The organism is Chryseobacterium sp. CS3K3.1, from assembly GCF_059515165.1.
Genome location: NZ_JCAKRV010000007.1, coordinates 57,672 through 114,947, shown reverse-complemented (window position 1 = coordinate 114,947; position 57,276 = coordinate 57,672). Strand labels below are relative to the sequence as shown.

Annotated in this window: 58 protein-coding genes and 1 tRNA gene (2 of these 59 running past the window's edge); 30 read left to right on the top strand and 29 right to left on the bottom strand. The window is 36.3% G+C overall.

The annotated features are described in order from the left end of the window. The 9 genes from AC5YGI_RS08840 to pdxA form a co-directional block, all read right to left on the bottom strand. On the bottom strand, nucleotides 1-827 hold the 5' portion of the coding sequence (locus AC5YGI_RS08840; RefSeq protein WP_496168018.1) for a glycosyltransferase. Its footprint begins 361 nt before the window's first position; 827 of the gene's 1,188 nt are visible here — the first part of the coding sequence; its start codon is at nucleotides 825-827; its stop codon lies beyond the left edge, outside the window. 3 nt (nucleotides 828-830) lie between these two features. Further along, entirely contained in the window at nucleotides 831-1,817 is a 987-nt protein-coding gene (locus AC5YGI_RS08835; RefSeq protein ID WP_496168017.1) for a WaaS/CpsH family glycosyltransferase, read from the bottom strand. A 4-nt stretch (nucleotides 1,818-1,821) separates the two neighbouring features. After that, nucleotides 1,822-2,568 (bottom strand): glycosyltransferase family 2 protein, encoded by a 747-nt coding sequence (locus AC5YGI_RS08830; RefSeq protein WP_330747692.1) that lies wholly within the window; start codon nucleotides 2,566-2,568, stop codon nucleotides 1,822-1,824. A 397-nt stretch (nucleotides 2,569-2,965) separates the two neighbouring features. Further along, a complete protein-coding gene (rocD, locus tag AC5YGI_RS08825) occupies nucleotides 2,966-4,213 on the bottom strand; it encodes an ornithine--oxo-acid transaminase (protein ID WP_496168016.1) in 1,248 nt (415 codons plus the stop codon). 322 nt (nucleotides 4,214-4,535) lie between these two features. Further along, the gene (gene accC / locus AC5YGI_RS08820; RefSeq protein ID WP_110011462.1) at nucleotides 4,536-5,891 is read right to left on the bottom strand and encodes an acetyl-CoA carboxylase biotin carboxylase subunit; all 1,356 of its coding nucleotides are present in this window, start codon (nucleotides 5,889-5,891) and stop codon (nucleotides 4,536-4,538) included. 84 nt (nucleotides 5,892-5,975) lie between these two features. Continuing rightward, complete coding sequence (gene accB / locus AC5YGI_RS08815; RefSeq protein WP_047385964.1) at nucleotides 5,976-6,458, bottom strand: acetyl-CoA carboxylase biotin carboxyl carrier protein; 483 nt, start codon at nucleotides 6,456-6,458, stop codon at nucleotides 5,976-5,978. Nucleotides 6,459-6,585: 127 nt separating this feature from the next. Next, entirely contained in the window at nucleotides 6,586-6,789 is a 204-nt protein-coding gene (gene rpmF / locus AC5YGI_RS08810) for a 50S ribosomal protein L32 (protein WP_002976251.1), read from the bottom strand. A gap of 67 nt (nucleotides 6,790-6,856) precedes the next feature. After that, on the bottom strand, nucleotides 6,857-7,387 hold the full coding sequence (locus tag AC5YGI_RS08805) for a YceD family protein (RefSeq protein WP_110011461.1): 531 nt from the start codon (nucleotides 7,385-7,387) through the stop codon (nucleotides 6,857-6,859). Between the two features lie 84 nt (nucleotides 7,388-7,471). Continuing rightward, nucleotides 7,472-8,563, bottom strand: coding sequence for a 4-hydroxythreonine-4-phosphate dehydrogenase PdxA (pdxA, locus tag AC5YGI_RS08800; RefSeq protein WP_496168015.1), 1,092 nt, complete (start codon nucleotides 8,561-8,563; stop codon nucleotides 7,472-7,474). A 48-nt stretch (nucleotides 8,564-8,611) separates the two neighbouring features. On the opposite strand from pdxA, the gene AC5YGI_RS08795 reads away from it, so the two are divergent. From AC5YGI_RS08795 to AC5YGI_RS08785, 3 genes are read left to right on the top strand one after another with little or no spacing between them, the layout of a single operon-like run. Further along, nucleotides 8,612-9,196, top strand: coding sequence for a riboflavin synthase (locus AC5YGI_RS08795; protein WP_110011459.1), 585 nt, complete (start codon nucleotides 8,612-8,614; stop codon nucleotides 9,194-9,196). Nucleotide 9,197: 1 nt separating this feature from the next. Next, a complete protein-coding gene (locus tag AC5YGI_RS08790; RefSeq protein ID WP_227943343.1) occupies nucleotides 9,198-10,652 on the top strand; it encodes a sensor histidine kinase in 1,455 nt (484 codons plus the stop codon). Then, the gene (locus tag AC5YGI_RS08785) at nucleotides 10,652-11,344 is read left to right on the top strand and encodes a tRNA1(Val) (adenine(37)-N6)-methyltransferase (RefSeq protein ID WP_496168013.1); all 693 of its coding nucleotides are present in this window, start codon (nucleotides 10,652-10,654) and stop codon (nucleotides 11,342-11,344) included. The genes AC5YGI_RS08790 and AC5YGI_RS08785 overlap by 1 nt, the downstream gene beginning before the upstream one ends. 58 nt (nucleotides 11,345-11,402) lie before the next feature. On the opposite strand, the gene AC5YGI_RS08780 is transcribed toward AC5YGI_RS08785, so the two are convergent. Next, nucleotides 11,403-12,113, bottom strand: coding sequence for a cell division ATP-binding protein FtsE (locus AC5YGI_RS08780; RefSeq protein WP_330743912.1), 711 nt, complete (start codon nucleotides 12,111-12,113; stop codon nucleotides 11,403-11,405). A gap of 153 nt (nucleotides 12,114-12,266) precedes the next feature. Then, entirely contained in the window at nucleotides 12,267-12,425 is a 159-nt protein-coding gene (gene rpmH, locus AC5YGI_RS08775) for a 50S ribosomal protein L34 (RefSeq protein WP_002976260.1), read from the bottom strand. A 236-nt stretch (nucleotides 12,426-12,661) separates the two neighbouring features. Here rpmH and AC5YGI_RS08770 point away from each other — a divergent pair, with 236 nt between their 5' ends. Continuing rightward, nucleotides 12,662-13,666: a DHH family phosphoesterase gene (locus AC5YGI_RS08770; RefSeq protein ID WP_496168012.1), complete on the top strand. Its 1,005-nt coding sequence runs from the start codon at nucleotides 12,662-12,664 to the stop codon at nucleotides 13,664-13,666. Nucleotides 13,667-13,700: 34 nt separating this feature from the next. On the opposite strand, the gene AC5YGI_RS08765 is transcribed toward AC5YGI_RS08770, so the two are convergent. The 8 genes from AC5YGI_RS08765 to tilS all read right to left on the bottom strand — a co-directional run bounded on the left by AC5YGI_RS08765 (nucleotide 13,701) and on the right by tilS (nucleotide 23,180). After that, entirely contained in the window at nucleotides 13,701-14,507 is an 807-nt protein-coding gene (locus tag AC5YGI_RS08765) for a patatin-like phospholipase family protein (protein WP_496168011.1), read from the bottom strand. Nucleotides 14,508-14,577: 70 nt separating this feature from the next. Next, nucleotides 14,578-15,360, bottom strand: a complete 783-nt coding sequence (locus AC5YGI_RS08760; RefSeq protein WP_496168010.1) for an alpha/beta fold hydrolase — start codon at nucleotides 15,358-15,360, stop codon at nucleotides 14,578-14,580. 108 nt (nucleotides 15,361-15,468) lie between these two features. After that, complete coding sequence (locus AC5YGI_RS08755) at nucleotides 15,469-15,996, bottom strand: biopolymer transporter ExbD (protein ID WP_454511211.1); 528 nt, start codon at nucleotides 15,994-15,996, stop codon at nucleotides 15,469-15,471. A gap of 183 nt (nucleotides 15,997-16,179) precedes the next feature. Continuing rightward, entirely contained in the window at nucleotides 16,180-17,715 is a 1,536-nt protein-coding gene (locus tag AC5YGI_RS08750; RefSeq protein WP_496168009.1) for a T9SS type A sorting domain-containing protein, read from the bottom strand. Nucleotides 17,716-17,850: 135 nt separating this feature from the next. After that, entirely contained in the window at nucleotides 17,851-19,920 is a 2,070-nt protein-coding gene (locus AC5YGI_RS08745) for a protein-disulfide reductase DsbD family protein (RefSeq protein ID WP_496168007.1), read from the bottom strand. A 334-nt stretch (nucleotides 19,921-20,254) separates the two neighbouring features. Next, nucleotides 20,255-21,196: a redoxin domain-containing protein gene (locus AC5YGI_RS08740; protein ID WP_496168005.1), complete on the bottom strand. Its 942-nt coding sequence runs from the start codon at nucleotides 21,194-21,196 to the stop codon at nucleotides 20,255-20,257. 98 nt (nucleotides 21,197-21,294) lie between these two features. After that, nucleotides 21,295-21,855: an RNA polymerase sigma factor gene (locus AC5YGI_RS08735; RefSeq protein ID WP_496168003.1), complete on the bottom strand. Its 561-nt coding sequence runs from the start codon at nucleotides 21,853-21,855 to the stop codon at nucleotides 21,295-21,297. Further along, a complete protein-coding gene (gene tilS / locus AC5YGI_RS08730; protein ID WP_496168001.1) occupies nucleotides 21,828-23,180 on the bottom strand; it encodes a tRNA lysidine(34) synthetase TilS in 1,353 nt (450 codons plus the stop codon). The genes AC5YGI_RS08735 and tilS overlap by 28 nt, the downstream gene beginning before the upstream one ends. An 87-nt stretch (nucleotides 23,181-23,267) precedes the next feature. Here tilS and AC5YGI_RS08725 point away from each other — a divergent pair, with 87 nt between their 5' ends. From AC5YGI_RS08725 to AC5YGI_RS08695, 7 genes are all read left to right on the top strand, one after another. Then, nucleotides 23,268-24,101, top strand: coding sequence for an OmpA family protein (locus tag AC5YGI_RS08725; protein WP_202841555.1), 834 nt, complete (start codon nucleotides 23,268-23,270; stop codon nucleotides 24,099-24,101). Between the two features lie 590 nt (nucleotides 24,102-24,691). Then, nucleotides 24,692-24,847 (top strand): CCPGW family putative bacteriocin, encoded by a 156-nt coding sequence (locus tag AC5YGI_RS08720; protein WP_407936191.1) that lies wholly within the window; start codon nucleotides 24,692-24,694, stop codon nucleotides 24,845-24,847. 119 nt (nucleotides 24,848-24,966) lie between these two features. Further along, on the top strand, nucleotides 24,967-25,614 hold the full coding sequence (locus AC5YGI_RS08715; protein ID WP_202841554.1) for an O-methyltransferase: 648 nt from the start codon (nucleotides 24,967-24,969) through the stop codon (nucleotides 25,612-25,614). Nucleotides 25,615-25,700: 86 nt separating this feature from the next. Further along, nucleotides 25,701-26,417, top strand: a complete 717-nt coding sequence (locus AC5YGI_RS08710) for a C40 family peptidase (RefSeq protein WP_496167999.1) — start codon at nucleotides 25,701-25,703, stop codon at nucleotides 26,415-26,417. A 22-nt stretch (nucleotides 26,418-26,439) separates the two neighbouring features. Continuing rightward, nucleotides 26,440-26,907: a DUF1648 domain-containing protein gene (locus AC5YGI_RS08705; protein WP_330743884.1), complete on the top strand. Its 468-nt coding sequence runs from the start codon at nucleotides 26,440-26,442 to the stop codon at nucleotides 26,905-26,907. Further along, complete coding sequence (locus AC5YGI_RS08700; protein WP_496167998.1) at nucleotides 26,904-27,248, top strand: cupin domain-containing protein; 345 nt, start codon at nucleotides 26,904-26,906, stop codon at nucleotides 27,246-27,248. The genes AC5YGI_RS08705 and AC5YGI_RS08700 overlap by 4 nt, the downstream gene beginning before the upstream one ends. A 5-nt stretch (nucleotides 27,249-27,253) precedes the next feature. Then, entirely contained in the window at nucleotides 27,254-28,492 is a 1,239-nt protein-coding gene (locus AC5YGI_RS08695) for a 3-deoxy-D-manno-octulosonic acid transferase (protein WP_496167997.1), read from the top strand. Here AC5YGI_RS08695 and AC5YGI_RS08690 read toward each other — a convergent pair. From AC5YGI_RS08690 to AC5YGI_RS08680, 3 genes are read right to left on the bottom strand one after another with little or no spacing between them, the layout of a single operon-like run. Then, nucleotides 28,484-29,110 (bottom strand): calponin homology domain-containing protein, encoded by a 627-nt coding sequence (locus AC5YGI_RS08690; RefSeq protein ID WP_454511220.1) that lies wholly within the window; start codon nucleotides 29,108-29,110, stop codon nucleotides 28,484-28,486. The genes AC5YGI_RS08695 and AC5YGI_RS08690 overlap by 9 nt on opposite strands. Beyond that, nucleotides 29,110-29,865, bottom strand: coding sequence for a glycosyltransferase family 2 protein (locus AC5YGI_RS08685; protein ID WP_110008291.1), 756 nt, complete (start codon nucleotides 29,863-29,865; stop codon nucleotides 29,110-29,112). The genes AC5YGI_RS08690 and AC5YGI_RS08685 overlap by 1 nt, the downstream gene beginning before the upstream one ends. A gap of 22 nt (nucleotides 29,866-29,887) precedes the next feature. Beyond that, complete coding sequence (locus tag AC5YGI_RS08680) at nucleotides 29,888-30,919, bottom strand: acyltransferase family protein (RefSeq protein WP_454511221.1); 1,032 nt, start codon at nucleotides 30,917-30,919, stop codon at nucleotides 29,888-29,890. Nucleotides 30,920-31,064: 145 nt separating this feature from the next. Here AC5YGI_RS08680 and AC5YGI_RS08675 point away from each other — a divergent pair, with 145 nt between their 5' ends. The 12 genes from AC5YGI_RS08675 to AC5YGI_RS08620 all read left to right on the top strand — a co-directional run bounded on the left by AC5YGI_RS08675 (nucleotide 31,065) and on the right by AC5YGI_RS08620 (nucleotide 44,166). Further along, entirely contained in the window at nucleotides 31,065-31,541 is a 477-nt protein-coding gene (locus AC5YGI_RS08675) for a lipocalin-like domain-containing protein (RefSeq protein ID WP_330743872.1), read from the top strand. A 173-nt stretch (nucleotides 31,542-31,714) separates the two neighbouring features. Continuing rightward, entirely contained in the window at nucleotides 31,715-34,528 is a 2,814-nt protein-coding gene (gene leuS, locus AC5YGI_RS08670; protein ID WP_330743870.1) for a leucine--tRNA ligase, read from the top strand. A 240-nt stretch (nucleotides 34,529-34,768) separates the two neighbouring features. Then, nucleotides 34,769-35,632 (top strand): MotA/TolQ/ExbB proton channel family protein, encoded by an 864-nt coding sequence (locus tag AC5YGI_RS08665; RefSeq protein WP_076594929.1) that lies wholly within the window; start codon nucleotides 34,769-34,771, stop codon nucleotides 35,630-35,632. A 61-nt stretch (nucleotides 35,633-35,693) separates the two neighbouring features. Beyond that, a complete protein-coding gene (locus tag AC5YGI_RS08660) occupies nucleotides 35,694-36,302 on the top strand; it encodes an ExbD/TolR family protein (RefSeq protein WP_047435560.1) in 609 nt (202 codons plus the stop codon). 11 nt (nucleotides 36,303-36,313) lie between these two features. Continuing rightward, a complete protein-coding gene (locus AC5YGI_RS08655; RefSeq protein ID WP_110008287.1) occupies nucleotides 36,314-36,883 on the top strand; it encodes an ExbD/TolR family protein in 570 nt (189 codons plus the stop codon). A gap of 29 nt (nucleotides 36,884-36,912) precedes the next feature. Then, a complete protein-coding gene (locus AC5YGI_RS08650; RefSeq protein ID WP_062675757.1) occupies nucleotides 36,913-37,755 on the top strand; it encodes an energy transducer TonB in 843 nt (280 codons plus the stop codon). 75 nt (nucleotides 37,756-37,830) lie between these two features. Next, on the top strand, nucleotides 37,831-38,028 hold the full coding sequence (locus AC5YGI_RS08645) for a DUF308 domain-containing protein (RefSeq protein WP_171006307.1): 198 nt from the start codon (nucleotides 37,831-37,833) through the stop codon (nucleotides 38,026-38,028). Beyond that, nucleotides 38,018-38,890, top strand: a complete 873-nt coding sequence (locus tag AC5YGI_RS08640) for a PstS family phosphate ABC transporter substrate-binding protein (RefSeq protein ID WP_330743862.1) — start codon at nucleotides 38,018-38,020, stop codon at nucleotides 38,888-38,890. The genes AC5YGI_RS08645 and AC5YGI_RS08640 overlap by 11 nt, the downstream gene beginning before the upstream one ends. Nucleotides 38,891-38,981: 91 nt before the next feature. Next, entirely contained in the window at nucleotides 38,982-40,634 is a 1,653-nt protein-coding gene (locus AC5YGI_RS08635; RefSeq protein WP_330743860.1) for a tetratricopeptide repeat protein, read from the top strand. Between the two features lie 82 nt (nucleotides 40,635-40,716). Then, entirely contained in the window at nucleotides 40,717-41,436 is a 720-nt protein-coding gene (bshB1, locus tag AC5YGI_RS08630; RefSeq protein ID WP_496167996.1) for a bacillithiol biosynthesis deacetylase BshB1, read from the top strand. Between the two features lie 35 nt (nucleotides 41,437-41,471). Beyond that, a tRNA-His gene (locus tag AC5YGI_RS08625) sits at nucleotides 41,472-41,547 on the top strand. A gap of 258 nt (nucleotides 41,548-41,805) precedes the next feature. Beyond that, nucleotides 41,806-44,166, top strand: a complete 2,361-nt coding sequence (locus tag AC5YGI_RS08620) for a hypothetical protein (protein WP_330743857.1) — start codon at nucleotides 41,806-41,808, stop codon at nucleotides 44,164-44,166. 110 nt (nucleotides 44,167-44,276) lie between these two features. Here the strand turns inward: AC5YGI_RS08620 and AC5YGI_RS08615 are convergent, their stop codons facing one another. Together AC5YGI_RS08615 and AC5YGI_RS08610 are read right to left on the bottom strand one after the other, a co-directional pair. Continuing rightward, the gene (locus tag AC5YGI_RS08615; protein ID WP_027375472.1) at nucleotides 44,277-44,612 is read right to left on the bottom strand and encodes a DUF3276 family protein; all 336 of its coding nucleotides are present in this window, start codon (nucleotides 44,610-44,612) and stop codon (nucleotides 44,277-44,279) included. A gap of 99 nt (nucleotides 44,613-44,711) precedes the next feature. After that, nucleotides 44,712-46,373, bottom strand: coding sequence for an ABC transporter ATP-binding protein (locus tag AC5YGI_RS08610; protein WP_330743849.1), 1,662 nt, complete (start codon nucleotides 46,371-46,373; stop codon nucleotides 44,712-44,714). A gap of 91 nt (nucleotides 46,374-46,464) precedes the next feature. Here AC5YGI_RS08610 and AC5YGI_RS08605 point away from each other — a divergent pair, with 91 nt between their 5' ends. From AC5YGI_RS08605 to AC5YGI_RS08585, 5 genes are all read left to right on the top strand, one after another. Then, entirely contained in the window at nucleotides 46,465-47,370 is a 906-nt protein-coding gene (locus tag AC5YGI_RS08605) for a transcription antitermination protein NusB (protein WP_110008282.1), read from the top strand. Nucleotide 47,371: 1 nt separating this feature from the next. Further along, a complete protein-coding gene (locus AC5YGI_RS08600) occupies nucleotides 47,372-47,878 on the top strand; it encodes a DUF1573 domain-containing protein (RefSeq protein ID WP_330743847.1) in 507 nt (168 codons plus the stop codon). A 10-nt stretch (nucleotides 47,879-47,888) separates the two neighbouring features. After that, nucleotides 47,889-48,248, top strand: a complete 360-nt coding sequence (yajC, locus tag AC5YGI_RS08595) for a preprotein translocase subunit YajC (protein WP_002976292.1) — start codon at nucleotides 47,889-47,891, stop codon at nucleotides 48,246-48,248. Between the two features lie 184 nt (nucleotides 48,249-48,432). Beyond that, complete coding sequence (locus AC5YGI_RS08590) at nucleotides 48,433-49,167, top strand: SDR family NAD(P)-dependent oxidoreductase (protein ID WP_330743843.1); 735 nt, start codon at nucleotides 48,433-48,435, stop codon at nucleotides 49,165-49,167. Between the two features lie 269 nt (nucleotides 49,168-49,436). Further along, nucleotides 49,437-50,282, top strand: a complete 846-nt coding sequence (locus AC5YGI_RS08585) for a mechanosensitive ion channel family protein (protein WP_202841532.1) — start codon at nucleotides 49,437-49,439, stop codon at nucleotides 50,280-50,282. A 52-nt stretch (nucleotides 50,283-50,334) separates the two neighbouring features. Here AC5YGI_RS08585 and AC5YGI_RS08580 read toward each other — a convergent pair whose 3' ends face one another. The 4 genes from AC5YGI_RS08580 to ku all read right to left on the bottom strand — a co-directional run bounded on the left by AC5YGI_RS08580 (nucleotide 50,335) and on the right by ku (nucleotide 54,245). Then, nucleotides 50,335-50,880, bottom strand: a complete 546-nt coding sequence (locus AC5YGI_RS08580; RefSeq protein WP_330743840.1) for a hypothetical protein — start codon at nucleotides 50,878-50,880, stop codon at nucleotides 50,335-50,337. 31 nt (nucleotides 50,881-50,911) lie between these two features. Further along, the gene (gene ligD / locus AC5YGI_RS08575; RefSeq protein WP_496167994.1) at nucleotides 50,912-52,783 is read right to left on the bottom strand and encodes a DNA ligase D; all 1,872 of its coding nucleotides are present in this window, start codon (nucleotides 52,781-52,783) and stop codon (nucleotides 50,912-50,914) included. Nucleotides 52,784-52,854: 71 nt separating this feature from the next. Next, a complete protein-coding gene (locus tag AC5YGI_RS08570) occupies nucleotides 52,855-53,460 on the bottom strand; it encodes a DNA polymerase ligase N-terminal domain-containing protein (protein ID WP_330743838.1) in 606 nt (201 codons plus the stop codon). Next, nucleotides 53,460-54,245, bottom strand: coding sequence for a non-homologous end joining protein Ku (ku, locus tag AC5YGI_RS08565; protein WP_120232730.1), 786 nt, complete (start codon nucleotides 54,243-54,245; stop codon nucleotides 53,460-53,462). The genes AC5YGI_RS08570 and ku overlap by 1 nt, the downstream gene beginning before the upstream one ends. Nucleotides 54,246-54,391: 146 nt before the next feature. Between ku and AC5YGI_RS08560 the strand changes: the two genes are divergently transcribed. Both AC5YGI_RS08560 and AC5YGI_RS08555 read left to right on the top strand, forming a co-directional pair. Next, on the top strand, nucleotides 54,392-54,961 hold the full coding sequence (locus AC5YGI_RS08560) for a Crp/Fnr family transcriptional regulator (protein WP_227944166.1): 570 nt from the start codon (nucleotides 54,392-54,394) through the stop codon (nucleotides 54,959-54,961). 185 nt (nucleotides 54,962-55,146) lie between these two features. After that, complete coding sequence (locus tag AC5YGI_RS08555) at nucleotides 55,147-56,424, top strand: adenylosuccinate synthase (protein WP_496167993.1); 1,278 nt, start codon at nucleotides 55,147-55,149, stop codon at nucleotides 56,422-56,424. A gap of 82 nt (nucleotides 56,425-56,506) precedes the next feature. On the opposite strand, the gene AC5YGI_RS08550 is transcribed toward AC5YGI_RS08555, so the two are convergent. Continuing rightward, nucleotides 56,507-57,276, bottom strand: partial view of a M12 family metallopeptidase gene (locus AC5YGI_RS08550; RefSeq protein ID WP_496167992.1) — the 3' portion only. Its footprint extends 562 nt past the window's final position; 770 of the gene's 1,332 nt are visible here — the last part of the coding sequence; its start codon lies off the right edge, out of view; its stop codon occupies nucleotides 56,507-56,509.

The window sequence follows — 57,276 nt, the reverse complement described above, 5'->3', positions numbered from 1 at the left end:
TTTTCAGCAACATTCCCGATGATGCTTACTTCCAGCTCAGGATTGGTTTTCCAGACGATAGGCATTATTTTTTCATAGAGAAACTTTACCGCATCAATATTTGGCTCGTGGATAGATCCGATGAAGGTAATTCCTTTGCTTTCACTGAAACGTTTTCTTTCAGAAATATCAATTTTGGGATAATGAATATTAGATACTGTAATGATCTTATTTTTATCTGCATACTGGCTCATAATTGCTTTCTCCTTATCAGATATGGCAATGATATAATCCAGTTGTGGTGCAACAACTGTTTCCAGACGGAAAAAATGTTTATAATTTTTCTTTAAAGAAATACGGGTCGGTTCCAGTTCTATCGCTCTTTTAAACCTTAAAAAATGAATATCCACCATATCATAAATAAATTTGGCAGAAGGTAAAACAGCCTTCATTTTTTTATAAAAAAGGTTCAGAGCCAGAGGCCCGTTGAACCAAACGTAATCTATCTTTTTAAAAGAAAGCAGGAAATCATAGATATTCCTGTACTTAGTGTTCTCTATGTAAACGATAACATTGTGCTGCTGATAAAACTTCACATAAGAATCGTCTTCAAACATATGGGGAGCAAATATAATGCAGTTGTATCCTAATTCTTTGTAAATAAATATAAGTTCTTTCAGTCTGTTAGCCCCGGATTCTTTATCATGGGCAGGGAAATCTCTTGATGCAAACAAAATCGTTTTTTGGGAATCGTTATACAGATTAATGTTGACGATATCCTTAGACTGAAGATATTTAAGTTTTTCTTTTCTTTCGAAGTGTTTTTTTATTTTTTTTAAGATTCCCATTTGTCAGTTTTTAGTATCAAGTTCAAAAACTTTATTCACCCAACTATCCAAAGTGTATCTGTAATAGATTTCTTCTGGGATTTTCTCGTAGGGTGTTTTAAAAAAAGATTTGTTAAGATTACTAATATTTTTGTTTAAAATCAAAATATTATTGGGATTGTAAAAATCATACGTTTTAATGGCTTCATTATCAGTAATGATTTTCTTTTCCAGAGACATGGCTTCAAAAACTCTAAAGCTGAGGCCATATTGCCCTTCGCGCATCAGATCCAGTAGAACTTTTGAGTTCTTATAATATTTTGGAAGATCGTTGTGCGGAATCTTTTTGATGCTGAAAATCAGAAAAAGATTTTTGGGAACCGTCATGAAAATATTCGTGAGCTGATGTTTCCATGATTTTTTTCCGATGATCATGATCTGGAATTTTAATCCCTGTTCAATCAGTTTTTTGGCCAGTAACTTTATCAGGGAAACCCTTCTGTTATCATACGATGTGATATAGAAAAGATCCATTTCAGGCTGTTGGATTTCCTGTGAACAATGGGGAAGATAAATATAGTTTGTTAACTTTTCGAACCCGTGCTTTTTGACGTCAATATAGTCGAATGAGAATACTTTGTCAAAAAGATATAGCTTATCTTCTACAGGAACTCTTTCAAGATTATCATAAAGATAAGTCACCAGACGATCTGTATATTTTCTAATTTTTTTGAGAGTAGAAAGATCAAATGTATCCGGATTCATCACCAGAATCTGATCCTGATGGCCTAATTGTTCCAGAGAATCCAGAACGTATTTCTGTCTTTTTTCAGTCTTGAGATTTTTATTTAAAAAAGTTTTGCTTAAAGCATTTACAGCTCTTTCATTGAAGTTGGAATGAGTAACGCTACTGATCTTTATATGATGAGCATCAATACCTCTTTTGCATAATGTCTCAACAATATACTTATCATAATCCCAAAAATCATAACTAATGATACAAATCTTCATTTAACTAATTTTGCTCTTTTTTTAATGATTCATAGGTTTCATAAACGCTTAAAGATTGAAGGTAAGATAACTGATACCCTTCTTTTCCGTCCAAAATACCCAGTCTCATTATATAGGCCTTAAAGAATTTAAAAGCTGTTTTAAGATATTGAACCAAAACACTGTACTTTTTCCCTTTTGCAGCCAGTTCTTTACCCTTTAAAACTCCGTAATGAATCATTTTTTTTCTGTAAGATTCATAATCTGAAACGGAGTAATGGAGTAATTTATTTTTTAAAATTCCGATGGTTCCGTTAACCTCCAGAGTTTCATGTACCTTTTTTCCCGCCATATATCTGGCCTTCGATTTTCTGAATAGCCTGAAGTTTTTATCAGACTGTGTTCCTGAAAAGTGAATCGGTTTCTGGGCAAAAAAGAATTTCCTGTAAAAATAATAGGCATCCTTTTGCCCGGGTTTGTTCAGCTCAACGATAATTTCCTGCTTCAGGGCCGGAGTAATTCTTTCATCACCATCCAAAAATAATACCCAGTCGTTGGTTGCATGATCAAGAGCTAAATTTCTCTGCTTTGTAAAGTCCTCAAATTTATTCTGAATCACTTTTACATGGGGGAATTTCTTTGCAATTTCTACAGTTTTATCCGTACTAAAAGAGTCTACCACAATTATTTCATCACAAAAATCAAAAGACTCAAGGACATCCTGTATATTTTTTTCTTCATTATATGTTATGATTAAACCACTTATATTCATCACAACGTTTTGTTTAATAAGGAAATAGGCGCTATCTCTCTTAAGGTCATTCTAAATAGTTTTAATCTTTCAAAGATAAGTTTAAATTTGAATTTTATAGACCAATCTTTGTCATTTATCTCTATTATGCAGAATTCAAAAAAATGCCACCTTTGAAGATTGCACATTATAGTATTCGGATGTATATAGCAAATACAATTCCTAAATTTTTAAAAAGTTAAAAAATATGATTTTTTTATGCTTTTTTGAAGTAATTGCTGAGGGTAGATCCGGGAAACACATGTATTGATGAGATACATTAAGGGTATGGTTTTTAACTACCATACCCATTAATCTTTTCCGGAAATCAACAGTTCAAATAGTGTTGATCATATTAAAATACCCGATGAATATCGGTTTATTTATACTCAAGAATAGTTTTTTCAATAATCTTCACGCAATCCAGCAATTGTTCTTCTGTAATGACCAATGGCGGTGCAAGTCTGATGATGTTTCCATGGGTAGGCTTTGCCAGCAATCCGTTTTCTTTTAATTGTAAGCAAAGATTCCATGCCGTAGAACTTTCAGGAGTATCATTGATCAGGATAGCATTTAAAAGGCCTTTTCCTCTTACTTTGGTAATAAGGTCTGTTTTTTCGATCAGCTTTTCAATTTCAGCTCTGAAAAGCTTTCCTAATTCTTGTGCTCTTTCAGACAGTTTTTCGTCAGCTACTACGTCCAATGCTGCTACTGCTACGGCACATGCAATAGGATTTCCTCCAAACGTGGAACCGTGCTGTCCCGGTTTGATAACATTCATAATGTTGTCATTCGCTAAAACAGCGGATACCGGATACATACCTCCTGAAAGTGCTTTTCCTAAGATCAGGATATCCGGTTGTACCTCTTCATGGTGGCAGGCAATCAGTCTTCCTGTTCTTGCAATACCTGTCTGAACTTCATCAGCAATGAAAAGAACATTGTGTTTTTTACATAGTTCAAAAGCATTTTTAAGGAAGTTTTCATCCGGAACATACACTCCGGCCTCTCCCTGAATTGGTTCTACTAAGAATGCTGCAATATTTCCTGCTTCTCTGCTTAATACTTCTTCCAATGCAGCGATATCGTTATAAGGAATTTTGATAAATCCTGGTGTAAAAGGTCCGTAGTTTTGGTTAGCATCCGGATCATTGGAGAAAGAAACAATAGTGGTTGTTCTTCCGTGGAAATTGTTTTCGCAAACGATAATTTTCGCTGCATTTTCTGCAATTCCTTTTACTTCATAACTCCATTTTCTGGCTAATTTTACCGCTGTTTCCACAGCTTCAGCTCCGGAATTCATTGGTAAAACTTTATCAAACCCGAAAAGCGTGGTTATTTTCTGCTCATACTCTCCTAATTTAGAGTTGTAGAAAGCTCTTGAAGTTAACGCCAGTTTTTGAGCCTGTTCTACCAGGGCTCCTACGATTTTTGGATGAGAGTGTCCCTGGTTCACAGCAGAATATGCTGAAAGAAAATCATAGTACCTTTTGCCCTCCACATCCCAAACGAAAACACCTTCTCCACGGTCCAGAACTACTGGAAGGGGGTGATAGTTGTGCGCTCCATGTTTGTCTTCAAGGTCAATAAAATACTGTGAGTTTTTTGTTTGTTCTGCTGTTGACATATTGTTGTTTTTTACAAATTTACACAATATTAATGATATGCATAAACAAATACCCAGTATCGTTCCGGGGGAAAATTGAAGTAGATTTTAGGGTGGAATAATATCGTATCAGAAAATATTTTCTTTGTTGATTGCTTGTTTTAGGTATTATATCTTTAAGCCGGCAGAATTTTATTTTCTGATTGTTTATTAATTTTTATTAACGATTAGTAAGGGATTGATTTATTGGTTTTTATGGCATGTCGACTGGCAGAATCATTGATGGATTTAAATAAAAAAACTGCCCCTTTTGAGGCAGTTTTAATTTGTATATAAAATAATCTTAGTGATTATCGTATTTTCTATCCATTACAAAATCCTCCATGAATTTTGTAGTATAGTTTCCTGAAAGATAATCTTCATTATCCATCAGCTGTCTGTGGAAAGGAATAGTTGTTTTTACTCCTTCAATATAGAATTCTTCAAGAGCACGTCTCATTTTTGCAATAGCTTCCTCACGGGTCTGAGCCGTAGTGATAAGCTTAGCAATCATAGAGTCGTAGTTAGAAGGGATTGTATATCCGGAATACACGTGAGTGTCTACTCTGATTCCGTGTCCGCCAGGAATATTTAATCCAGTGATTTTCCCCGGAGACGGTCTGAAATCTGCATATGGGTCTTCTGCGTTGATTCTGCACTCGATGGAGTGTAACTTAGGATAATAGTTGATTCCTGAAATAGGAGTTCCTGCAGCAAGAAGAATTTGTTCTCTGATCAGGTCATAGTCAATTACCTGTTCAGTAATAGGGTGTTCTACCTGGATTCTTGTATTCATTTCCATGAAATAGAAATTTCTGTGCTTGTCTACAAGGAATTCGATTGTTCCTACCCCTTCATATCCAATGAATTCCGCAGCTTTTACAGCAGCTTCCCCCATTTTCTCACGAAGTTCGTCTGTCATGAAAGGAGAAGGTGTTTCTTCAGTTAATTTCTGATTTCTTCTCTGTACAGAACAGTCTCTTTCAGAAAGGTGGCACGCTTTTCCGAATTGGTCACCAGCAACCTGAATTTCGATGTGTCTTGGCTCTTCAATCAGTTTTTCCATATACATACCTCCGTTTCCAAAGGCAGCTACAGCTTCCTGAATAGCAGATTCCCAGTGATCTTTAAGGTCTTCAGCTTTCCAGACAGCTCTCATTCCTTTTCCACCACCACCTGCGGTAGCTTTGATCATTACCGGATATCCTGTTTCTTCAGCTATCTTTACAGCGTGTTCATAAGATTCGATCAATCCGTCAGAACCTGGTACACAAGGTACACCTGCTGCTTTCATAGTAGCCTTAGCGTTTGCTTTATCTCCCATTTTTTCAATCTGTTCAGGAGAAGCACCAATAAATTTGATACCGTTCTTCTGGCAGATTCTTGAGAAGTTAGCATTTTCAGATAAAAATCCGTAACCTGGGTGAATAGCGTCAGCATTGGTAATTTCCGCTGCCGCAATAATGTTAGGGATTTTAAGATACGAGTCTTTACTCATTGCAGGACCAATACATACTGCTTCATCAGCAAATCTTACGTGAAGACTGTCTTTGTCAGCAGTAGAGTATACTGCAACGGTTTTGATCCCCATTTCTTTACAAGTACGTAAAATACGCATTGCAATTTCGCCACGATTGGCTATTAATATTTTTTTGAACATCTTAATACGATTTGAAATTTGAAAATTTGAAATTTGAAATTGACTTTATCATCAATTATCAATCATCATTAATCAATATTTTAATTAAGATGGATCTACTAAGAATAAAGGTTGGTCATACTCTACAGGCGTAGCGTCGTCAACTAAAATTTTAACAATTTTTCCGCTGATTTCAGATTCAATCTGGTTGAATAGCTTCATTGCTTCAATAACGCAAACTACTTTACCAACAGAAACTTCGTCACCTACATTTACAAATACATCTTTATCAGGAGATGGTTTTCTATAGAAAGTACCAATCATTGGAGATTTGATTGTTACATATTTGCTGTCATCAGATGCAGCTTCAGCTTTTTCAGCAGCAGGAGCAGCCGGAGTTGCAACAGGTGCCGGAGCAGCTACCGCTTGCGGTGCAGTGTGGTATACTGCAGGCTGTGCATAAACAGCATCGCTTCCAGCTAATGGAGTTTTAATAGTGATTTCGAAATCTTTAGTTTTGTACTTCACTTCTGAAACTTCAGCCTTAGATACAAACTTGATAAGATTTTGTATGTCTTTAATGTCCATAAATTTGATATTTGATTTGATGCCAAAGATACCAAAAAAACGTAAAAAACAACAAAAAACCGCCAAATTTTATCAAAATTGGGCGGTTTTTGTATTAAAATGAGGCTTTTTCAGCGAAAAGCGACTCTTAGTTTTCTTCAGTAGCAGCTACTTCTTTTTCCAATACTACTTTACCTCTGTAGTATAATTTTCCTTCATGCCAGTGAGCTCTGTGGTATAGGTGAAGCTCTCCTGTTGTTGCATCTTTAGCTAATTGAGGAACTACAGCTTTGTAGTGAGTTCTTCTCTTATCTCTTCTTGTAGACGACTGTCTTCTCTTTGGATGTGCCATTTTCTAATAACTTTTTTAATTGATGAGCGATGAGATTCATCATCTCATCATATTTAAATTATTCTATTTAATTATTGTCTTTTAATTTTCTTAAAGCATCCCATCTCGGGTCACTTTCATGTTCTTCTTCTTCAGTTACCTCAATATCTTTAGGACTGAACTGGTCAAGAATTTTAAGATCTTCATCACTTACATTCGGTGAAATCTTTTTCATAGGGATAGAAAGCATTACATTTTCATAAATCAAATGTGCTACATTGAAAGCATGCTCTCCGGTAGGAATCGTAATCACATCTTCATTGCTGTCATCATATTCTTCCCCGAAATTCACCAAAATCTTGATTTCATTCTCAATAGGATAGTCGAAATTTTCATTGGTGATATCACAAACCAATTCAACTAATCCATTAATTTTAATCTCAAATTCTAGAAAAGTAGTGTGTTTATCAAGCGATACATTCACTTCTATTCTAGGATTTGTAAATTCCTGCTCAGTGTCAAATAATTGAAAGAACGTTTTATCTATCTCAAACTTGAACTCGTGTCTTCCGTTTTTAAGTCCGGAAAAGCTTACGTCATAGTTTCTTAACTTGTCCATAAAATGAGTGTGCAAAAATATGCATTTTTTTTATAATAACAAATAAAATCTGAAACAAATTAATTTAAAATTTGTTTTAAAGATTTATGCTTCAGTTTCCTCCGGTAGATCTTCATCTATTCCGTTGTCTACAGCCATTTTTCTAGGCTGCAGGCGGTCGCTCATCAGTTCGCTGTATTCACTTCTGTTTTTGAAAACCTTAATAGCAGTAAAGATTGCTTCTGTAAAACTTTGCTCATCAGCCATATTTTTTCCTGCAATGTCATAAGCAACTCCATGATCCGGAGATGTTCTGATGAAAGGAAGTCCCGCCGTATAATTTACTCCTTCTTCATACGCTAATGTTTTGAAGGGAGCCAGTCCCTGGTCATGATACATCGCTAAAACAGCATCGAAATTTTTGTATTTGCCCGGCTGGAAGAAACTGTCTGCAGGAAAAGGCCCGAATGCCAGTATTCCGTTGTCAGAAAGTTCTTTAATAGCTGGGCTGATGATCTCGATTTCTTCATTTCCGATAACCCCGCCATCTCCTGCGTGAGGATTTAATCCCAGCACCGCAATTTTAGGCTTTTGGATGCAGAAATCTTCTATCAGCGTCTGGTTTAAAACTCGGATCTGTTTCTTTATTTTTTCCTTGGAAATATTTTCAGCCACCTTTGCAATTGGGATATGATGTGTGGAAACAGCCACTTTAAGATCTTCGGTAACAAGGAACATTAATCCTTTTTTATTGAATTTCTCTTCAAAATATCCTGTGTGTCCTGCATGTTTGAAACCCATCTTTACCATTTCATCCTTGTTGATCGGAGCGGTTACCAGAACGTCAATATCTCCTTTCATCAAAGCTTCAGTAGCTGCTTCCAGAGAATCAATGGCCATCTTTGTAGATTCTTCAGTAGGAACTCCCAGTTCTACATTCACGTTTTCTTTGGTAAGGTTCACCATATTGAGTTTCCCTGCCTGTCCCTGCGAAGGTTCATTCACATAGTTGAAATTAAGATTCAGCTTGAAAATATTTTTCTGATAAGTGAATAATTTTCCCGAACCAAAAATTACAGGTGTGAAAAAATCTGTAATGGTTTTGTCTTTCAGAGACTTCATAATGATCTCCGGACCGATGCCGTTGAAATCACCGATTGAAATTCCTACTCGTACTTTATGGTTTTTTGGGCTCATTTTGATTATCTTTGAAGATTATAATTTACAAATTTAGCAAAAAATAATATGTTCACAGGAATTATTGAAGCAGTTGGTGTTATTGAGAAGATTGAAGAAAAAGGAAGCAATATAGATTTTACCCTGACCTGCCCTTTTACAAATGAACTGAAAATTGATCAAAGCCTTGCGCACAACGGCTGTTGTCTTACAGTTGTTGAAATAAAAGACAATCATTATGTGGTGACGGCAATCAATGAAACATTGGAAAAAACCAACCTTGGAAAATGGGAATTGGGAACCGTTGTCAACCTTGAACGCTGTATGAAAATGGATGGAAGACTCGATGGTCATATTGTTCAGGGACATGTTGATAAAACCGGTGAAGTGGTGAGTATTGAAAATAAAGACGGAAGCTATTTTATTACCATGAAGTATGATAATGACGGAAGCTTTGTAACGGTACCTCAGGGATCCATTACTGTAAACGGAATCAGTCTTACTGTTGCTAAAAGTGAAGATAATCAGTTTTCCGTAGCTATTATTCCTTATACCTGGGAATTTACGAATATGAAACATTTGAAAATTGGTGACAAAGTAAACCTGGAATTTGATATCATTGGTAAGTATATTGCTAGGTTAATTAAAAAGTAGAATGTCAATAAATAAGTATAAAGGATATAGCTTAAGGAATCGTGTGTTTTTCGGTTTCCTGCTGGTATGTTTTTTAAGTGTGGTTGCTACATCACTTGTTCCTTACTTTGTATTGAGAAATCATTCTTTACAGCAGAGTAATATCGATATGCAGGATAAAACCAATGCTGTAATGCGATATCTGGACTATGCGGTAAGCCAGAAACTTATTGAGACAAAAGATCTTCCGGAGGTTTTGGGGAATAAAATCTTTGAAATAGCGGATATCAACCAGCACGACATTTTTATTTATGATCTGAAAGGAAACTATTTGCTTTCCAACAAAGACGAAGGATTAATTGAGCAGAAAACAATTCCTATAGAAATCATCAACAAGATTCTGTCTACTGACGCAAGAGTAGACATGGTGAATTATGATGCAGCTAAGGATGCAAAGCTTACCTCTTCCTATCTTTTGCTGAAAAACAATGAGCTTGAGCCTATCGGAATTGTTTATATTCCTTTATACCATAATGAATCTGCTTACCTTGAAGTTCTTCATCAGTATGTAAAATATATTCTTTTAGTAGATATCTTCCTTATTCTTTTCAGTATATGGATCAGTTGGGTGACTTCTAATAGCCTGGCGAAAACCATTACGAAATTCTCTGATATGATTACCCGTATTACCTTGTTTGAAAACGAAATGCGTCCTATCAGATATTATAAGAATGATGAGCTTAATGCTTTGGCAAGGGCTTATAACAGGATGATTTTACAGATTCAGGATCAGAAAGAAAGACTTAGATTCAAAGCATCTGAAGAAGCATGGAGAGAAATGGCCAAGCAGGTGGCTCATGAGGTGAAAAATCCATTGACGCCAATGAAGCTGACGATTCAGAATTTTGAAAGAAAATTTGATCCCGAAGATCCGAATATCAGAGAAAGGGTAAAGCAGATGAGTAAGACTATTGTGGATCAGATTGATCTGATTGCTACCGTAGCTTCGGCATTCTCGGAATTTGCAAAGCTTCCTGAAAAAAATAATGAAGTGATCAATCTGAATACGGAAGTTGAAGATATTCTCCGTGTATTCAATGATGACAGTATTTTCATGCATGCCAACAAGACGAATATTATGATCAATATGGACAGAATTTATCTTTCCAGAATTATCACAAACCTTGTTACAAATGCAAAGCAGGCGGAAAGCGATAAGAGAAAACTGATCATCAATGTAGATGTCGAACAGCACCAGAGAAGAGTCATTATCTCTGTTCAGGATAACGGAGTCGGGATTCCTGAAAATATGTACGAAAGAATCTTTGAACCGAATTTTACTTCTAAAAGCAGTGGAATGGGGCTTGGTCTGTCTATGGTGAGAAAAATGATTGAGGATTATAAAGGTGAGATCTCTGTGAAATCAGAAGTAGGAAAGGGGTCTACATTCATTATTACACTGCCTACTAATTTATAGTGAAGCCTTTTACATTTAAACAATTTCAAATTCAGCAGTCTAAAGACGTCTTTCGGGTAGGAACAGACGGAGTTCTTCTTGGAGCTTTGGCTTACGTTGAACATGCTTCCCATGTTTTGGAAGTCGGAACCGGAACCGGATTGATTTCTCTTATGCTGGCGCAAAGAAATCTTCAGGCCGGCTTTTTGGGATTGGATATTAATGAGGATGCTACAAAACTTACCCGGCTCAATTTTGAAAATTCTCCTTTTCGTGCCAGGTTGAAAAACAGTCATCAGGACTTTAAAACTTTTGAAACGGTAGATCGTTTTGATCTTATTGTGTCCAATCCTCCGTATTTTGAAGAATCAGGATCTGAAAAAGATAAGATTGCGCGCCAGACTGTGGAATTGAACTTCAGACAATTAATCAGCAGGGTAGCAGAATTGCTTACAGGCAACGGGATCTTTTCCGTAATCATACCTGTAGAAGCAGGAGGAACTTTTGTTTCAATAGGTAAAGAAAATAACCTGCATCTGAACAGGAAAATTAATATCAGAGGAATTGAAAATGCAAAGGCAAAAAGATTGATTCTTGAGTTTTCCTCACAAGAAAAAGAAACCAGCGAATCTGATTTTGTGATAGAAAAAAGTCCGAGACAATACTCGGACCAATATCTTGAACTCACCAAAGAGTTTCATGTTTTTAAATAAAGAGTTTAGAAATTAGATTAGAAGTTAGTTATTTCTGACCTTCTTGTTTTTTTTATTCTTATTCGAATAATTCTGAAGTATCCAATACAGAAACTTTTCCGTCTTCACATCTGATGGCTTCACCAGGGAAGTTCTGAATCATATGATAATCGTGTGTTGCCATTACTACTGCAGCGCCATTTTCAAGGGCAACCTGCTTTAATAATGTCATAATTTCATTGGAAGTCTCAGGGTCAAGGTTTCCGGTCGGCTCATCCGCTAAGATAAGATCCGGGTGGTTCAGAAGGGCTCTTGCGATGGCAATACGCTGCTGTTCTCCTCCGGAAAGTTCGTGAGGCATTTTGTGCTTTTTGCTTTTCATGTTCACGCTTCCCAACACCTCGTTGATACGGTCTTCCATTTTTACTTTATCACTCCATCCTGTTGCTTCAAGAACAAACTTCAGGTTTTTTTCAACCGTTCTGTCTGAAAGCAACTGGAAATCCTGGAATACAATTCCTAATTTTCTTCTTAAGTTAGGGATATCAGACGGCTTTAGTTTTGCCAGATCAAATCCTACAACAGCTCCGTGTCCTGATGCCAATGGAATGTGTCCGTAAAGCGTTTTCAGAAGGGAACTTTTTCCGGAACCTGTTTTTCCGATAAGGTAGCAGAATCTACCTTTTTTAATGTTAAGATTTACATCAGAAAGAACAGTGAAGTTTTTTTGCGCAATCTTTGCGTGTTGCAAACTTATAATATTGTCTCCGGCGATATTGGTATGTGGCATAATTTAATTTTAAAGGCTGTTTCTTATAAAAATATTTCAACTTCTAAAAATAGAAAAAAGATGTTGATGTGGCCTAAATTTTAGTAAATTTTAACAACAAAAAATGCCTGAAAAGGATCTTCTCAAGCATGTTTTGTATATGATAATTAGAAATTATCTCTTAGCGCGTGCAGCACTTACAGTTAATCTCTTTCTGCCTTTAGCTCTTCTCGCAGCCAAAACTCTTCTTCCATTTGGCGTAGACATTCTTTCTCTGAAACCGTGTTTGTTTCTTCTCTTTCTTTCTGATGGCTGGAATGTTCTTTTACTCATTACTATATGTTTAAATCGTAATTAATCTATTAATTTTCAGGTTGCAAAGATATATAAATTTTTATAAGTTACAAACTTTAATTATCTTTTTTTAAAATTAAATGTAATGTTTTTTGGTCGGGTATTAACAAACCCTCATCACAAAACCATTTTTCCGGTACAAAAATAATATTTAAATGATTTATATAAAAGCTCTATCTTTGAAAACTTTAATTTTAACGAAAAATAAACACCGGATGTTTACACCAGCAGAACTTTTAGATATCAATACATTACTTACCCAGGATAGCAGAATAGTGATCCTTACCCATTATAACCCGGATGGAGATGCTATTGGTTCAAGCCTTGGATTAAAACATTATCTGAAAGCAAAAGGAATTCATGCGGAGGTTATCGTACCCAATGATTTTCCGAAATTTCTGAAATGGATGCCGGAATCTAAAAAAGTTATTATTGCAGAATATAAAAGAAAGCTTGCAGCGGATATGATTGCGGGAGCAGATGTTATTTTCTGCCTGGATTTTAATTCCCCGTCAAGAATCGGATTATTGGGTGACTGGCTGGTAAAGGCTCCGGGAAAGAAAATTCTTATTGATCATCACCAGCAGCCGGAAAAATTTGATTTTGTTTATTCTGATACAGTCATTCCTGCCACTTCACAGATGATTTATCATTTCATTGAAGCAATGGAGGATGAAAAGCTGGTGAACCAGGATATGGCAGAATGTCTTTATACCGGAATTATGACGGATACAGGAGGTTTCCGTTTTCGTTCTACCAGTGCTACTACCCACCGTATTATTGCTAATCTTATCGAACACGGTGCAGATCCTGCCATGATTACTTCCAATACGTGGGATACCAATACGGTTTCCCGTCTGCATTTGCTTGCTTTGGTCCTTGGAAGAATAGAAGTAGTGAATGACGGAACCGTAGCGGTTTTAAGCCTGACAAGAAACGAACTGAAAGAATTTGGTTTCCAGAAAGGAGATACAGAAGGTTTTGTGAATTACGGTTTAAGTATTGCCGGCGTAAAAATGTCCGCATTCTTTATGGAAGATTTATATGAAGACTTCGTTAAAATTTCTTTCAGAAGCAAAGATGATGTGGATGTGAATCAATTCTCAAGAAAATATTTCAATGGTGGAGGTCACATTAATGCAGCCGGAGGAAAGTCTTTAGATTCTTTAGCAGGAACGATAGCCAATTTTAAAGAGAAAGTAAAAGAAGAAGGTTTGTAGGAATGTGAAAGGGCTGTAAATTCTTCCGGAATAATCAGACATTTTTACGATATCCTTTTTCTTCCAGTTCCTGACAGGTGTAATCGTATACCTGCTGAAACATTTCATCCATATATCTTTTGTTGAAGAGACTGTATTTGGTCATTTTGGGCGGATCTAAAAATATATTACAGTATTTTGCCTTAGAATACACCGACTTGGCAATGGCTAAGTGAAGGATTCTGTCAAATTCCTTCATCAGACTCATTTTGCTTAATTCATCATAGCTGATGGAATTGACATGTGAAGCAATCAGAAAATTACATTTATCCATAATAGGCTCAATGGGAAGATTATCCAGAACGCCGCCATCCACATAAATTTTCTCACTGATCCTTACCGGAGGAAGAATAAAAGGAACACTGGAAGAGGCAAGCAATGGCCCAAAAAGCTCTCCTTCAGAAAAGAAATCTACAATGCCATGAGTCATTTCCGTTGCGGCTACATACATCGGAATTTTTAAAATACTGAAATTGTCTTCCGGGAAATAATCTTTGAACAGTTTCAAAATAAAATTGGAGCTGAAGATTCCGTTTTTGGATAATTTTAAAGATGACCTGGAGAAAAAAGAAGTTTGCTTTACAATTTCCATCATCTCGTCCGGCGTTTTTCCAAAAGAATAAAAAGCACCAATTATGGAACCTGCACTGGTTCCTGAAATAATGTTTGGTTTCAGATTGTATTCTTCCAAAGCTTTCAGTACGGCGATATGGGCAATCCCACGCATTCCTCCGCCTGAAAGTGTAAGTCCGATAACCGGTGGTGCCGGTGGTTTCTTTTTTTTGAATGAAAATAAAGCCATTACCCAAATTATCCTCTACTAATATACAGGATTTTTTCTTATGCACAGCTTAATTGTCAGTTAACCTGTTTTATAAAACCAGTTTTTTAGGAAGATTGTGAAGAAGTTCTGTATTGATAATTTCTGCACAGATGCCAGGTTTTTCCCAATGCCCGTTGTGTCCGCAGTCAAGAATATAAGATTTGATATTGGTCCTGTCCGGAAGATGTTTGATCATCATATCTGTTTTTACAGCATTGTCATGTTTACCCGCCAGTACTAAGATTTTAGCTTCCAGGTTTTCAAGGACATGTTTTTTGTCGGTTCTTTCCACCATACCTTTTACACAGGCAAGTGCTCCCAGATTGTTGGTGGAAAGGGCTGTTTCAAGAGCTATTTCAATTTTACCTTCCAGGATATCCCTTTCATTTGGATTGAATAAATTGGGAACTCCGGCTCTTGCATAGTGTGCGAAAGCATCCCTGATGATTCTGTAGCTTTTGATTCGCTGTTGTTTTTTCTCTTCATCATCCGGAAAATACGTAGAGAAAAATAAAGTAAGGCTTTTTAAAGAATTAGGATATTTCTCTGCAAAAGCAAGTGAAGTATATCCTCCCATGGAATGTCCCAGAAGATGTATTTTTTCTAAATGCTGATCATCCAATACTTTTTTTACTTCTTCAGCCATCAGTTCCATGGTGTGAACTTCAGCCAGAATTTCAGACTGTCCATGGCCGGGAAGGTCAATTCTGAGCAGTGAAAAATCTTTGGAAAGGTGATGTTCCATATCACTCCAGATGGATATGTTTTCCATAAATCCGTGAAGAAGTACCAACGTTTCTTTTCCGTTTCCTTTTCTTTCAAAGTTCAGCATGATTCCAAAATTTAGAAGGTTAAAAATAATACAGCAGGTTATCTGCAGATCCGTTTCTCCTTTCAAATTTAGTCAAAAAAAAGAGCATTTAAAAAATGCCCTTGTCTTTTATTGAGTTAATTCCTTGTAAACCTTTGTTTCCCAGGGCTTGATATCTGTAACCCCATATCTTTCCTTTTTGGAAATAGCAAGATTGTCCAGCATATCTACAAAATTCTTGTAATTGGCTTCATCCGTTGGCTTTACAATAACAGTGAATATATCGGGTGCCGGAGCTTTCTTATAGGCTTCAGCAATGATCTTTGAAATTTTTATTCCACTGAAATCTGTTTCTTTCAGGTTTCCTGTATTCAGATCTTTCTGATTGCTCTGATGATAAAATACGCGGTTGTCTTTTCCAAGAATAAAGGTAATCTGGTTTTGATCTCCGATTACAGGATCAGTTGGGATTGGATTAGGATTATGGTCTTTTGCGGGTAGTCCCAGGTCCATCACATTCGGTTTTGTAAAATTGGTGGTGAACATGAAGAAAGTGATGAGTAGGAATCCCAGATCTACCATAGGAGTCATGTCCACGCGGATCATTTTTTTCTTTTGCTTTCCGCCTTGTTTTTCTTGTGCAATTACTTCTGCCATGATTAAAGTTTTTAAATGTTAGACTATATTTTTTTTGAAGAATTCCTACAAAACATATGCCTTGATTATTAAAAACTTTATAGATTCATGAATCTATTGATTATTATCGTATGAATTTTACATATTTCTGTTTTTTAATACTTTTCCTGAAGGGAAAGGGTAATTATGATATTTTCAAGGGGGTTACCGGGTGATTGTTATTTTCTTTGTAAGAATAATTTCTTCTCTGTTTTTTACCTGTACCATATAAACTCCTTCCGTGAATGCAGATGTGCTGATTTTAATTTTTTCTTCGTTATATTTTTGAGAGAAAAGTTTTCTTCCGGACATATCAGTAATGCTAATAGTACTTTCCCGGGGCAGATGATCTAAATAGAAAAAGTCTTTTGCAGGGTTAGGGTAGAGGTTGGGTTTATGCCTCTGTAGATTTTCCGGAATGCCAAGTTGTTCCGGACTTAATTTAACTACCCAGGCATCGATCATACCATGATGTCCGGTAACGTCTCCACTTGTAGATCCTGTACTTCCTGAAACAATATACCCGTTATCAGCGGTCAGTTCAAGAGCAGTTAAGTAATCGAAATTGGGGCCTCCCAGGGTTTTCTCCCACTTCAGATTTCCGCTGCTGTCCAGTTTTATGATCCAGTAATCCAGATCACCGTGGTGATTGGTTACCTGTCCGTTGTTGGAAGCTGTCCAGCCTGCAACAATATAATCCCATTCGGGAGTCTGACGAATAGTTATGGCGTTGTCATGAAAACTTCCTCCAAAATATTTATCCCACTCGATGGTTCCGTTATTGCTTAGTTTGATAACCCAATAATCCGGAAGTCCGCTTTCAAGATTTGAAGGATTAAAAGAAGTGCCCACGGCAATATAGCCGCCATCAAAAGTCTGTTGCGCATAATATCCTATGTTATCACCAATATTGCCCAACGTTTTTTGCCATTGCATATTTCCGCCGGAATCGAGTTTTACTACCCAAAAGTCATTGTTCCCGTAGCTTACAGTAATATCGCCATCTGTAGACACGGTGGTTCCTGCAATAATATAGCCGCCATCAAAAGTTTGCTGCACAGAATTGACCTGTTCACTGCTGCTTCCACCCAGCGATTTTTGCCATTGTATATTTCCGTTAATATCTAATTTTACGATCCAATAGTCTCCTCCTCCATGATTTCCGCTCACATCTCCGTCATTGGAACTTGAAGATCCGGCTACAATATATCCTCCTTCAGAAGTCTGCTGAATAGATTGTGCCATATCCACACTGCTTCCACCCAGCGATTTCTGCCATTGCATATTCCCGTTGGAATCAAGTTTTACAATCCAGTAATCATAATTTCCATGATTTCCGCTGATATCTCCGTCACCGGAATTGGATGATCCGGCAATAATATATCCTCCATCGGTAGTTTGACGGATGGATTGTGCATCATCAACATTACTTCCTCCTAACGTTTTTTGCCATTGTATGCCTCCCGCAGGGTTTAATTTTACGATCCAGTAATCTCCTCCTCCGTGATTCCCGGTGACATCTCCATCATTGGACATAGAATGTCCGGCTACAATGTATCCTCCGTCTGAGGTTTGCTGAACGGCATTGGCAGATTCACCATGGGTGCCTCCCAATGCTTTTTGCCATTCTATGGAAGGGGCAGACTGGGCTGCTAATATGGAATAGATAAGAAATAAAAAAGTAGATGTTAAATATCTCATATGTATTTGAATTGGTGATAGTTATTCAAATATAATTAATTTTAGCCTACATTTGGTGTTTTATTGTTTATTTAATTCTTTAAAACAAAAAACTCACACGATAAAGTGTGAGTTTTTAAATGATATGTAAATAATTTATTTATTCTTTTTATAGAAATTTACTCCGCATTCAAGGAATTTTTTGAAATCCTCTTTAGGCATATATCCTGAAACAGGCGTGTTGATTACTTTACCGTCCGGAGTAATTAAAACATAGTGAGGCTGAGAGTTATTATTGAAGTTCACCTGTTGGAATAAACTCCATCTGTCCCCGATTGTTTTTACCTTTTTGATCTGTCCGTCTCCCAGGTCAATTTTGGTTTTCTGATCCTCAGGAAGTTCTTCTTTGTCGTCTACATAGAGAGAAGCCAGTACTACATCGTTCTGAAGAATTGGTAAGATATCCGGTTCGCTCCATACAAATTCCTCCATTTTTCTACAGTTTTCACAACCGTATCCTGTAAAGTCGATCAGGATGGGTTTATCCTCTTTTTTGGCCAGTTCCACAGCTTTGAAGAAGTCGTGCTCCGGATGCATTCCTAAAATGCCGTCTTTTTCATCATGGAAATAGCTCACATTCAGCGGAGGTAAGATTCCGCTTAATAACTGAAGTTTAGGACGGTCAGACGGGATTAACCCCTGAACCAGGTAAATCACAAACCCAATTCCCAATACCCCCAATATCTTCCTTGTTATGGAGATTTTAGGCTTTTTATCATCATGCGGGAATCTGATGAATCCTAATAAGTATAAAGCCAATCCTAAGGCGATAATAATCCAGATGGCAATGAATAGCTCTCTTTTTAAGAAGAATGTTTTGGAAACAAGATCTGCTTTAGATAAGAATTTCAATGCCAATGCCAGCTCTACGAATCCTAAAACTACTTTTACCGTATTCATCCATCCTCCGGATTTCGGAAGGCGCTGTAATGCCTGCGGGAATAATGCCAGCAGTCCAAAAATAATTGCCCATGCCAGCCCGAATCCTGCCAACGCAAATGTCAGCAGCATAGGAACATTGGATGAACCTGTTACCGCACTTCCCAGTAAACTTCCTAAAATAGGTCCTGTACAGGAGAAAGAAACGATCACCAACGTTAATGCCATGAAGAAAATACCGATAATTCCTCCTGCTTCTTCCGCTTTGGAAGATTTGTTGGCAATAGAACTTGGCAGTGTAATATCATAATACCCGAAGAAACTTCCGGCAAAGAAGATGAATATGATGAAAAATGCAATATTCAGCCATACACTTGTGGAAATTTCATTGAAGATATTTCCGGCAATTCCGTCAATAATGTGGAAAGGAATACTTAGTAAAACAAAGATCAGAAGAATGAAAAACCCATAAATAAGAGCGTCTCTTTTTCCTTTGGCTTTGTTTTTACTTCCTTTGGTAAAGAAAGAAACCGTCAGTGGAATCATCGGGAACACGCATGGCGTAAGCAAAGCGATTAATCCTCCGATAAATCCAAGGAATAGATACGTCCAGTAATTTTCATCCACTTTGGTAGACGCTGTACCACAATCTGTCAATGGTTTTTTGAAATCAATGCTTTCAATTTTCAGCTGCTTTGGATCCAGTTTTGACGCTTCTGTGATCGTAGCTTCAGTTTTTGCAGGATTTTCAGTAACCGTCTCAGTTATTTTTACAGAGTCTTTTGCAGGGCCTGCGGTTTCCTCGGCTGCAGTCTCTTCCGCTGCCCCTTTTGGAGTAACTTTTTGATTGAATTCTAATGTATTGGGAGCCAGACAAACTCTGTCATCACAGGTCTGATACGTAATCTCAGAAGTGACATCTGCAGGTTTTGCCGGATCTTTTAATTTAAATTTCTGCTTAAATCCGGCAGAATTGGAATAAAAAACAATAGTACCTCCGAATGCTTCAGAAAATTCTTCATGTTTTTTCCCGACTTCGGTAAATTTTCCAATCAACTCAATATTCTTTCCTGTCACTTTATACTCCGTTGGAATTCCGGTATCTTCCGGTAAATCTTTAGAGTAAATATGCCATCCGCTTTCCATGGTAGCATTCAATACCGCTTCATATTGATTGTTTCCCAGATCGTTGATGGTGAATTTAAACTTTACAGGATTTTTTATCTGCGCATTAATTCCTGTCGCTAAAAATAGTAGAATTAATAAAAACCAGTTTCTAAATTTCATTGTTCATTTCATTAAAGTTTTGAGACTCCATTTCGTTTTCTCATTCTTTGCATATCTTCTGTTTTCCCTGAAGGATAGCTGTCAAATACAGTATTTTTCCTGATGAGTGCGTGTCCGGATTTTTTGCCTCGCTAAAATAGATAATTTTTCGTCCCTAAAAAATTTAGAAACTTTCTTTTTTTGAGCCTGATGCCTAAAAATATTTCGTCTTCTGCCTTTATCACCATAGCGCTATCACTTATTTCATCATTTAAAAGTGATTATTGATTTTGTCAATTTTTCCAACGTGGTATTATGATGATGATCGTTTGTCATGATAAAAGTTTTGGATCAATCAATTCAGGTTTTTTACAATATCTTCTACGGATGCTCTCTTTTTATAGTCTGTATCAAAATGTCTCCATGTAATTTCTTTCCCCTCATTAAGGATGAAGGTTGCCGATACAGGAAGTCTTCCGGAATGATCTGATCTGCTGTCAGCAAAATCCTCCTTTAATTTTGAATTATATAAATTAAGAGTTTCACTGTCAGGAGTATAAAGGACGTCAAATGCTTCTGCTATTTTATAGCCTTCATCATATAAAACGGTATAATCGGTCTTTGTTTTACTGATTGTCTTTTCGATAAATTCCGGTTTTTCAGGAGAAATAATAACGAGTTTTGCATTTTTCGACTTCAGCTCAGGAGCCAGATTCTGTAATGTTTCAATATATTTGTTACAATAAGGGCACCATTGTCCGCGAATAAAAACAACCACCAGTTTTTTGTTTTCTTCTGATGAAGAAAATGTATTTCCCAAATGATCTTTCGCACTGAAATTGCCTATCTTATCTCCAATCATTTTTCCTTTTACCTGATCTAAAGTTTTACCGGACTGAGGCATTTTTTTTTCAATAACAGCTGCTCCTACGCCTAAAAACTGTTCAGAATTATAATAGCCGAAATCATATTGAACCAGTTTTCCTTTCGGATCCAGGAATAGAAAAGAAGGGTAGTTGACTACTTTAAATTCTTTGGCCAGGCTTAAACCTTCTTTTTCCGCGTCTATGGCAAGGTTTACAAAATTTTTGTTGAACATTTCTCCGACTCTGGAATCTGTGAAAGTGTTTTTTGCCATGAGCTTGCATGGACCACACCAGGTAGTGAACAGATCAATGAAGATCAGTTTATTCTCTTTTGCTGCGATTTTTTTCGCGGCTTCCAAATCAATTTTTTGAAAACTGATGCCTGTGCTTTGTGCATGTAATGAAATTCCTATTGCTATAAGAAAACTCAAAATGATTTTTTTGAACATATATTTCTTTTCTTATTAGGTTCCCTGATTCATGAAAAAATCACCCACAGATTAAATTATTTTTTTTAATGATTTGATTGTCAGGTAGAAAAAATGCTATTATTTTTAATCCTTTTGATCTGCTCTACACATTTGTATTTTTGATTCTGAGCATTATGTCTGCTTGAATACTGATATTTATTCTGAATTTCCTCTATACTTTTGTTTTCAATAAAAATGTCATGAATCAGATTCTGACAATGGGAAGAGATCGATTGGATATAACCAACCAGTTTTTCCCAGTAATACCTTTCATTTTCAATGGCCGTACCTATTTCCTCCCGATGTTCCATGAAATAATGTTCAGGAGACTCTACATAAAAGTTTCTGTTTTTTAGTTTTTTAAACCACAGATTTTTTACAATTCCGATAATATAATTTCCCAGACAGGTCTGAACTTTAAATTCGTCAGCATTCAACTTTTCGTACAGAATGAGCAGTGCATCCTGGAATATATCTTCTGCATCTTCAAGATTGCCTTTATTTTTGAGAATGAATTTCTGGGTATAACCAAAATACTGTTGGTATAAAATTCCAAAAGCTATATTGCTGTCTTTCTTAAAATCATCAACAGCTAACGAATTAGTTGTTTTTCTGTCCACTTTACAGTTATCTTTTTTTGAGTAGTGCTGTCTGCCTGAAATCTGCGATCCTGTCTGAGAGGGATAACTCCCAGGATATGGTTTCCGGAGTCACATAATAACCAGGTCTTTTCCTTAATCAAAGGAGATAGTTTTTCGTCCCTGAAAAATTTAGAAACTTTCTTTTTTCCTGGAAACGCTGTCGGATAAAATTCATCTCCATCCTGCTGTTTCCTCAAAAGAAGTGGGAACTGAAGCTTTTCAGCATCGAAATCCCATTGAAATCCTTTATTGATTCCGGAAATGTTTTCAATATCATCTACGAGATTGATGCTCGTCTGGTTTTCGGAAAAATCAAAATTTTTGATCAGTACTATTTCTTCCGGAGTTTCCTTTTTTTCACTTTTATCAATAAAGATGAGTTCATCCCGGTTGACAATCAACTGATATTCCTTTGAAAAAAAAGAACTGTTATTTCCGGCTTTAAAAATTTTCGGAATTTCTTCCTCCTGATTGAATCCGTATTTCTTTAATATTTCAAATTTTACAAAATCGCTTTCACTATCCAGCTTTCCCTTTGATAAGATTTTATAGTTTTGGTTAAATACGGTAAGGCGATTTTCTATTTCCTGGATCTGTTGTTGTACAAACTCTTTGGTTTGATTCAGGTATAAAGAACTTTTTCTGAAGTTCTCCAGAAAGTGGTCGTTGGTCTCCATCAGCATCGGAACAATCTCATTCCTGATCTTATTCCTCAGATAATCACTTTTTTTATTAGAAAGGTCTTCGCGGAATTCAATAGTATTCTGCTCAGCAAACTGATAAATTTCTTTTTTTGAAACATTTAAAAGGGGACGAAGGATTTTATTATCATTCGATGGAATTCCACTCAATCCATTAATGCCGGCAGCTTTGGAAAGATTAATAATGAATGTTTCCAGCTGGTCATTAAGATGATGGGCGGTAACAAGAAATTCCAGCTTTTCTTTTTCCCTGATTTCGTTAAAAAAACGGTATCGCAGTTCTCTGGCCCAAAGCTGGATTGAATTTTCAGGCTTCTGGTCTTTTTCCGAAACTTCATACAAATGAAATTTTATATGATTTTTCTCACAAAAATCCTGCACTGTTTTCTGATCCAGATCCGAATCATTCCCCCGAAGCTTATAATTGATATGAGCTACCTGAAACTGAAATCCGGCATCTTGGATTTCCTGCCTGAAATCCCTGAATAATGAGGCCAGAACCATAGAATCTGCTCCTCCGCTTACTGCTAAAAGATAGGTGTGATTTTCCGGCTCGTGAACGAGATTTTTTAACTGACTGATAAAGGCTGATTTATTCAACATATATGTTGAGAATTTCTTTTATGCAAAGATAACCGATATAATTCAATTGAATTTTCCTAACTTTGAGTAGTCTAAAAATGATTATTTATGAAGATTTTAAAAATTTTAGCAGTTTCTGCAATGGCGCTGGGGATGACATCTTGTGTCAGCAAAAAGCAGTATGATGCTTTGAGCACAAACTATAAGCAGTGTATTGAAAATATTGGGGAAAGACAAAGAGAAATTCAGGATTTGAAATCTCAGAACTCTGCATTGGCAGGGGAAAATAACTTATTGAAAAGCCAGCATGATGCTTTAAAATCATCACTTGATGCATGTTTGTCGAACACAGGAAAAAGTTCTGCTAACATTGATAAACTGGTGGGAGAAATCAATGCTTCCAATTCTTATATCAAGCAATTGATCTCCAGTAATGCCAAGAACGACAGTCTGAACCTTGCATTGTCTAATAAGCTGAAGAGATCTTTGGATAATGTATCTGATGAAGATGTACAGGTAAAAGTATTGAAAGGAGTAGTAATGATCTCTCTTTCTGATAAAATGTTATACAAAACGGGAGATTACAACATCTTACCAGCCGCTCAGGAAGTGTTAGGTAAAGTAGCAAAAGTAATCAATGATTACGATAAATACTCGGTATTAATTGAAGGGAACACGGATAACGCTCCGTTGAACTCTCCAAACCTTCCAAGAGACAACTGGGATCTTTCTGCATTAAGAGGTACATCTGTTGCTAAGGTTCTTCAGACTCAGTTTGGAGTTGATCCGGCAAGAATTACTGCTGGCGGACGTTCTGAATACAACCCGAAAGCAACTAACATGAGCGTTTCAGGAAGAGCAGAAAACAGAAGAACGGAAATCATCATTATGCCTAAACTTGATGAGTTTATGAAACTGATGGATATCGCTCCTAAGAAATAATGACTACACCCTATATCATCATAAATCCCGAAGCAATTCGGGATTTTTTTATGATGTGTTAATCTGTTTCGGAATATAATCTGCCGATTTTTTTGAAGAAAAGATTGGAAATGAAATTCGACCGTTTAAAACAAAAATAAATCCCGAAGGTGGCCGGGATCTATTCTTAATCAAATTAATTCTTCCTTTTTCAGGAGTGAAATAATTCGTTGCAAAAATGAAGTGGATATTTCTTTCTTACTTTTTGCTGCAGAAGAATCAGTTCTACTTTTCAGTACAACTTTAGTGTGATTCTCATGGTTAGTTTGTGTCTCTCCTGCAATCATCATGTTTTCTCTTAGTGTTTTTACCCCTTATTCTTACTGCAAACTTATAACTAATACCACAAAAATACCATCCGTGTTTTCACGGTATTTTATATGGGGTTTTTACTGAGATACATATTTTTTATAGTTAATAAGCAATTTTTACGTATATAATTAGTTGATTAATAAAAGAATATGTATATTTAAATCTCAATATAAGGAAATAATAACAGAGGTGTCCGAAAATCTTAAAGAGTAGGAAATTAATACTAAACTAAAATTATTATGAAAAATTCAAAAAAACTTTCAAGAGGAGAAATGAAAACTGTACAAGGTGCTATTAACGGGTGTAATCCACAGATATTTTGTACCAGCCTGCAAACAAAGTGTTGCCCGGGATGGGTTTGTGCTGGTATAAGAGAATATTGTATAGCAATATAATAAACTTTTAAAGTATATAGATGCATCTAAGAGAGATTAATTTCTCTCTTTTTTTGTATCTTCTTCCTGAATTAAAAAAGTAGCTTTAAAATCCTTAAATTTGTTTAAATAAAAATGGTATGAGTTTTTTTGAAGAAAAGAATCCTGAAATGGACAGATATTTGGAGGCGCACGCTTCTTCGGAATCCGAAATTCTGAAAAAGCTGAGAAGAGAGACGTATCAGAAAACAACACAGCCTCATATGATTTCCGGATATCAGCAGGGAAGACTGCTGACGATTATATCCCAGATGCTGCAGCCGAAAAATATTCTTGAAATAGGAACATTTACCGGATATGCTACTTTATGTCTTGCATCAGGATTGGCAAAAGACGGAAAAATCACCACATTGGATGTGAATGAAGATCTTGCCTATCTTCCTAAAAAATACTTTGAATCCAGCGAATATGCCAGCCAGATCGATTTTAAACTTCAGGATGCCAAGGAATATTTAAAAGAAACAGATGAATTTTTTGATCTGATTTTTGTAGATGCTGATAAGGAAAACTATGCCGAATATTTCAGATTGATTAAACCTCATACAAAATCCGGAACAGTGGTGTTATTTGACAATGTATTATGGTATGGGAAAGTGCTGGAAGAAAATCCGAAACTGAAATCTACCCAGTCGATCCAGGAATTAAATGATTTGGCAGCAAAAGACGAAGATTTTGAAAATCTTATTTTACCTTTGCGTGATGGAGTGAACTTTCTTCGCAGAAAGTAACTGAAATATTCAAGGATTAAACATTTAAAGAGATACAACATTGTATTTTTAATCTTTAAATTATTCAATCTTTAAATTGAAAATTAATGAATAAAGGAGTTTGTATTGTTACAGTAGCGCCGGTTCGTGCAGAAAATTCTGACAGAGCTGAAATTGTTACGGAAATATTGTTTGGAGAAAGTGTGGATATTCTGGAAGTGAATAAAAACTGGACCAAAATAAAAATGCATTATGATGGCTACGAAGGATGGATGGATACCAAACAGCTGAAGCCTGTAACAGACGAAGAGCTGGCCAAAAGAAAAGTGACCGTCGTTACCGAAGATTTTTCTTCCGTATTAATGAACGATGGAAAAACTTTGCTTTCTATGGGTTCAGAAGTGGAATTTCCGGTGGTAGCTTCAAGAAGAAGTCATGATGTGCGCGAAAGTATTGCTCTGACAGCAAAAGAATTCCTGAACGTCCCTTATTTGTGGGGAGGCAAAAGCTTTTTTGCAGTAGACTGTTCGGGATTTACCCAGTTGGTTTATAAAATTCACAATATAAAAATACCCAGAGATGCCTCACAGCAGGCTGAGGTAGGAGAACCGCTTACTTTCGTGGAAGAAACACAGCCTGGTGATCTTGCTTTTTTTGAAAACGCAGAAGGAAAGATTATCCATGTAGGAATTATGCTGGAGAATCAGAAGATCATTCATGCTTCCGGAAAAGTAAGAATAGACACGCTGGATTCCACCGGAATCTTCAATAAAGAAATGAATAAGCATACTCATAAACTGAGAGTGTTGAAAAGTGTAATTTAATCCTCATTCAATCTCATTTGAAATGGAAAATATTCTTTTTACAATTTTTGATATTTTAAATTTTGGATGGGTCGCTTTTTTATGGGGATTTACCCTGAAAAACTATAACACGCTGCCAGAGAGAATTCCCGTCCATTTTGATATGGAAGGAAAAGCGGATGGATTTGGAGGGAAAATGTATGCTTTTCTGATGCCTGTACTGGCGCTGGGATTGTATGCTGTATTCACTTATGGCACCAGACATCCCGAAGACACTAATTTTCCGGTAGAAATTACAGACCAGAACATGGGTGCTCAGTTTTTAATTATGAAAATCGGACTGAGAATTCTTTTTGTTGTACTGGCAATGGTTTTTCTCAACCTTCAGGACTATATGTTCAGATATGCTGCTGATGATAAAGCCAAGCCCAGAATTTCAATGGCCACTATCTTTTTATCAGTCGTTTTATTTACTCCCGCATTACTCTTTATTGCTTATCTGTTTAAATGATACATTCTAAAAATAATTCAGAACATTATACATGGGGGAACCAATGTGACAGCTGGATCCTTAAAAATACCCGGGACTTATCCGTAAAGCAGGAGAAGATGCCTGCAGCAACTTCGGAGAAACTGCACTTTCATAAAGTGGCAGAACAGTTTTTCTATATTTTGAAAGGAGAAGCCGTATTTTATATCAACGAAAGGAAATTCCTGGTTAACCAGGGAGAATCTATTTCTGTTGAGCCGGGAGCAAAAAATTTTATCTCCAATGAATCTACTGAAGAGATTGAGTTTTTGGTCATATCCAATCCTCCTACGGATCATGACAGAATTGAAATTAAAGAATAAGTAAAATGGCTTTTTTATATAATATTTTCATCAGTCTCCTTACCTTCGGAATGAAGGCTTTCGCGTTGATTAATGATAAAACTAAAAAAGGCGTTGAAGGGAGAACGCAGTCTTTGGATAAAGTAAAATCTTCATTTTCAAAAACAGATAAAGTCATCTGGATGCATGCGGCAAGTCTGGGTGAATATGAGCAGGGATTACCTGTTCTGGAGAAACTCCAAGAGAATTTTCCTCAGCACAAAGTTCTGGTGACGTTCTTTTCTCCGTCAGGATATGAAAATGTGGTTAAGAAGAAACACATTGCTGACGTTGTTTGTTATTTACCTTTCGACAATAAAAAGGCTGTCAAAGAATTTACAGATCAATTCAATACTGAACTATTTTTTACGGTTAAATACGATTATTGGTACAACCTCCTTGCTGAACTGAAAAGTAAAGGAACAAAAATTTATGTTATTTCGGCACTGTTCTACGAAAGACAATCTTTCTTTACTTCCTACGGAAAATGGTTTGTAAAACAGCTTCAGAAAAATGTGGATTGGTTTTTTCATCAGACTCAGTTTTCATTGGCCTTGGCAAAAAGTGTTGGGTTAACAAAGTCTTCCGTAACGGGAGATACAAGATTTGACAGAGTAAAACAGCTGCGGGAAAGAAATAATCATGTAGATTTCATTGCAGACTTTATTGGTGAAAATAAAGCAATAGTCTTTGGAAGTTCATGGCATGCGGAAGAGAAAATAGCAGAAATGGTTTCCCGTAAAAATAATACGGTAAAACTTATTATCGCACCCCACGATCTGAAAAGAGTAGAGCATTTGAAAAATATATTCCCGGATGCCTTATTGTACAGTGAAATAGAAAATACCCGGTCTTCAACTTTCAATACTCCCATTCTGATCATAGACAGCATAGGTTTATTGTCCAGATTATATTCTTATGCAGATGTAGCTGTTGTAGGAGGAGGATTTCATGATGCCGGACTTCACAATATTCTGGAGGCAGCCACTTTTGGTGTTCCGGTAATCTTTGGGAATCATTACAAAAAGAATCCGGAAGCTGACGACCTGATCTCTGCCAATGGAGGGAAATCTTTCTCTGATGAGTATACAGCCTCAGAATTTGTCTTATTTCTAACGAATGAAGATAACAAAGAAGAACTTACTGAAATGTCTCAAAATGCTGAAAAATTTGTAGATGGGAAGCCAGACTCTACGAGAATGATTCTTCAGAAAATTCTATCGTAAAAATCCCTGGCTTTTAATATCTTTCATGATCTGATCAATGTTGTCGGGAATCCTGTTACATTCAAACCAGTTAAAGTCAAGACCATTGTTGATGCACAGCTTTTGCAGATAATGATTCTCTAAAACTTTATTCAGGGTATCACGTAGGTTTTCATCAATTTCCATCCAGTAATCTTCATCCAGTTTTTTTATAAGGACCAAAGATTTGAAGATTTTGTTGATGATGTAAATATAAAGTTTGTAAACATTGTCAAACCTTTGTCTGCTGAGATCACCATTATTTTCCAATACCTTGTTTACGAGAAGAAGATTCAGGGAAACCTCTCCGAATTTATCGGTCGTGATTTTTACATGCTCCGTGATTTCAGCACTTATTTTGCGCACAGTAGACAGGAAATATTTGGCATTTCCCACGTATTTTGATGCAAGAAGTACCTGTTCCTCCACATGTTCTTCCATGGCATTTCTTTTATCATCTGTAGTTTCCGGATCTATCAGTTCAAAGTAGAGCTTTTTCGACAATAATTTATCCTTTCTCAGGAGTCTGAAAATCAGTTTGTCTTTCTCCGTTCCGGAAAAAGCACTCAGCGCAGCTTTAAACTCTTTTGAATATTCCATTAATTAAAAATTTTCGAATATTTCAGGAATCCGTTTACGGCCCAGTTAGCCGTATAATACAATGATTTTACTGTTGAGAATCCCATGAAATCTTTATAGACAAGATACTGATCTTTGATGATATTTTTTTTATTTCTTGAAACGCTGTTTTCACGCATTCTGTATTTTGCCAGTGTCTTTTGTACAGGAATTCCTTCCGGAATCACTTTTAAAAGATTCAGCCACATGACGTGATCTTCACGTTTACTTTTTACGGGGAACAAAAATTTTCCAACCCTTTTCGTGTCGTACATTGTGGAAACCGGTGCAAGGCGGCATGTTTTCAGCAGATTGGAGAAAGTAACCACTTTGTCCGCCAAAAAATCTTTCAGAATAGGCTGAAGCTGTTCGTTACATCTTGAATAGTTACAATATACCAGTTCTGCATTGTGTTCCTGCATATAATCCGTCATTGTTTCCAGATATTCAGGATACCAGTAGTCATCAGAATCCAGAAACGCAATATATCTTCCCTGGGCTCTTTCCAGGCTGTTGTTTCTTGCATTTCCTGCACCGCCGTTTTTCTCCAGTACCTGTAGTTTTATTCTCGGATCATTGTATTTTCTAATGATTTCAACAGTATTATCTTTAGAAAGGTCATCTGTAATCAGCCACTCCCAGTTTTCGTAGGTTTGATTAAGAACAGACTGTATGGTTTCCTCGATAAATTCTGCAGAATTATAACAGGGAGTAATGATGGAGACAAGATCTTTCATTTGTGTTTTTTAAACTGCTAAATTATAAAAATCTTTTTTCATAAAGATGCCAGGAGCTTACACCTACCGCAATAACCACCAACATACATACCAAAGCCATTACAAATGGATTGTAATCTTCAAACAATCCTAAAGTCTGAAAAGTTCTGATAATAGGGAAGTGGAAGATATAAATCCCATAAGTGAAATCACCATATTTTCCGAAATTGTTCAGAAACTTAAATGAATAGGCGATATACATTACGATAACCCCGATCATCATTGGAGAAAAAAGCTGAACTTTTAAAAATAAGTCAATCCACACAGTAACGAATGCAATGATGAAAATAAGATTTTTATGTTGGATGAATTTATCAAAATTAAAGTAAATCAACATCCCAGGGATAAAATAGGATAATGTTCCAGGGAGCTGTTTGGCAATCGAAATTTTATTTAAAGATTCAAAATAATTGAGATAAATAAGTGATAAGAAGTATAGAATAACCAAACTTACATTTCTGTATTTATTGTTTTTTCCGAAAAGCAAAAACAACAGAGGAACCGCAAAATAGTAGCACATTTCTATTTTCAGTGTCCATAGGGCACCATTCACTGCTTGATTTCCAAAAACTCCGGGAAGCCAGGGTGCTTTAAAATTTAAAAATAATGAATTCCAAAATAGGTATTTATAAACTTGTGTATTGCTGAAATATTCAGTGAAGGAATAGGTACTTACCAGGCTTAATAAAATTGCGCATAAAAAAATAACCAATAAGTAGGCGGGAACAATTCTTCTGATTCTCTTTTTTAAATAGCTTTTCAGGCTTGAAGACCTTTCATAGCTCCTTGCAATAAGAAATCCGCTCACCGCAAAAAAGCCGAAAACAGCAATTTCTATAGGGCTGTGCTCAAAAATCTTGAGGTCAGGAGAAGCGCTGAGTGTGCCAAGATGTCCCAGAAAGACAATAAAGGCAAGGAGAACACGTATAAAATCAAAATTGTTTCTCGTTATATCCTGCATTTGTATTTTGTTTCCTGCAAAAATAACTTTTTTAATAGAATGAACGATGCTCATGTATTCATTATTTGTTAAATAAAGGGAAAATGGGGTGTCCCTATTTTTAAATATATATAAATAATCGCCGATGAAATAATTTTTCATAAAAAATAGTAATATAAATCAAAAAAATTATAATTTTAGCGCTTGAAAAAATTGATCTATGAAGAAATTAGCATTACTATTTGCAGGTTTATCTTTGTTTGCTGCCGCTACAGGCTGCAGCAGTGACGATGATACTGTTCTGGAAGCTCCTCTTGTTGGGACATGGCAACCGTTAAAAGAAGTAGTTACCACTGTGGAAGTTGGTGAAGACCCGGTTTCTAACACGATTACTTATACAGACTGTCAGAAACAGACAAGATGGTGGTTCAGCGCTGACTCCAAAGGAGGGAAAACGAACTGGGGAGATACTGCTACACCAGGTCAGTGTGCTATTCTTTCAGATATAAAATTCAATTACACTTATAATAAGGAAGGGAAAGATGTTCAGATGAAAATTCAGGGACTCGTAGAACCGCAGAATGCAAAGGTGATTACTTTGGATGCAACAACGCTCAATCTTGCGGTAAGAGAGGAGACTCAGGATCCTACTATATTCCAGACAAGAACATATACCTTCAAGAGAGTTACTCAATAATAGTATATACTTCAGGATATAAAACAGATCTCATCTCCGGATGGGATTTTTTTGTTGAGGGTAGAATTTGTAATTCATCATAATTTCAATTTCTATTTACTTTAAAATCATTAATTTTGTGAATCTTGACAAAAAGAAAAAATAATCAGTCTAACATATAACATATATATCAAGTGTTTTACGATCATCAGCAGATAGAAAAAAAGTGGCAGAAATACTGGGAGGAAAATCAAACCTATAAAACCTCTAATAACACAGACAAACCTAAGTTTTATGTACTCGATATGTTTCCGTACCCATCAGGAGCAGGCCTTCACGTAGGTCACCCGCTGGGATATATTGCATCGGATATCTATGCGAGATACAAAAGACATCAGGGGTTTAATGTACTCCACCCGGTAGGATATGACAGCTTTGGACTTCCTGCTGAACAGTATGCTATTCAGACAGGACAGCATCCTGCTATTACTACAGAACAAAATATCAACAGATATGAAGAGCAGCTGAGAAAAATCGGTTTCTCATTCGACTGGAGCAGGGAAGTAAGAACTTCGGATGCTTCTTACTATAAGTGGACACAATGGATTTTTATCCAGTTGTATCATTCGTGGTATAATAAAAATACGGATAAGGCAGAATCTATTGATTCCTTGATCCGGCATTTTGAAGAAAAAGGAACAGAAGGATTAAATGCCAATCAGAATGATGAATTAAATTTCACTTCAGAAGAATGGAAGAATGCTTCCGAAATTGATAAAGAAGACATCCTTTTAAACTATCGTCTTGCTTACAGAGCAGAAACGACAGTAAACTGGTGCCCTGCATTAGGAACTGTACTGGCCAACGATGAGGTGAAGGATGGAAAATCCGAAAGAGGAGGATTCCCGGTTTTCCAAAAGAAAATGATGCAGTGGAGTATGAGAATTTCCGCATATTCTGAAAGATTATTACAGGGATTAAATACGCTGGACTGGCCGCAGCCGTTGAAAGATTCTCAGGAATACTGGATCGGAAAATCTCAGGGAGCACAGGTTCAGTTCAAAGTAGAAGGACATGACGAGACTGTTGAGGTATTTACAACAAGGCCTGACACTATCTTTGGAGCAACCTTTATGGTATTGGCCCCGGAAAACCCTTTAGTGGAAACCATTACGACAGATGCTCAAAAAGTAGAAGTAGATACTTATATTGAAGAAACTTCCAAAAAAACGGAGAGAGACAGAATGTCTGACGTGAAAAACGTGAGTGGAGCTTTCACAGGAAGTTATGCAATCAATCCTTTCAGCAATGAAAAAATGCCGATCTATATTTCAGACTATGTGTTGATGGGATATGGAACAGGAGCAGTAATGGCGGTTCCGGCACATGATGAGCGTGACCATAGATTCGCTAAGAAATTTAATCTTGAAATCAAGAAAGTTGTAGAAACTGAAGAGGATGTTCAGGAAAAATCTTTTGACTCTAAAGATTCCGTTTGTGTAAATTCAGATTTTCTGAACGGATTACATTATAATGAAGCGAAAGCAAAAATAATTTCCGAGATCGAAACAAAAGGAATCGGTCACGGAACAACCAACTACAGACAGCGTGATGCTATTTTCTCAAGACAACGTTATTGGGGAGAACCTGTTCCTATATATTATAAGGATGGCATGCCTTACACGCTGCCAACTTCTGCTTTACCGTTGGAACTTCCTGAAGTTGAAAAATACTTACCTACAGAAGATGGAGATCCACCGCTAGGAAATGCAAAAGAATTTGCATGGGATGAAGCTAACCAGAAGGTAGTTGCTACAGATCTTATTGATGATAAAACAATTTTCCCGTTAGAATTATCTACGATGCCTGGTTGGGCAGGAAGCTCATGGTACTTCCTTAGATATATGGATCCGAATGATGAAGAAACTTTTGTTAAAAAAGAGTTAGCAGATTATTGGGGACAGGTAGACTTATATATAGGAGGAAGCGAACATGCAACCGGCCACTTATTATATTCCCGTTTCTGGAACATGTTCTTAAAAGACAGAGGTTATATCAGCCATGATGAGCCATTCCAGAAATTGATCAACCAGGGGATGATCTTGGGAATGAGTGCATTTGTGTACAGAATTGACGGAACGAATCAGTATGTATCTAAAAATTTAGCTAAAGATTACCAGACTCAGCAGATTCACGTAGATGTATCCTTATTAAAAGGAACTTCTGACGAATTGGATACTGAAGCCTTCAAAGCATGGAGACCGGATTATGCAGATGCAGAATTTATTCTGGAAGACGGAAAATACATCACAGACCGTGAAGTAGAAAAAATGTCCAAGTCAAAATATAACGTAGTAAATCCTGATGACATCTGTGAAGAGTACGGAGCAGACGGCTTACGTTTATATGAAATGTTCTTGGGGCCACTGGAACAATCCAAGCCTTGGAATACACAGGGACTAAGCGGAGTATACGGTTTCCTTAAAAAATTCTGGAATCTTTATTTCAACGGAGATGTATTTGAAGTTTCAGATGAAGAACCTACAAAAGCAGAATACAAAGTTTTACATACCTTAATAAAGAAGGTAGTATATGATATTGAAAACTTCTCTTTCAATACATCCGTATCATCATTTATGATTGCTGTGAATGAGCTTCAGAAAATAAAATGCAACAAACGCAATATTTTAGAACCGCTTGCCGTTATCATTTCTCCGTATGCTCCTCACATCTGTGAAGAATTGTGGAGTTTACTAGGACACGGTACATCGATAGAATTTGAAAAATTCCCGGCATTGAATGAGGATTATCTGGTTGAAGATGAAATTGAGTATCCGGTAAGCGTAAATGGTAAAATGAAGTTCAAAATTTCGCTTTCAGCTCAATTATCTGCCAAGGAAGTGGAAGATTTGGTGATTTCGAACGAGAAAATGCAACAGATTTTGGAGGGTAAAACCCCTAAAAAAATCATTGTAGTCCCTCACCGTATTGTGAATATCGTAATTTAAAAAAAAATTAACATTGGGAAATTAAAAAAAATGGGTGTCTTATTTTTTTGATTTTTTAATTCAAATGTTAAATTTGGAAAAAATAAATAAAATAATTTAAAATAATTATTATTTCGAAATCGTATTAAAATTTCTTTATCAAAAAAAAGCAAAATGTTTAATTAAGACTCTTGCATTTTAATTAATTTTGCCTTTAATTTACACCCTGTAAAATTTTAAAACAATATAATTTAGTTAAATATGGAAATGAATGTTTCAAAAAATGATGAGCAAGTAGTTGCTAGAAAGGCAGGAGGTTTAAATCCAGCTGTTATTATTCCTATTCTATTTGCTATAGGAGTATGTATTTATTTATTCGTTCTTGGTAGCCCAGGAAACTTTAAAGATGCAGATAAACTAGGAAGTGGTTCTGTAGCTTTTTCAAGTGTTGAAGGAAAAGACATTCACCCAGAATCGTTTTTAGGTATTATCTACAAAGGAGGGGTTATCGTACCAATCTTGATTACTTTCATGATTACTGTAATCGTTTTCTCTTTTGAAAGATATTTCGTTCTTGGTAAAGCAGCTGGAAAAGGAAACTTAGACAACTTCGTTGTACAGGTAAGAAGCTTACTAAACCAAAACAAAATCGACGAAGCTATCGAAGAGTGCGACAGACAACAAGGTTCTGTTGGTAACGTGGTAAAAGAAGGTCTTACTACTTACAAAGCACTTTCTCACGATACTACATTAAATAAAGAGCAGAAAATGGTAGCGCTTAACAAAGCTATCGAAGAAGCTACTACTCTTGAGATGCCAATGCTTGAGAAAAACATGATGATCCTTTCTACTTTAGGTACTGTTGCAACGTTAGTAGCACTACTTGGAACGGTAATCGGGATGATCAAGGCGTTCTTCGCATTAGGTTCAGGAGGTGGTACTCCGGATGCTGCTGCTCTATCTACTGGTATCTCTGAAGCCTTGATCAACACAGCTTTAGGTATTGGTACTTCAGCAATCGCTATTATCCTTTATAACTTCTTTACATCTAAAATTGACGGATTAACTTACAAGATCGACGAGATCTCTATGAGTATCCAACAGTCTTTCGCTGAATTCAACTAAGAATTAGCAAGATATTTGCATTAGCAATTAAAAGAAGTTTAATTAAAAATATTTTATAATAATGGCGAGAGTCAAACCAAAAAGACATGGAGTAATTACGGACATGACTGCAATGTGTGACGTTGCGTTCCTACTCCTTACGTTCTTTATCTTGACCACTCAGTTTAAAAAACCTGACGTGGAGCAGATCAAACCGCCATCTTCAATTTCGGAAAAATTGCTTCCTGATGCTAGTTTAATGACTATCAACGCTACTCCGGACGGAAAATTCTATTTCCAGCCAGTAGAAAATGCATCAGAAAGACTTGCACTTTTGGATAAAATGGGACAAAAGTATGGTATTACTTTTGACAACAACCAAAAAGCAGCTTTCCAGAAAATTCAGGCAATTGGAGTTCCAATGAACCAACTTAAAGGGTATTTGGATCTGCCTGCAGATGAGCAGAAAAATTATAAGAGTCCTACAGGTATTCCTATGGACAGTACAAATAAACAATTAATTGATTGGGTAAAAGAAAGTTTGAGCGTTAACCCTGACTACAAGTTAGCTATTAAAGGTGACGTTACAACTGAGTATCCTAAAGTTAAAAGTCTATTTGAGGGTTTAAGAGATATTGATTTTCTTAAATTTTGGTTGATTACATCACAAGAAGGTAAACCTAACGAATAATATCGATAGAAATGGCAGAAGTACAAGTACAAGAGAAAGGCGGCAAGGGCGGCAAGGTCCGTTCCAAGAAGCAAAGTACCAGAGTCGATATGACTCCGATGGTGGACTTGGGTTTTCTATTGATTACCTTCTTTATGTTCACAACTACGTTCAGTAAACCGAACGTTATGGATTTGGGTCTTCCGGCTAAACCGAAAGATGAAACAAAAAAACCACCTCCAACAGAAATTAAACTTTCTAACTCAATTTCTATCTTATTAGGAAAAAATAACAGAGTTTTCTGGCACCAGCAGGATGCTACTTCCTTGAATGACCAGACTCTTATGGAAACTACCCTTGATAGAGAAGGAATTAGAAAAGTAATTCAGCAGGCAAAATCTAGAGCTGCAGATCAAACGAAATTTACCGTGATCATTAAGCCAACTGACGATGCTGTATATAAGAACTTTGTTGATATTCTTGATGAAATGGCAATTACCAAAAGTGAGCAGTACGGGGTTACTGATATCAAACCTTGGGAAAAAGCTATTTATGAGAAAAAAGTAGGAGGTGCTGCTGCACCGGCTGCTGCTACAAAGTAATTTAACCATAAAATTGTTATATCTAATCTATGGCAGATGAAAATGTATACGGTCAGAATCTTACTTTAGACGAGATCGTATTTGAAAATAGAAACAAGGAATATGGTGCCTATGATCTTAGACATCAGTATCCGAGACTTTTAACCAAGTCTTTTATTATCGGAACAGCATTATTCCTTTTGGCAGCTTTGTCTCCGTTCATCTATCTTACGATTAAAAATCTTACAGCTCCGCCTAAGCAGGAAGTGAAGGCAGATCTTGTAGATATTATCGAAGAAGATCCGATTATCGAGCAGCCTAAAGAAGAAGAACCACCTCCACCACCTCCACCTCCAAAAGAAGAGGAGAAAATTGAGGTAATTCAGAACGTAGTTCCTGAGCCTGTAAAAGCTCCGAAAATTGAAACTCCACCACCGCCGATTTCTAAGCAGTTGGAAACAACAACTGGTTTACAGAATCAGGAGGGGGTAAAAGCTCCAGCTTATACACCACCACCGCCGCCACCATCTACAGGTACTAAAGCAAGTACAGTAGAAGTAAAAGCGAACAACCCTAACGAGATCTATAAAGATGTTGACCAGTCTGCAGAATATCCTGGAGGTATGGGAGCATTGAGAAAGTTCCTGGGTGATAACTTTGATACTTCTTTGATGGAAGGAGGTGAAGGAACACTTAAAGCGAAGCTTAAGTTCGTTGTAGAAAAAGACGGTACTGTTTCGAACGTTACTATTGAAGAAAAATCTCCAAACGGCGACTTCAACAGTGAAGCGATGCGTGTAGTTAAGAAACTTAAAAAATGGACTCCTGCGAAGAGAAACGGGGAGAGTGTTAGATCTTACTATAGCGTACCATTTACGATGAACTTTGAATAAGACTTATTTATTCAAAATATAAATAAAAAGAGAGGCTTATGCTTCTCTTTTTATTTTTTTTGGTATTTTTGTTACATGATGTTCAATTGGTTATCCCTGGTTACGGGATTGTTTTATATCGTTTTAGGAATTGTAGTGATTGTCTACAAATTCTTCTTTACTATTTTAGAGCCAGCTGTTGCTTATGCATTGGGAGTGGTGCTCATTATCTATGGTATTTTCAGAATTTACAGAGCGATCTCAAGAATTAAAAAATCGAGAAATGAAGAATAGTTTCAAGCTTGCAGTAATTTTTGTACTGAGCATAATGCTTGCAAGCTGCAAAAAGGAGAAAAACGCTCCTTCCTATCACAAAGGTGATCTTACCATTTTTACCGACGAATCTTTTCAAAGCGTTACAGAAGCATTAGCCGAAGGCTATATGATCAACTATCCTGAAACACATATCAAAGTAGAAACGAAGAAAGAAGATTTAGGACTTCTTGATCTTTTGAAAGGAAGTGCTAAAGTGGTGGTGATGTCCAGAAATCTTAATCCTGAAGAAATTAAAACATATGAGGATAGAACAGATCTGAAGTTCCTTCCTGCTAAATTTGCTGCGGATGCGGTGGTTTTTGTTGTCCCTAAAGATTCTCCGAAAGAGAGTATTTCAATGGAAGAAATCAGCAACGGTCTGATGTCTGATAAAAAAGAATTTATTTTTGACGGAACCAACTCCAGTAACCTGAATTTTGTTGCAGAGAAATTAAAAAAACAGCCAAAAGACCTGAAATTTTCCATTATTCCGGGAAATCAGAAGATTATAGAGGAACTGGGAAAATATCCTGATAAAATAGGCGTTATCGGATTGAATACTTTCAGCCGTCCCTATGATAAAACTTCAGAAAAGCTGAGAGACATGGTGAAGGTACTTCCTGTGATAGAGAAAGGAAAATCGTATACTGCAGATTTTGATGGACTTCGCACGATGGAATACCCGTTTACCAGAGTTCTTTATTTCCTGATTAATGAAGGTAACTTTAATATTGCCAATGGCTTTATAAGATTTTCATGTACCCATTTAGGACAGAAAATTGTGCAGAAAGAAGGCTTACAACCTTATAACATTTATAAGAGAGAAGTTCAGATGCGTTAAAAAATATTAAATTCACAATTTGTCCTTATTAAAAATTTTGATTTGGTCTGAAAATTGTGTATAATAAAACTCAATTATTAGAAAATATAAAATGAAAGATATAATGAATATGAATGTAAAGAAGATTGCTTTTGGAGCAGCCGTGGTATTTTTTACCGGTTTTGCCTCTGCACAAACACTGCAGGATGGTATCAACAGTATAGACAGTGATAAATTTGCGCAGGCAAAAACAAACTTCACTGACATGATCGCTAAAGAGCCTACAGCTGAAAACTACTTCTATTTGGGAAATACTTTCTTAAGACAAGGAGAGCCGGACTATGCTAAGGCAACTGAAAACTTTAACAAAGGATTAGCTGCAGACGGTAAAAGCTATCTGAACAAAATTGGTTTGGCTGCTGTTAAATTAGGTAAAGGCGATAAAAATGCTGTTGCTGAAATTCAAAAAGTAGTAACTGATTCAAGAGAAAAAGATGCTGAAGTTCTTTTCAGAGCAGCAGAAGCTTTAACTTTATTCGAGAAAAACAGTTCACCGGACCTGGCAATCCAGTTTTTGACTAAAGCTATTGAGAAAGCTGAGAAAAAAGGTGTTCCTGCACATTATTATTATACATTAGGAGATGCTTACAGATTGAAAAGATCTCCGGGAGAAGCTATGTCTGCTTACGACAAGGCGTTACCTGTAGCTAAAAATAAAGCTTCAGTTTACACGAGAATGGCTACTTTATGGATGGCTGCTCAAGTATGGCAAAAAGCGAAAGAAAGCGTTGATAAAGCAATTGCTGTAGATCCTACATACGCTCCTGCGTACAAAGCATTGGCTGGTTACGATATCAGATACCAGCAAAATGCAAAGGCTACTCAGGACCTTATCAACTATACAAAATATGCTGACGAAGATCCATATACCCAATTAGAAATTGCAAAACTATATTTCACGAATGAAGATTATGCAAACTCTAAAATGGTATTAGATAAGATTTTTGATAAAATTGATGATCCTATCAAATTCAAATTGAGAGCTTATAATGCATATGCAGATAGAAATTATGCAGACGCTAAGCAAAATATGGATACTTTCGTTTCTCAGGCTGAGAAAACAAGAATATTGCCTGCAGACCAAGGTTTACAGGGGCTTATTGCTGCCGGTTTAGCAAAAGATGAAAAAGATGCAGCAAAGAAATCTGCTTTAATGGCTGAAGCTCAGCAAAAAGTGGGTATTGCAAAAGCTGCTAAGGATGAAACAATGAAGTGGGATCTTGAATTGGCAAACATCGCAGGTGGTGGTGGAGCTTCTCAGGCAGAAGCTGATAAAGGACCTACTAATCCTGAAATTGAAGCATTGAAACAAAAAGTTGCTGCCAACAGCCAGGATTCTGATTCATTATTTAAATTAGCAACAGCTTACCAGGATGTTAAAAACTGGAATGGAGCAATCCTTACATGGCAAAAAATGTCAGCACTTCTTCCTGATTGGGCTCCGGCATATTACAGCCAGGGGTATTCTTACCAGCAGGCAGGAAACAATGAAGCAGCAAAATTGGCTTATGAGAAATTCATCAGTACGGTAAAACCAGCTGATCAGGAAGCGAACAAGCAAACTCTTGCTTATGCTTACTTTGCGGTAGCATACATGAGCAAAGATTCCGATGCTGCAAAAGCAAAAGATTATGTAGCTAAATCTTTACAGCTAGACCCTACTTACCAGGATGCTGTAAAATTAAATGCAGAAATCAACAAGTAATTTAAAATTTAAATTATAGATATTAAAACTTCCCATGCGTAATGTTTGGGAAGTTTTTATTTTAAATCCTATCTTTGAGTTTATGAAAACTGATATACTTGCTTTTGGTGCACATCCTGACGATGTAGAACTTGGATGTGGCGGAACTATTGCTAAAATGGTTTCTGAAGGGAAAAAATGCGTTGTTGTAGATCTTACCAGGGGAGAGCTTGGGACAAGAGGTACGGATGAAACCAGAAAGACTGAAGCAGCAGATGCAGCCAAAATCCTGGGGCTTTCCGCAAGAGAGAATCTTGGGATGAAAGATGGATTTTTGGTAAATTCCGAAGAATATCAAATGAGGATCGTAAAAATGATCCGCAAATACAGGCCAGAAATCATCTTGGCTAATGCAATTGATGACAGACACCCGGATCATGCAAAAGGAGCGAAATTAGTGTCGGATGCGTGCTTTTTGTCCGGACTGAGAAAAATTGAAACTGTACTGGAAGGCGAATCTCAGGAAGTGTGGAGGCCAAAGCATATTTTTCATTATATTCAGTGGAAAGATATTAAACCGGAATTTGTTATTGACATTTCAGAGTATCTGCCTAAAAAACTGGAAGCTTGTATGGCGTACAAAACTCAGTTTTATGACCCAACATCTAAAGAACCTGAGACTCCCATTACCACAAAAGACTTTTATGAAAGCTTAACGTATCGCGCACAGGATTTAGGGCGGTTATCGGGAGTTGCTTACGCTGAGGGCTTTACGTCTGAAAGATTAATTTCTTTGAAAAATTTTGATGGAATTGTTTGGTAGTTGAGGAAATTGTCCTATATTTGCACTCAGAAAACGGTGATTGTAGCTCAGTTGGTTAGAGCGTCGGATTGTGGTTCCGAAGGTCGTGGGTTCGAGACCCATCATTCACCCAAAGGAAGTACACTTTTTGAAAGTGTACTTTTTTATTTTTATACTAATTTCAGTAGTCACTGACGTTTCTTTTTTTACTTTTTTCTCTAAAATTTTTCACGTATTACGTTTATAATCTTGAGCCAACGTATAAAAATGGTATTCTTTGATCCTTTAAAATAAATTCATGGATTGATGATTGAAACTTTTATATTTGTCTAGCCGGCTTCAAGGGAAATATTTCTCTTGAAGATGATCTCAAAAATCAAAACTATTACTATGAAAAAGCTCTTTACAATTCTCACGTTATTATTTGTTCTACAGTCTTATGCTCAATCTTACTATAAAAATCTATTTGATGAGAAGCATTATGATACATCTTTAGGCAATTCAGACAGCCCTGATCAGGCTGAGTTTGCTTGGGGTGTACCTGCCCATATGGAAGCATTAGTATTAATGTATGAAAAAACGCATGATCCTAAATATGCTAATACTTTGATACAATGTATGGGTAATGTAATTGATAGAAGGGACGATCTTAGAGGTCAGGTGCCTGGTCTAAATCAAATTTTTGATTATCGTAATGTTTCAGGTGCTGCCTGGTCGCATAATCACTACAATTATCCAAAGGCGGATTCGGGAAAGACTTACGCTCATTTAGTACATAGTGCAAACATAATTTACCCTATGGCTAAGTTTGCTGCTATTATTAAAAATGATAGTAGTATTCAAAATATATTATATCAGTCAGGAGGGCGTTATAATGATATGACTTTTAAAAATATTGCTGATGATCTTAAACAAAAGATAAAAGAAACGCTTCTTTATCACAAAGGGCAATGGTTTACAGAGTATAATTCTAATCCTAATGATAGTATAGGTTATTATAAAGAAAGAGATTCTCTTAATGTTAATAATAATCCTCCAATAAAGTATAAAGGTGTAATTGCTCCCTTTAATATGCAAAGCGCTATGGGAAGGGTTTTGGTACAAATGTATAGAGCAACAGATGATCAAAGTTATCTTAAACAGCTTAATAAAATTGCTAATTTTTTAAAATTAAATACTTCTGTCAATAATAATCTAGGGTCATATACTTGGATATATTGGAATCATTTTTATTTACGTGATGATATATCCCATGCAGGCTTAACGGTGAGTTTTCCATATGAATGCTATAAATATAATATAAAGAATAACTCCAACGATTCTCTTTATACATCTTTAGATATGGAGAGATATGTTAAAACTTATACAAAAGATATTTATCAGGGACCTTTAGCAATAAATGATGCAGTGAATTATAATGGGTTAAAATGGAATATTAAATATAGTACTATAAATAATCTTCCAACAGATATTAATACTAAATATGGCGCATATGTTTCTTACATGTGGTTATATCTCTCAGCGGAATATGATAAAAAAATATATCAGATAATCGCAGACTTACAAGCGGCAAAAAATTATTATGATCATATCAATGTAGAAGGGTCTGCCTTAACACTTGCACTTTTAGCAACTTATGAAAAATTTATTGTACCTGTGAATACTTATCATTTGTGGGGAGAAGATTCTGATTGGAGAGGTGTAGCAAAGGGTAATTTTGATGGAGACAGTGATGATGAGTTTGTGAAAATCAGGAATTATGATGGGTTGATAGGTACTTTGGAACCTGATGGTAAGAGCTTTCATACTGTTACAAACAGTATCGCTTATGGTTATAATTATAATTGGAAAGGATTGGGTGCTGGTGATTTCTTTGGAGATACTAAAAGCGAAATCATTGCATTGAGTGATCATGCTGATTTTAATAAGAATGGCTTTTATATTTTTAAAATTGAAAATAACCAAATCGTTGAGCAGTCAAAATTTACAGGGTTTGGAACAGACTCAGATTGGGTAGGAATCACTGCAGGAAATTTTATCAGTGGAGGCAAAGATGATTTTGTTGCAGTGAGAAATTATAACAAAGAAGTAAGAGTGTATAAATTTAATGGTACTGATCCTGAATTGGTTTATTTTAATCAGCTCAATCTGCCTGCAAATTCTAAAATTAAAGCGGTGGCAGCCGGTAATCTTGATGGAGTTGGTAAGGATGAAATTGTATTGCTGGTTGATGCTGATGATTATATGCAGAATGGGGTGTATGTTTATAGTATTGATGATAATGGAGTAATGACTCTTATTGATAAATCTATAGGGTTCGGGGCAGCTTCAGATTGGAAAGGATTAGCTGTTGGAAATCTGGATGGTGATGAAGCAGATGAAATTATTGCTCATAGAAACTTTGATGGAGATTATAAAGTTTTTAAAATGAAGGAATCAAATGGGGTTAAATATTTAGAGAATATTGGGATTGAAAGCTTTCCTGCTATGCAAACCCAAAATAATGTAATGTGTTTTGGAAACTTCGATTCAAGTTCAAAAAATGATGAACTGGTTACCCTTAGAAAAGATGGTGGGATAGTGATGTTTTCGGCTGCAAAAGTTGTCAAAAATCATCCTGCTGCCAATAAGCAAGCAGATCCATGTCAGAATGAGGTGCCAGATGTGTTATACAGTTTCCTGAAATCAGCACCTTTCGATAAAGAAGATTCAAAAGAAATAGTATCAGTAAAATACGGAAAAAGGAAATAACTAGTTAATATTCAACAGAAACGGGCTTTAGCCCGTTTTTTTATATATAACAATTTCAGAGCATAAAAAAAGCATCTTTTTCAGATGCTTGTGTTTTTAGATATTCTTTTTTAAACTTCGTCGTCAGAATCAATTGTAAAAGATCTGCTTTTGAAGTCTTTGTCATGTTTTTCTGAAATTACATCCTCACCCTTTTCATTAATGATGAAATCTGTGGACTCATTAAACATCTCCTGGAAACTTTTAAAATCTTCCTTGTAAAGGTAAATTTTATGCTTCTCGAATGTAGCTTCCCCATTCTCTCCGAAATTCTTCTTACTCTCAGTGATTGTAAGATAATAATCTCCTGCTTTCGTCTCGCGCACATCAAAGAAATAAGTTCTTCTTCCTGCTTTTAACACCTTCGTGAAAATCTCATTTTCATGGCGTTCCTTGTATTCACTCATTGTTAGATATTTTTTAATCTTGTTAAGAACAAATATAAAAGAATTCTTTTAATCACAAAATTTTTTTTATGATTTATTTAACAATTGAGAACGAAATGGCTAAGCGGTTACAGAATTGGCAATTTCAGTAAGGTTGATAATTTGATGGGCTTTTTGAGCGCTAGACTCTCTGTGTGTGATAATTATGGAAGTGGCATTACTGATTTTTCTATCAATATTTTCCAGAATATTCTGCTCAGTTTCTGTGTCTAAAGCAGACAAAGAATCGTCAAAAATGATAATATTGGGGTCCTTAATTAAGGCTCTTGCGATACAAATTCTCTGCTTTTGTCCCCCCGAAAGCATTACTCCGCGTTCACCAACAAGTGTTTTATATTGATCTTTAAACTCTACAATATTTTTATGAACATCTGCAATTTTTGAGTATTCTACTACTTTCTCGTGAGAAGGATGATCAATGGCAAAACCGATATTATTTTCAATAGAATCAGAGAATAAGTAACTTTCCTGAGGAATATACCCGATAGAGTTCCTGTAGTTCTCCAGATTATGATCCTTTAGGTTTTTGTCATCAATTAAAATTTCCCCTTCTGTAGGATCTATTAATCGGCATAACAGCAAGGCAATTGTTGACTTTCCACTTCCGGTTTTACCCATAATAGCTAAAGATTCCCCGGCTTTTACTTTAAAGCTTAAATTATCCAGTGCCTTGATTCCCGTATTTGGATATACATAAGAAACATTTCTGAATTCAATATCTCCTTTGATAGGATAGTTTTCAAAATGAGTATTAATGATCTCGGATTTTTTATCCATGAATTCATTGATCCTCTGCATAGACGCTTCAGCTCTCTGATTCACAGAAGTTACCCATCCTACCATAGAGAATGGGAAAATCAGGGTGTTGATATACATGAAGAAATCAGCAATCTTACCGATACTTAATTCTCCGGCAATATATTTGGCACCCCCAATCCAGATGATGGCCACGTTTAATAAACCGATAACGAAAAGAATAATGGTGAAGAAATACGCTTCTGTCTTGGCCAGATCCAAGGCTTTGTTTTGATAATCAGTAACTTTGATGCCATAGTTTTTTTCGATATATTTTTCTCTGGCGAAAAATTTTACCACACGGATTCCGGAAAAGCTGTCCTGTACAAAAGTTGAAATCGCAGACTGGCTTTTCTGCATGATCTTTGACTTTTTATTGATAATTGAGCTTACCTTATAAATAGCATACGATAAAAGAGGAAGAGGAAGTAAAGTCCACATCGTCATGGAAGCATCTGTTTTTACCATGTAGATCGCGGTTATCAATACTAGGACAATCAGATTGGCTACATACATCACCCCGGGACCAAGGTACATCCTTACTGCAACAACATCTTCGCTCAATCTGTTCATTAAGTCTCCGATAGTCGTCTGTTTATAATCCGTTAAAGATAAATCCTGGTAATGTCTGTAAATTTTATTTTTAAGCTCATATTCTATTCTTCTTGACGCAACAATAATAGTCTGTCTCATCATAAAAGTGAAGAATCCGGTTAAAAGAGAACATCCTACAATAATTCCAACATAGATTAGAACCTGCTGGTTGAAGCCGAGATTCCCATTTTTTGTAAGCTCATCAACAGATTTTCCTACAAACTGAACCTTATATATATTAAAGAAATTACTGGCGATGATAAAGAGTACCCCCCAAAACAATAGTATTTTGTGTTTCCAAAAATAAGGGTTTAAGGTTTTTAGCGCTTTCATATAGTTTGACAAAATTACAAAAATGTCATCACACTACGAATTTCATCAATTTTAAATTTTGTATCTTTGCAGCCATAAAAAAGCTCTTTGAATGTTAGGAAGACGACAAATCCGTGAAAAAGTAGTACAGACCGTGTATTCTTACTACCAAAATCCTGTAAAATTTGATGTTTTAGAGAAAAACATGTTTGCCGGGATAGAGAAAATCTATTATCTATACATCTATCAGCTCAACTTTTTGGTGGGTCTGAAAGATTTGGCAGAGAATCAGATCGAAATTGGTAAGAATAAATTTCTTAAAACTGATGCTGATATTAATCCTAACCAAAAATTCATCAACAACCAGGTATTGCGTAAGCTGGAAGAAAATCCTGAAAGATTATTTTTTACAGGTCAGCACAAGCAATTGAAGTGGGATATGCATGATGACTTGTTGGTAAAAACTTTCCAGAGAATTACTGCTGGAAAACGTTATCAGGATTTCATGAAAGAAGAAGGATATTCTTTTGAGGAAGATCAGAAATTTATTGGGAAATTATTCTTAAGATATATTGCTGAGAATGAAGATTTTCATGATTATTTAGGTGATAAGGAACTTTCATGGTATGATGATATCCATATCGCCAATTCAATGGTACAAAAAACGATCGGTTTCCTGAGAGAAGATGAAGAAAGCAGAACTTTGATCAAAATGATTAAAGATGAAGAAGATAAAACATTTGCTGCAAAATTGTTGAGAGATACCCTGAATAACTGGGAAAACAATGAAAAGAAGCTGGAAGAAAGACTCGAAAACTGGGATCTGGAAAGAGTTTCTCTTATGGATAAAGTAATTTTATCTACAGCTATTGCAGAGCTTGATAACTTTGCTTTCACACCTTCAAGAGTGATCATTAATGAATATATTGAAATTGCAAAAGTATTTGCTACAGATCGTTCCAATATCTTCATCAATGGTATTTTAGATAAATATTGTAAAGATCAAAATAGAATATAAAATGAAAAAGACGTTATCAATTATCGCCTTGTCAATTATAGGCTTTGGGTTAGTTTCATGTAAAAAAGAAAACAAAGAAACTCAAAGTGCTGAAACTGCAACTACTGATTCTGCAGCTGTTGCGGCTCCGGTAATCACTGATTCTACAGCAGCAGCTGTAACCGGTGAAACGGCAGCTCCGGTTTCCAACGAACCATCTACTTCTGTAGCTTTATCTGAAAACAGCTTTGATTTTGGTAAAATCAAAAAAGGAGATAAAGTGGAGCATGTATATGAAATTACCAATACAGGGAAAAATCCATTAATTATTTCTGAAGTGAAGCCTGGATGCGGATGTACAGCTCCTGATTTTACAAAAGAGCCAATCATGCCGGGTAAAAAAGGAAAAGTTACTTTGCACTTTGATTCTTCAAGCTTCGACGGAAATGTTCAGAAGTATGCTGACGTTTTTGCAAACGTGGAAAAATCGCCAATCAGATTAACGTTCACTGCGAACATTCAACCATAATATTTAAAATATGTTGACATTATTTTTACAGGCACAGCCACAAGGATCTTCATCAATGATGCTGATTATGATGGGTGTGATGTTCGTAGGGTTTTACTTCCTGATGATCAGACCTCAGATGAGAAAACAGAAGCAGGAAAAAAACTTTCAGGAAAACCTTAAAGTAGGAACAAGAGTAGTTCTTACATCGGGTCTTCACGGAAGAATCGCTCAGGTTCAGGATGATGGTTTTGTAATCGAAACATTATCCGGAAAACTGAAATTCGAAAAAGCGGCGGTTTCAAGAGAAATGACTGAAGCGCGCTTTGGAGCAAAATCTGCAGATAAGGCAGATGACAAAAAAGAAACAGCAACTGAAGAAAAAAAATAATTCAGTCTGAAAATAGTAAGCTGCGGCGGGTGAACTTTGTTCACCCGCCGCAGTTTTTTTATAAGCTTTTGATCTCATAAGCGGTATTTGCTTCCCGTATTTTTAATATGTCTGGCGGTTTTCATATCTAATTAGGAAAGCAATGAGCGGGATTAGTATTTAATAAAAAAATTATCTTTGCCTTATGAATCAAAACACAAACAAAACCGTTCTAATGCTGGGCGCTAATTCAGATGTAGCGAAACAATGTATGATACAATATGTTGAAAAAGGATTCACTGTCATTGCTGCTTCCCGAAATACAACATCTTTGGATCATTTCATTGATTCAAACAATCTTGACCGCTCAAAAGTTTCTGTTTTGTATTTTGATGCTGCTGATTTTGATTCTCATCATCAGTTTTATTACAACCTTTCTGTAAAGCCTCATATTGTAGTCTATGCCGCAGGATTTTTAGTAGATAACCAAAAAGCTCTCACTGATTTCAAAGGAGCAAAGCAAATGATGGAGGTCAATTATATGGGAGGGGTGTCTATTCTGAGTATTATTGCAATGGATAAAAGCAATACGAACCTGGAAAGAATAATTGGTCTTTCATCCTTGTCAGGGGTAAGAGGGAGAAAAAGCAATTTTGTCTACGGAAGTACAAAGGCTGCATTTACGCAGTTTCTGGCAGGTCTGAGGCAGGAGTTGGCTTCCCGTAAAATCATTGTGAATGCTTTGGTTATCGGGTATATCAGAACAAAAATCAATGAAGGATTGGAACTGAATCAATCTCTGATTATGGAGCCGGATTATGTGGCGAAATTTATTGTAGGTGCAGGTAACTCTTTTACCATTGTTCCAAATTTTAAATGGAAAATGATTTATCATATTCTTAGGCTTTTACCGGAAAGTCTCGTTGCGAAATTACCTTAAGGAATTTTCATTAATATTATTTTTCTGTAATAGCAGACATTTCGGTATCGTTTTTGTAATTCTATGTCCCAAAAATTATTTCTTCCTGCAAGATTCAGTTTCTGAATGATTATTGAATAAAGCTGAAACATTCTTTTTCTGTTGTCAATCTATTTTAAGGATAAATATGATTCACCTTCGCTCAGGTAGGGAAGGGTAGAATTTTTTTTTCAAATCCTGCAGAAGATATCAATGCTGTATTGATATAAATAGTAACACATAGTATAAAAATGGACGATTTAGAATTGAACAAGATTCAACAACACTGGGATACCTTAATTTCTTCAGCAATTTCATGGGCACCGAGGATTTTTACTGCAATCATTTCTGCATTATTAATTTACCTGATTGGCTCATGGATGATCAGAATGATCAAAAAGCTGGTTGAAAAAGCTTTCAAAAAACGAAACATGGAAGCTTCACTCCAGCACTTTCTTTTAAATATTATCAACTGGGGATTGAATATTCTTTTGTTCATTGTTGTTGTAACGCAGCTTGGAGTACAGACTTCTGCATTTGTCGCCATGATTGGTGCCGCAGGTCTGGCAGTAGGTTTAGCGTTACAGGGATCCTTAACAAATTTTGCAGGTGGAATTTTAATTTTATTATTAAAACCTTTTAAAATTGGAGATTTTATTTCTACCAGTTCAGGCGTGTCAGGAACTGTACAGGCTATTGATATTTTTCATACAAAACTGGTTACACCGCAGAACCAACTGATTGTTATTCCCAACGGAGTAGTATCAAATAATAGCATTACCAATTTTACCCAGTTGGGAACAAGAAGAACATCATTGGACATCGGAGTTGCTTATGATGCGGATCTTAGGCAGACCAAGGATATTTTAATGGAAGTTATTAAAAATAATCAATATGCTCTTGAAACGCCCGCGCCACAGGTAGTAGTAACAGAGCTTGGAGATAGTGCTGTTAATGTATCGGTAAGAGTAAGCACTTCCACTGAAAACTTCTGGACAATGAATGAAGAACTAATCATCGGTTGTAAAGAAGCACTTGATAAAGCAGGAATCGGAATTCCTTTTCCTCAAAGAGATGTGCATATTTACAATCAATAATTATATTTAATTTTTTTTAAGAAGCTCCCGCATTATTGTAATGTGGGAGTTTTTATTTTTCTTTTGTAGAATGTTGCTGAAGAAAATCTAATAAAATTTTATATTCATTCTCCTTAAACTCGGCTTCCGTAAAAATGAAATTAATATTTTTATTAACCATATTTAAAATAAGGTATTGATCAACTATTTTATAATGAGTTTTATCCCAGACGCAGTTGATTGTATTGAATGGATTTTTAACAGTAATACTATCCTGATGAAGTGTTATAAAGCTTATTTCATCATGTTTTTTTCTAAGATCATCAATTTGTTCTTCGATTAATTTAAAGGTTTTATTTTTAGTATTGAAATACTGATATAATAGAAGGAAAATATATCCTATAAATAAGAAACTACCATATTTAAAAATAATGGAAACAGGACCAAGATTCAAAGATTTTATAGGAAGAAATCCTAATGCCATGAATAGAACAGCATATATGATTGCTTTTTTTAGTTCAACAAAGTGCTTTTTCCATGTATACTGAAAGAAAAATTTCTGATTTTCTCTTTCTATCTTTTCATTGAAATATAACTGTAATTTGATTGAATCATCCATGGGTAAAAGCTTTGCGGGCAAAAATAAGAAATTAATCAATATTCTGCAGCAGCTCCAAAGCCTTTATCATATCAATTCCTTTACCCAAAACCGGTTTGAACAAGTCTCCTTTCTCTTTAATTCTGTCAAGAGCATTGTCAATAGTAAAATCTGTAGGTTTCATTCCCGGTTTCAATTCGTCCCATTCCAGAGGCATGGAAACTGAAGCTCCTGGTTTCGGCCTGAGACTGTATGCGCTTGCCAGGGTTTGTCCTGTTCTGTTCTGCAGATAATCAAGATAAATTTTTTTATTATCCCTTTTTTGAAGACTTCTTTCTAAAGTAGTAATCTTAGGCAGTTTTTCATTCACCTGCTTCATGAGGATATGAGCGAAATCTTTAACCTGGTCAAAATCATATTTACCGCCCATCGGAATATAAATGTGAATTCCCGTACTCCCTGAAGTTTTGCAGTAGCCTTTTATTTTAATTGATTTTAAAACTTCATTCACCTGAAGCGCCGTTTCAATCACCTCATCGAATGTATTCTTTGAAGAAGGATCCAGGTCTAAAACCAGATAATCAGGATGCTCAAGATCAGGTAACGAACTGTTCCATGGATTGAGATCTATACAGCCTAAATTATTCAGATAGGCTAATGTTGCTTTGTCATTACAATAAATATAATCAATGTATTTATCATTAGATTCAGAATATACCTGTGTGGTTTTTATCCAGTCAGGAACATGATCTCCTGCGTCTTTCTGATAAAAACCCTGCTCTTCAATTCCATTGGGAAAACGGTTCAGAGAAAGCGGACGATTCTTTAAGTAAGGTAAAATATACCGGGCTACGGATTGATAGTATTCAATAACATCTCCTTTCGTAATATCATCTTTAGGAAAATAGACTTTATCCTGATTGGTAAGCTTTACAGAATGCTGGTCTAAGGTAACCTCTTTTTCTTTCTCAGAAACCTTTGTCTTTTTTGGTGAAGCTTTTGTATTCATATCTTTAGATTTTTCGGTGAAGGATGGATTTTTAATATCTTCCGGGCTTTTATCATCCCTGATTGTGATAAAAACCGGATGTCTGAAGATTCCGTCCTTGGTAATTTCAGAATATTTGATTTCACATACCAGCTCAGGTTTTACCCACGTTACCGGCATATTGGTCTTGGGAGCTGTTTCAAATGGAGATGACTTTACAATTATTTTCTGAAGTCTCTCATACACTTCTTTTAAAGAAGCCGTATTGAAACCTGTTCCTGTATGACCACAGTAAGTAAGCTGCCCATCGATAAATTTTCCTAATATCAACGCTCCGAAGCTTTCCCGGGATCCTCTGGGTTCCGTAAAACCACAAATAATGACCTCTTCTGTATTGGAAAATTTGATTTTAAGCCAATCGGTGGTTCTGTGATTTTCAACATACAGGCTGTCTGCCCTTTTTGCAATCATCCCCTCCAGCTGCATTTCTTTCATTTGTGCAAAAAACTCAATGCCCTTTTCAGGAATATGATCGCAATACTTGATCCGTTCGGTTTCTGTCAGAGCCTCTTTTAAAAGCTCTTTACGTTGAATTAAAGGCAGATCTTCTGTAGAATGACCATTGAGCCATAGAATATCAAAAACCTGATAGGCAAGGGCGGCACCAGGGTTATCCCCGATTTGTTGCAAAAGCTGAAAATCAGGCCTTCCCTGTTCGTTATAGACCACAACTTCGCCATCCAGGATCATACTGTGTTTTTGTTGGCCGAAATCCTGAGCAATTTTGTCGAATTTTGATAAAAAGGAAATTCCATTCCGGGAATAGAAAAGCGGAGTATCATGGCTGAGATCTGCGATAGCTCTGTAGCCATCCCATTTTATTTCAAAGATCCAGTCTTTATCATTGAACGGTTCCTCTGAAAGTTTAGCCAGCATAGGTTTAATGAAAGACTTGAGCTTTTTTTCATTCGTTAAAGAATTGAAGTTTCTGAAAGGTTTTTGAGAAGTTACGACTTCTTTTTTTCTTTTATTTTTAGGTTTTTTTTTTCCTCTAAAAATTGGGTAACCAGAGATTTTGGTGAAGTGTTTTCTTCAGCATCGTAAGGACTTTCTGCAAATTCGTCCTTATGTTTAATAAGCAACCATGAGTTGTCATCATTATTTTTCATTTTAACCAGAGCAAATTCACCTTTCAGCTTTTTGCCATGCAAAATAAATTTTAAAGAACCGGCATAGAGTTCCTTCAGAAGTTCTTTTTCATCAGAAAGTTTAGAATTTTCTTCCAGAGGTTCATAAGTTCCGCTGTCCCATACTTCCACTTGTCCGGCTCCATAATTTCCTTCCGGAATGTTTCCTTCAAAATCCTTATAATCGTAAGGATGATCTTCTACCATCATGGCAAGACGTTTGTCTTTGGGGTCTAAAGACGGGCCTTTCGGAACAGCCCAGCTCTTCAGTACACCTTCCATTTCAAGCCGGAAGTCATAATGAAGTCTGGAGGCTGCATGCCTCTGAATCACAAAAATCAGTTTGTCTTTGCTTTTCTTTGTTTTTCCTTTAGGTTCGCTGGTTTCATTGAACTTTCTTTTGTTATGATAATCTTTGAGAGCCATTACGATGCGGATTTGGATTTAGAGGTATTCAGGCTGGCTTTTAATTGGGCCATAAGGTCAATCACTTTACCTTCTTTTGCAGGCTGCGCTTTTTGGGCTTTTACGTTTTTGCCTTTTGCTTTCTGCTTGATGATCTTCATCAGCTCATCAGAATAGGTATCTTTATACATTGCGGGATCAAATTCCTGAGAAAGCTGTTCAATCAGGCTGACAGCCATCTTCAACTCTGCAGGTTTCGGAGCTTTTTGGGCAGGAATTTTTAAATCTGAATAGTCTCTTATTTCCTGATCAAATCTCAGGCGGTTAAGAACCAGTATGTCGTCATTGTAAGGACGGATCATCCCAATAGCTGCGCTATCACGGAGTACGAAAGTCCCTATTCCTACCATAGCTGTTTTTTCAAGAGCTTTTAATAAAAGTCTGTAGGCATTTTCACCATTTTTCTGAGGTTCCAGATAATAAGGAGTCTCAAAATACATACTGTCTACTTCTACTTCCTTTACAAACTGGTCAATAGAAAGGATTTTTGTTTTCTCCGGGCTTGCAGCCTCGTAATCTTCTTCATCAAGAACGATATATTTGTCGTCCATGAGATAACCTTTCACAATGTTTTCCCATTTTACTTCTTTTCCTGTATTTTCATTTACTCTTTTGAACCGGATATTTGAAAAATCAGATTTGTCGAGCATATCGAGATCCAGTTTTGTGGTTTCCGTGGCGGAATAAATTTTTACAGGAATGTTGACTAATCCGAAGCCAATTGCGCCGTTCCAAATTGCTTTCATTGTCTTACGTTTTTAAAAATCAAGCAATTAATATGCCGACAGAAGCCCGTGTGGTACCTTTCATGGACTTTGTTGCCAAATGACAATTGTTTTTATCTCCGACTTTTATATCTTTATATTTCCGCAATCCGTGGTGATATCAAAATATGGAAGAGCTTTTTACTTATATCAAAAAATTCGGAACACTGAATCCTCAGGACGAGCTGCTGATTGCTGAAGGAATTCAGGAAATGACAGTAAAAAAAGGAGAGCCTTTTATAGAAGCCGGGAAAGTAAGTCAGAGAATTGCCTTTGTGAAGGAAGGGGTTTTCCGGTCTTTGTATTACAACAAGCAAGGTGATGATTTCACACGGTATTTTATTTACGAAGGGCGATTTATCGGAGATTTTCAGGGCTTTACAGATCAACTGCCCGCGCATGAAGATATTGAAGCGATTACCGATGCTGTATTGCTGGTCATTGACCGTGAACATTTTAAAATTCTGGAAGAGAAAATTGCGGTATGGCCTGTTTTGTTTGCAAGAATCCATGCTTTTGTAGTGGAAAATAAACTGAAGGTCGCCAGTATCATGCTTAATCAGGATGCGAAATCACGGTACATTCATTTTTTAAATCATTATCCCGGCCTTGCCAACAGAGTTCCTCAATCTATGCTGGCTTCTTACCTTGGTGTTACACCGTCTTCGCTGAGCAGGATCAGGAGAAATATTGTCTAGAACTATTATTGATAAATGATAATTGATAGATGATATTATTTTGAGTGGGAGAGTAAGAGGGTTTGTGAGTTTACTAACTTCTAAAATCTAGCTTCTAGTTTCTCAAGAAATCTCTTTTTGTCAAATGACAATGGTCTTTCCTGCTGACTGCCATAGCTTTGCTTCATAAAATTTAAAATACGAATATGGATATTGTATTAGGATTACAATGGGGAGATGAAGGAAAGGGAAAGTTCATTGATCTGATCAGTGAAAATTACGACATTACAGCACGTTTTAATGGCGGATCTAATGCAGGGCACAGCATTGAAAGAAACGGGCGCAGAATAACGCTTAAAATGATTCCTTCGGGAATCTTTATGAAAGGAGTACAGAATGTGATCGGTACGGGAACTGTTATTGATCCTGTAAGTTTTAAAAAAGAAATTCTGAATCTTCAGGTATTTGATAAAACCATTCAGCCGGAAAACAATATCATTATTTCCAAAAAAGCACACCTGGTAATGCCAACGCATAAGCTTCTGGATATTTTCATGGAAGAAAGTCGTGAGTATACTACGATCGGGACTACAAAGAATGGGATTGCCCAGGCATATTCAAACAAAATATTAAGACAGAACCTGAGGGCAGGAGATATATTTTCATCAGATTTTCAAAGCAGGGCACAGCATATTCTGGATAGAGATTACAGAATGCTGGAAGAAGAAGGAATGATTGTTTTGCCTGCTTTAGAAGAAATCAGTAAAGAGTTTTTTGATGCGGTGGAGTTTCTTAAAAAATTCAATTGTACAGAAACTGAAATTTATATTAATAAAGCTTTATCTGAAGGTAAGAAAGTATTGGCAGAAGGATCTCAGGCAGCGATGCTGGATATTGATCATGGTACTTATCCTTATGTAACGTCTTCCTCAACGACAGCATCAGGCGCGAGTAGCGGTCTAGGTGTTTCACCGAAAAATATCGGTGAGATTTACGGGATAGCGAAAGCGTATTGTACCCGTGTGGGAAATGGTATATTTCCAACGGAACTTTTAGATGAATTTGGAGATGATCTCAGAATGAAAGGAAATGAATTTGGTTCCAATACAGGACGTCCCAGAAGAACCGGATGGCTGGATTTGCCTGCTTTAAAATATGCGGTAATGATCAACGGAGTTACCCAGCTGGTTCTGACAAAAGCGGATGTTTTGAGCGGATTAAAATCTGTAGCAATCTGTACCCATTATGAACTGGAAGACGGAAAAACAGTGGATGTTTCAGGTTTACTTCCTGAAAACGGAAAACCTGTATTGAAATGGATGAATGGCTGGGATGCTGATTTTTCTGCAATGAAAAGCCCTTCGGAACTGCCTAAGGAAGTGGTTGAATTTCTATCATTTCTGGAAGCAGAATTGGGAATTCCGGTGGCTTATCTTTCGACCGGGCCGGGAAGGGAGCAGATGTTGAAATTAATCAGCAAATAGTTTTATGCCAGGCAATATATATTGATCTTATAAACAGAAGAGGTTAGAAAATATTTTCTAACCTCTTTATTGTATGGAAAACTTAGTTAACTTTTGTAAGTGTAAAGCGCTGCTTTATAGAAGGCTGAACCGTTTGATCCGTAGTGCCGATTACAATGGGCGTAAGATTGGTTGTTAAGCCGTCTTTTACCTCTAATCTCAATGCTGGTGCATTTTTGGGAGCAAATCCAAATCCATTGTTTCCAAGATTGAATAATAACCATTTCTGAGAATCGGCATTAACATTGGTTCTTAACTCAACAGCCGTTCCATTCGTTGTTCCGTTACCTCTTACGGTTAACACCTTTGAAGGATCCAGTATAGATTTGATGATATAATACCCATGATCTGATTTACTGAAAGTAAACCTCTGATTATTTCCTGTAGAAGCTGAATACAAAATTATACTGGTGCCATCTGTAGTGGAACTTCCGGTAATATCTACATTTTTATTATTCGCTAAAGCTGTTGTCATCGTATAAGTACCGTTGATGGCAGAACTGGCATTAACAGGACCATATAAATGATTGATTCCGGCATAATCACCGGCAGACAATCCTGTCCTTTGCTTGGTAAAAGTGGATCCGTCCAGCTTAGTCATTACAGGCTGGCTTGGGTCTATAGCAAAGTCTGTAGACTGATACATCATGACTGAACCGAAATCAAAATCCCCATATCCTGCGTAATCATTATAAATATTAAAGTTATGGCGGCTTCCTTCTACAGCTTTGTTAACATCTACAATGATGTACTGATCTCTATCCGGACGGCACTGCTCATGCATAATTCCCATAGAATGCATGATTTCGTGAG

What these genes read in the sequence shown, in the direction of transcription:
- AC5YGI_RS08830 (WP_330747692.1), bottom strand. Translation starts at nt 2,568, where the DNA reads ATGAATATAAGTGGTTTAATCATAACATATAATGAAGAAAAAAATATA.
- AC5YGI_RS08755 (WP_454511211.1), bottom strand. Translation starts at nt 15,996, where the DNA reads ATGGCAGAAGTAATTGCACAAGAAAAACAAGGCGGAAAGCAAAAGAAA.
- AC5YGI_RS08700 (WP_496167998.1), top strand. Translation starts at nt 26,904, where the DNA reads ATGATACATTCTAAAAATAATTCAGAACATTATACATGGGGGAACCAA.
- AC5YGI_RS08620 (WP_330743857.1), top strand. Translation starts at nt 41,806, where the DNA reads ATGAAAAAGCTCTTTACAATTCTCACGTTATTATTTGTTCTACAGTCT.
- AC5YGI_RS08635 (WP_330743860.1), top strand. Translation starts at nt 38,982, where the DNA reads ATGAAAGATATAATGAATATGAATGTAAAGAAGATTGCTTTTGGAGCA.
- rocD (WP_496168016.1), bottom strand. Translation starts at nt 4,213, where the DNA reads ATGTCAACAGCAGAACAAACAAAAAACTCACAGTATTTTATTGACCTT.
- rpmH (WP_002976260.1), bottom strand. Translation starts at nt 12,425, where the DNA reads ATGAGTAAAAGAACATTCCAGCCATCAGAAAGAAAGAGAAGAAACAAA.
- AC5YGI_RS08805 (WP_110011461.1), bottom strand. Translation starts at nt 7,387, where the DNA reads ATGGACAAGTTAAGAAACTATGACGTAAGCTTTTCCGGACTTAAAAAC.
- ligD (WP_496167994.1), bottom strand. Translation starts at nt 52,783, where the DNA reads ATGCTGGCTAAACTTTCAGAGGAACCGTTCAATGATAAAGACTGGATC.
- AC5YGI_RS08570 (WP_330743838.1), bottom strand. Translation starts at nt 53,460, where the DNA reads ATGGCTCTCAAAGATTATCATAACAAAAGAAAGTTCAATGAAACCAGC.
- accB (WP_047385964.1), bottom strand. Translation starts at nt 6,458, where the DNA reads ATGGACATTAAAGACATACAAAATCTTATCAAGTTTGTATCTAAGGCT.
- AC5YGI_RS08780 (WP_330743912.1), bottom strand. Translation starts at nt 12,113, where the DNA reads ATGCCACATACCAATATCGCCGGAGACAATATTATAAGTTTGCAACAC.
- AC5YGI_RS08585 (WP_202841532.1), top strand. Translation starts at nt 49,437, where the DNA reads ATGGACGATTTAGAATTGAACAAGATTCAACAACACTGGGATACCTTA.
- AC5YGI_RS08665 (WP_076594929.1), top strand. Translation starts at nt 34,769, where the DNA reads ATGGAAATGAATGTTTCAAAAAATGATGAGCAAGTAGTTGCTAGAAAG.
- AC5YGI_RS08685 (WP_110008291.1), bottom strand. Translation starts at nt 29,865, where the DNA reads ATGAAAGATCTTGTCTCCATCATTACTCCCTGTTATAATTCTGCAGAA.
- AC5YGI_RS08745 (WP_496168007.1), bottom strand. Translation starts at nt 19,920, where the DNA reads ATGAAATTTAGAAACTGGTTTTTATTAATTCTACTATTTTTAGCGACA.
- AC5YGI_RS08750 (WP_496168009.1), bottom strand. Translation starts at nt 17,715, where the DNA reads ATGAGATATTTAACATCTACTTTTTTATTTCTTATCTATTCCATATTA.
- AC5YGI_RS08720 (WP_407936191.1), top strand. Translation starts at nt 24,692, where the DNA reads ATGAAAAATTCAAAAAAACTTTCAAGAGGAGAAATGAAAACTGTACAA.
- AC5YGI_RS08690 (WP_454511220.1), bottom strand. Translation starts at nt 29,110, where the DNA reads ATGGAATATTCAAAAGAGTTTAAAGCTGCGCTGAGTGCTTTTTCCGGA.
- AC5YGI_RS08650 (WP_062675757.1), top strand. Translation starts at nt 36,913, where the DNA reads ATGGCAGATGAAAATGTATACGGTCAGAATCTTACTTTAGACGAGATC.
- AC5YGI_RS08795 (WP_110011459.1), top strand. Translation starts at nt 8,612, where the DNA reads ATGTTCACAGGAATTATTGAAGCAGTTGGTGTTATTGAGAAGATTGAA.
- AC5YGI_RS08835 (WP_496168017.1), bottom strand. Translation starts at nt 1,817, where the DNA reads ATGAAGATTTGTATCATTAGTTATGATTTTTGGGATTATGATAAGTAT.
- AC5YGI_RS08705 (WP_330743884.1), top strand. Translation starts at nt 26,440, where the DNA reads ATGGAAAATATTCTTTTTACAATTTTTGATATTTTAAATTTTGGATGG.
- AC5YGI_RS08605 (WP_110008282.1), top strand. Translation starts at nt 46,465, where the DNA reads ATGTTAGGAAGACGACAAATCCGTGAAAAAGTAGTACAGACCGTGTAT.
- AC5YGI_RS08680 (WP_454511221.1), bottom strand. Translation starts at nt 30,919, where the DNA reads ATGAGCATCGTTCATTCTATTAAAAAAGTTATTTTTGCAGGAAACAAA.
- tilS (WP_496168001.1), bottom strand. Translation starts at nt 23,180, where the DNA reads ATGTTGAATAAATCAGCCTTTATCAGTCAGTTAAAAAATCTCGTTCAC.
- AC5YGI_RS08655 (WP_110008287.1), top strand. Translation starts at nt 36,314, where the DNA reads ATGGCAGAAGTACAAGTACAAGAGAAAGGCGGCAAGGGCGGCAAGGTC.
- AC5YGI_RS08590 (WP_330743843.1), top strand. Translation starts at nt 48,433, where the DNA reads ATGAATCAAAACACAAACAAAACCGTTCTAATGCTGGGCGCTAATTCA.
- AC5YGI_RS08600 (WP_330743847.1), top strand. Translation starts at nt 47,372, where the DNA reads ATGAAAAAGACGTTATCAATTATCGCCTTGTCAATTATAGGCTTTGGG.
- AC5YGI_RS08695 (WP_496167997.1), top strand. Translation starts at nt 27,254, where the DNA reads ATGGCTTTTTTATATAATATTTTCATCAGTCTCCTTACCTTCGGAATG.
- bshB1 (WP_496167996.1), top strand. Translation starts at nt 40,717, where the DNA reads ATGAAAACTGATATACTTGCTTTTGGTGCACATCCTGACGATGTAGAA.
- AC5YGI_RS08560 (WP_227944166.1), top strand. Translation starts at nt 54,392, where the DNA reads ATGGAAGAGCTTTTTACTTATATCAAAAAATTCGGAACACTGAATCCT.
- AC5YGI_RS08790 (WP_227943343.1), top strand. Translation starts at nt 9,198, where the DNA reads ATGTCAATAAATAAGTATAAAGGATATAGCTTAAGGAATCGTGTGTTT.
- pdxA (WP_496168015.1), bottom strand. Translation starts at nt 8,563, where the DNA reads ATGAGCCCAAAAAACCATAAAGTACGAGTAGGAATTTCAATCGGTGAT.
- AC5YGI_RS08770 (WP_496168012.1), top strand. Translation starts at nt 12,662, where the DNA reads ATGTTTACACCAGCAGAACTTTTAGATATCAATACATTACTTACCCAG.
- AC5YGI_RS08675 (WP_330743872.1), top strand. Translation starts at nt 31,065, where the DNA reads ATGAAGAAATTAGCATTACTATTTGCAGGTTTATCTTTGTTTGCTGCC.
- rpmF (WP_002976251.1), bottom strand. Translation starts at nt 6,789, where the DNA reads ATGGCACATCCAAAGAGAAGACAGTCGTCTACAAGAAGAGATAAGAGA.
- AC5YGI_RS08555 (WP_496167993.1), top strand. Translation starts at nt 55,147, where the DNA reads ATGGATATTGTATTAGGATTACAATGGGGAGATGAAGGAAAGGGAAAG.
- AC5YGI_RS08660 (WP_047435560.1), top strand. Translation starts at nt 35,694, where the DNA reads ATGGCGAGAGTCAAACCAAAAAGACATGGAGTAATTACGGACATGACT.
- AC5YGI_RS08640 (WP_330743862.1), top strand. Translation starts at nt 38,018, where the DNA reads ATGAAGAATAGTTTCAAGCTTGCAGTAATTTTTGTACTGAGCATAATG.
- AC5YGI_RS08615 (WP_027375472.1), bottom strand. Translation starts at nt 44,612, where the DNA reads ATGAGTGAATACAAGGAACGCCATGAAAATGAGATTTTCACGAAGGTG.
- AC5YGI_RS08765 (WP_496168011.1), bottom strand. Translation starts at nt 14,507, where the DNA reads ATGGCTTTATTTTCATTCAAAAAAAAGAAACCACCGGCACCACCGGTT.
- AC5YGI_RS08580 (WP_330743840.1), bottom strand. Translation starts at nt 50,880, where the DNA reads ATGGATGATTCAATCAAATTACAGTTATATTTCAATGAAAAGATAGAA.
- AC5YGI_RS08645 (WP_171006307.1), top strand. Translation starts at nt 37,831, where the DNA reads ATGATGTTCAATTGGTTATCCCTGGTTACGGGATTGTTTTATATCGTT.
- AC5YGI_RS08710 (WP_496167999.1), top strand. Translation starts at nt 25,701, where the DNA reads ATGAATAAAGGAGTTTGTATTGTTACAGTAGCGCCGGTTCGTGCAGAA.
- ku (WP_120232730.1), bottom strand. Translation starts at nt 54,245, where the DNA reads ATGAAAGCAATTTGGAACGGCGCAATTGGCTTCGGATTAGTCAACATT.
- AC5YGI_RS08725 (WP_202841555.1), top strand. Translation starts at nt 23,268, where the DNA reads ATGAAGATTTTAAAAATTTTAGCAGTTTCTGCAATGGCGCTGGGGATG.
- accC (WP_110011462.1), bottom strand. Translation starts at nt 5,891, where the DNA reads ATGTTCAAAAAAATATTAATAGCCAATCGTGGCGAAATTGCAATGCGT.
- yajC (WP_002976292.1), top strand. Translation starts at nt 47,889, where the DNA reads ATGTTGACATTATTTTTACAGGCACAGCCACAAGGATCTTCATCAATG.
- AC5YGI_RS08760 (WP_496168010.1), bottom strand. Translation starts at nt 15,360, where the DNA reads ATGCTGAACTTTGAAAGAAAAGGAAACGGAAAAGAAACGTTGGTACTT.
- AC5YGI_RS08610 (WP_330743849.1), bottom strand. Translation starts at nt 46,373, where the DNA reads ATGAAAGCGCTAAAAACCTTAAACCCTTATTTTTGGAAACACAAAATA.
- AC5YGI_RS08715 (WP_202841554.1), top strand. Translation starts at nt 24,967, where the DNA reads ATGAGTTTTTTTGAAGAAAAGAATCCTGAAATGGACAGATATTTGGAG.